The sequence below is a fragment of the Diaphorobacter sp. JS3050 genome, from assembly GCF_013154915.1.
GTDB classification, from domain to species: Bacteria; Pseudomonadota; Gammaproteobacteria; order Burkholderiales; family Burkholderiaceae_C; genus Diaphorobacter; species Diaphorobacter nitroreducens.
The window spans coordinates 3,570,001-3,626,152 of the sequence record NZ_CP053553.1 but is presented as its reverse complement, the minus strand read 5'-3'; the positions used below and the strand labels follow the sequence as shown (position 1 = coordinate 3,626,152).

The following is a 56,152-nucleotide window of genomic DNA, read 5'->3' as shown; positions in this document are numbered from 1 at the left end:
ACTTGAAGGTTAGCCCGTCCATTTGTGTGCCCGCTGAGGCCATCAGATTCGCTACGTTGATGGTCTTGCCGTCGGATAGCCGAATGATTTGCCCTGGAACCTCGCCAGTGGGAGTGGGTCCCCCCGTAAACCGCACCTCGTAGTCCGATGCGGCGAACTCGGAAGTGCCCAAAGGCGTTTGAAAATCGATGAATCCTTGTGCCGTTCCGCTGGTATAGCCCGGCGCCTTATCGGGTTCGGAGAACAGTGGCTTGCCGGCCTGTCCGTCCAGTGTCAGGCCCATGCCCTGTTGGTAGTTCATCGTCCGGCCGATGGCCAGCGCCATGCGCCCCAGCAGGTTGCGGCCCTCGGCCAGGTCCTGGTTGGCAAAACGCAGCAGGCCGGCCACTTCGCCGCCGCCCAGCATGCCCTCGTTCAACTCCACGGGCGCGCCGCCCGCGGGCTTGAAGAACAGCTGCGTGAGCTGGCTGCCCGGGAATTGCTGCGATTCGGCGATGAGTACCTCGCTGGCCTTGTCGCCCAGCACCAGCGCCTGGCTGCCGCCGATGAACACGCCCACCGTGCCGTCGTCGGCCGGGATCTGCGTGGTCTGGATGAACTGGTTGAGTTCCCGGATTAGCTGGTCGCGCTTGTCCAGCAGGTCGTTGGGAGTCTGGCCGTTGCCCTTCACGCGAGCGATCTGCTCGTTCACGTCCGCGATGCTCTTGGCCAGCGAGTTGATGCGCGTGGCGTCGTTCTGCAGCTGCTCGTTGACCGAGTATGCGATCTCGTGCAGCTGCTCCGCGCTGCTGCGCATGCGCGCGGCCATCTCGTCCATGCGGGTGAGCGTGACGGTGCGTGCCGTGATGTCGGTGGGCGACGCCACCACATCGGCCAGAGAGTTCAGCATGTCGGTGATGGCGGCGCCCAGGCCGCTGGTGCCCCCCTGGAACACGTCCTGCAACTGGCCGAGGCGCTCGGCGCGCACGGTGTCGCCCGCCTGCACCGCCTGTGCGGCCGCGGCCTGGCGCGTGAGCAGCTCGCTGTGGTTGCGCAGGATGGTGGCCACCTGCACGCCGTTGCCGATGTAGCCTGAGCCGGTGAACTGGCCCTGCACGGTCTCCATCGCCACGTTCTGGCGCGAATATCCGGCCGTGCTGACGTTGGCGATGTTGTGCCCGGTGGTCTGCAAGGCGACCTGGTTGGCGAGGAGGGCGCGGGCGCCGACGTTCAGAAGACTCATGGTTCAGTGCGTTGGTTCTTATGGGTTCAGGCCTGCGTGCCGGATGCCTGGGCCAGCACGGGCGCGCTGGGGGTGCGCGCCACGCCCAGCGTGCTCTGGATGGCGCGGCTGAGCTTGGCGGCGTATTGCGGATCGGTGGCGTAGCCGGCCTTCTGCAGCTCCGTGGCGTAGGCGACGGCGGAATGGGTCTTCTCGCGCGCCTTCTCGTAGCGCGGGTTGTCGTTGATCAGGCGTGCGTAGTCGCGGAACGACTCCTCGAACGAGTCGTAGGCGCGGAACTTGGCGACCACCTTGCGCGGCGCGCCGTTGATGTATTCGGTGGTGGTCACCTCGGCCACCTTGCCGGTCCAGCCCTTGCCGGCCTTGATACCGAACAGGTTGAAGGAGTTGCTGCCGTCCTTGTGGCGGATCTCGCCCTTGCCCCAGCCCGTCTCATGCCCGGCCTGGCCCAGCATGAAGCTGGCGGGGATGCCGCTGCTGCGTGCCACGCGCTCGGCCGCGGCGCGGTGGTGCTGCACGAAGTCCTCACGGCCCTTGGGCGACGCGGCACGCGGATTGTCGGCAGGCGCGGCCTTGCGCAGCGATACATCCATGCTCAGCGTGGAGCCCGGCACCAGCGTGGTCTGACCGTCGCCGCCCAGCTGGCGCGACAGCTGGCGCTGAATGGCCTCGGCCAGCCCGCCGGGCTGGCCCGCCATCTGCACCGACAGCTGCTGGTCCATCATGTCGCTGGCCAGGTTGCCCTCGGCGCCCTCCAGCAGGCCGGACTTCATCGTGGCCTCGCGCATGCTCTTGATGAGCTCGCGCATGAACAGGGATTCGAGCTGTTTGGCCGCCTCCAGCGTGGCGTCCTGGGTGGCCTGGGCGTCGCCCTGGCTGGCTTGCGCCTTGAGGCTGTTGAGTGCGCGGCCGTCCACGGCCAGCGCCTGGCGTGCGGACGTTGCGCCTGCATTGGGGAGCGAAAGGCTCATGTCCACCTCCCGCCGCGCCGCACGCGGCATGGGCCTTGAATGGAAGCGGCGCCGCCGCGGGGAAGGGTACGCAGGAGCGGCATCAGATCACCTCCAGCTCGGCGTTGAGAGCGCCTGCGGCCTTGATGGCCTGCAGGATGGCCAGCAGGTCCTGCGGTGTGGCGCCCAGGGTGTTGAGCGCGCGCACCACGTCGGCCAGCTGCGGCGAGGCGGGCACCTGCATCACCTTGCCGCCGTCCTGCTGGATGGCGATGTCGCTCTTTTGCGCCACCACGGTCACGCCGCGCGACAGCGGGCTGGGCTGGCTGATGACCGGGGTGGTGCTGATGGTGATGGACAGGTTGCCGTGCGCGATGGCGCAGGGGCCCAGCGTCACCGCCTGGTTGAGCACGATGGAGCCGGTGCGCGCATTGATGACCACCTTGGCCGCGGGCGTGGAGTCGGGCAGTTGCAGCTCCTCCAGCTCGGCGATGAAATTCACCCGCGCGCCGGGGTCCTGCGGCGCGCGCACCTGCACGGTGCGCCCGTCCAGCGCCACGGCGGTGTCCGGGCCCGAGCGTGCGTTGATGGCCAGCGCCACCTTGCGCGCGGCCTGGAAGTCCGAGGCATTCAGGCCCAGGGTGATGGTGTCGCTGTCGTGCAGCGGCGTGGGCACGGCGCGCTCGACCTGGGCGCCATCGGGGATGCGTCCGGCGCTCAGGTGGTTGATCTGCACCTTGCTGCCGCCGGCCGATGCGCCCGCCCCGCCCACCACCACGTTGCCCTGCGCCAGGGCGTAGATCTCGCCGTCCGCGCCGCGCAGCGGCGTGGCGATCAGCGTGCCGCCCTTGAGCGACTTGGCGTTGCCGATGGAGGACACCGCCACGTCGATCATCTGCCCCGGCTGGGCGAAAGCGGGCAACTGCGCCGTGATCACCACCGTGGCCACGTTCTTGAGCTGCGGCGCCGTGGTGCCCGGCGGCAGGCTGATGCCCGCCTGCTGCAGGTAGTTGGACATGGCCTGCGCGGTGAACGGCATCTGCGTGGACTGGTCGCCCGTGCCGTCCAGACCCACCACCAGGCCGTAGCCGGACAGCTGGTTGCTGCGCACGCCCTGCACGGCCGCGATTTCCTTCAGGCGCACGGCCTGCGCGGGCGCGGCCAGGCCCAGGGCGGTGGCCAGGGCCACCAGGCAATGGACGATGCGGGAGTAGGGCAAGGCTTTCATGCCCCCGATTGTGGGCAGCCGGGCCTTTGGGCAATGCGCGGAAAAGCGGGGGCTTTTGGGGCGTTTATCGGCGCTGGGGCGGCGGGTGTGGCGTGGCTTGCCGGTGGCGCAGCGCTGATAGCAAAATTGGCCTCCAGCGCTTTACCATCAAGCGCTAGTAGCTATAAAAGTAATAGTTTACTTGCGCGTGCGCGCGGCCCTGGCGGGCGCTGCGGCATGGCGGATGCAGTAGTAGTAGCCGTTGGGCACGCTGGCCAGGTGGTTGGGCCGCGCGCGGCCCGCGCCGTCGTGCGCAAGCGCCGTGTCGTACAGGCCCGCCTGCACGTGGTACACGCCGGCCGGCTGCAGGGCCACGCCGCCGCCGTAGAAGCCCGCGGCCTCGGCGGTTTCCAGTTCTGCCGCCGTGGGCAGGGCGGCGTTCTGCGACTGGCAGTAGCGCAAGGCCGCGTCGCGCGACACCAGCCGGTCGGCATGGCCCGGCGCGGCCGTGAGCCACTGCGCGCTGCCCAGCGGGTTCTGGTGGGCCGTGAAGCGCGTGCCCTGGAAGTAGTCGAACAGGTCGCGCGCCAGCGCCTCGGCCAATAGCGGCGCGGGCGCCGTGGCGGTGAAGCTCTGCGACGCACCGCTGCGCAGCTTGACCAGCGTGGCCGTGGCCTGCACCAGCGCGCCGTCCAGCCGCGTGTAGGTGATGTAGGCGGCCAGCGTGATGCGGCCCACGCGGCTGGGAAGGTCGTCCCGTGCGGAGGGGCGCTGCAGCTGCTCGGGGGTGATGTCGGCGAAGTCGAAGCGCAGTTTGGGGTTGCGCGTGTTGATGCGCCGCGCCTGCCGGTCCAGCTCGGCGATCAGCTGTACGTTGAGGCTGCGCCCCAGCTCGGCCAGGGCCGCGCGCTCGTGGTGGGCCTGCAGGCCGTCCACCGCTTGCAGCGCGGCGGCCACCTTGGCGGGGTCGGCCTTGTCGGCATGCAGGTCGGCAATGATCTGGCGGTCCTGGCCGTAGTCCCCCAGGTCGGAGGCGCGGATCACCGGGATGTTGGGCCACACGGTGAAGGGCTGGTCCACCGGGTCGCGGAAGTCCTGCGCGCCTGCCGGAGCGCAGGCCAGTGCCGCCACCAGCGCGGCCGCGCGCAGGGCACCTGCCCACAAGCGTTGCAGCGTCATTTAGAACGGGCTGATGGTGTTGAACGCGCGCGCCAGCCAGCCCATGGCCTGGGCCTCGGCCTGCTCGCCCAGGCCGCGCGAGATCACGCGCACATTGGCCACGTAGCGCGAGTCGATCACGCTGCCCGGATGGCCCGGCTGGCCGCGGCGCAGGTGGCGGGGATCGACGATGCCCGAGAAGCGCAGCACATCCACGCTGCGGTTCACGCCCACCTGCTTCTCGCCGGTGATGACCAGGTGGCCGTTGGGCAGCACTTCGGTGACGAGGGTGGTGATGTTGCTCTTGAACTCGTTCTTGCTGGCGGTGTTGCCGCTGCCGTTGAAGGTGTTCTCGTAGCCCGCGCCCAGGCCCGATCGCGCGGCCAGCTTGCCCACTGTGGAGGGGGCCAGCAGCGGCAGCGCCGTGATGCTGCCCTTGGTGTCGCCGTTGCGGTTGACGTTGGACTTGGTGTCCTGCTTGGCGTCGATGCTCTCCAGGATCTCGATGGTGACCATGTCGCCCACCAGGCGCGCGCGTTGATCCTCGAAAGCAGGCCGGTAGCTGGCGGCATGGAACAGGCTTCCCGAGGCCGGGCCGGCGGGGCGCGGCAGGGCGGCGATGGGTGGCGGCGTGGTGGGCAGCACGTCCACCGGCGGAGGCGGGTTGATGCTGGCGCAGCCGGCGGCCAGCGCGGCAGCGGTGGCCGCTGCCAGAAGGCGCAGAAGGGAGGTGGTCATGGCAGGGTTCCTTGTCATGCGGCTCACAGCTGCGACAGCTTGGCCAGCATCTGGTCGGACGTCTGGATAGCCTTGGAATTCATCTCGTAGGCGCGCTGGGTCTGGATCATGGTGACCAGTTCCTCCACCACGTTGACGTTGGAGTTCTCCAGGAAGCCCTGCTTGATGATGCCCAGGCCGTTGGTGCCCGGCTCGGCCTGCTGCGGCGCGCCGGAGGCGGCGGACTCGCGGTACAGGTTCTGGCCCACAGGCTCCAGGCCTGCGGAGTTGATGAAGCTGGACATGCCCAGCTGGCCGATCTGCTGGGGGTTGGGGTTGCCCGCCACGGTCACGCTTACCATGCCGCGCTCGCTGATGCTGATGCTCTTGGCGTCCGCCGGCACGGTGATGCCGGGCGCCACGGGCAGACCGCTGGAGGTGACCACGCGGCCCTGCGAGTCGAGCTTGAACGCGCCGTCGCGCGTGTAGCCGGTGGTGCCGTCGGGCAGCTGGACCTCGAAGAAGCCGTTGCCGTCGATGGCCACGTCCAGGCTGTTGCCCGACTGCTGCAGGCTGCCCTGCGTGAAGTTGCGGCTGGTGGCGACCACGTTCACGCCCAGGCCCAGGTGCAGGCCCGTGGGCAGCTGGTTTTCCTCGGTGGTCTGGCTGCCGACCTGGCGCAGGTTTTGGTAGATCAGGTCCTCGAACACCGCGTTGTTGCGCTTGAAGCCTGTGGTGGACACGTTGGCGAGGTTGTGCGAGATCACGTCCAGCTGGGTCTGCTGGGCGGTCATGCCGGTCTTGGCGATCCACAGCGAATTCATCATGGCGGTAGTCCTTCAGGGTTAGCCGTTGAGGCTCAGCAGCTGGCCTGCGCTCTTGTCGTCGCTCTCGGCGGTCTGCAGCAGGCGCATTTGTTGTTCGAACTGGCGGGCGGCGGCGATCATGCCGACCATGCATTCCACCGGGTTCACGTTGGATCCCTCCAGCACGCCCGAGCGCAGGCGCGCGTTGGGGTCGGCGGGCAGCGGGTCGCCGCCGGCCGTGCGGAACAGCCCGTCGTCGCCGCGCTTGAGCGGGTTGTCCGCCGCGGGCGTGGCCAGTTTCAGGCGGGCCACGGGCTGGGGTACTTCGCCCGCCAGGCGGGCGGTGATGGTGCCGTCGGCGCCCAGCGTCACTTCGGCATTAGGGGGCACGTCGATGGGTGCGCCGCCGTCCGAGAGCACGGCCATGCCGGTGCTGGTGACCAGCTGTCCGGCGGCAGTGACCTGAAAGGACCCGGCGCGCGTGTAGGTTTCCACGCCGTCCAGCCCCTGCACGGCGAACCAGGCATTGCCCACGGCCATGGCGTCCAGCGGACGGCCCGTGGTCTGCGCGGGGCCGGGTGTGTCCACATGGCCCGAGGTGGCCTCCAGCGCGAACACGCGCGTCGTGGAGCCGCCGCCTTGCAGCGGCACCGAGCGGAAGTTGGACATCTCGGCGCGAAAGCCGGTGGTGGAGGCGTTGGCCAGGTTGTTGGCCAGCACCGCCTGCCGGTGCGCGGCGGCATTCGCGCCGGTCATGGAGGTGTAGATGATGCGGTCCATGGCGTGGCCTCGGCGTCAGTGGGTTATCAGCGCAGGTTGACGAGGGTGGACATCACCTGGTCCTGCGTCTTGATGGTCTGGGCGTTGGCCTGGTAGGCGCGCTGGGCGGTCATCATGTTGACCAGCTCGGCCGTCAGGTCCACGTTGGAGTCTTCCAGGGCGCCGGCGCGCAGCGCGCCAAGATTGCCGCTGCCGGGTTTGTCAGGCACAGCGGGGCCGGATTCAATGGTAGCGACCCAGTTGTTGTTGCCGATCGGTGTGAGGCCCTGGGTGTTACGGAAGCTCGCCAGCGCGATTTGTGCCTGTGCACGCGTCACTCCATTGGAGTAGCTGGACATGATCGTCCCATCGGCGCCGATGTTTATGCCCGTGAGCTGACCATCTGCATAACCGTCCTGCGTCAGGTCGGATACCGAGAACTTGGTGCCGAACTGGGTGACTTTGCTGAGATCGAGGCTGACCTGAAATGAGGTGGGCGGATTGTTGGGGTTGGCCTTGCTTGGATCCACTGTCAGCGCCAATTTGAAATCAGCTGGTTCCGCGGTCGGTGTGCCTAAGGTTTCCTGCTTGATTGTCCAGTCAATGGTTTTGGGCGGTGTGGATAAGTCGGTGACTGCCTCCCACTCCCAGGTTACGGGAGTTTTCGCAAAGGTGCCATCTGCCTTACGTGTGATTTTGGTTCCTGTGGTGGTGTAGTTGTTGGCGGCGGTGGGGGTGGCGCCGGGTTCAGGCTGAGTCAGGCCAATAATGGCGCCGTTACCGTCCATCTCCAATTTACCCACGAACCTTCCGATCACCGGCGGGTTGGCCTTTGGATCATTGAGCGTGTCGTAGATATCCCAGGAATTGGAGCCGTTTTTCTCGAAGTACATGTTCAAGGGCGTGGGAATGCCCTGGCTGTCGTACACATTAATGGAGGTGCCATAGGTCGAGCGCGGCGTGATCGGGTCAGCGGCCGCATCCTTGGCTTGGGCGCTTAGATTCAGCTGTACCTTGACCTCGGTGGTCTGTTTGGCCGGTACCCCCTGCGAGGTGGGAAAGGTCAGGGGTTGCAGCCTGCCATTCACATAGCCCATGACCTTCTCGCCGCTATTGGTGACCAGGTTGCCCTCGTTGTCCAACTTGAAGTTGCCGGCGCGCGTGTAGGCTGGCGTTTCGTCGGCCGTCTGCAACATGAAGAAGCCATTGCCGTTGATGGCAACATCCATGCTGTTGCCCGTGACGGTGATGTTGCCCTGCGTGAACTGCTGGGCCACGGCACCCACCTGCACGCCAATGCCGGCATTGATGCCACCGGAGGTGCCGATGGCCGCTGCGACCATTTCGGCAAACTCGGTGCGCGAGGCTTTGAAGCCGACCGTGCCCGAGTTGGCAATGTTGTGGCCGATGACGTCGAGGTTCTTGGCCGAGGCGTTCAGCCCCGAGAGGCCTTGCTGGAAACCCATGGTTTTCTCTCCTGATGGTTCGTTCAGATCACGCCGCGCACGTTGGCGTAGTTGACGGTGCTGCCGTTGCTCAAGGTCAGTGTCAGCGCTCCGGACTGGGAGCCCGTGGCGACGACCTGCATCTGGGTCAGCGGTGTGGTCGTGACGGCGCTGCCGTCGGCCGTGGTGGCCGTCACGCGGAATTGCAGGTCGCTCTTGTTGCCGCTGTACTTTCCGGAATCCCAGTCGAAGCTGTGGCGGCCGCCCTCCTGGGCGCCCATGTCGATGGTGTCCACCACCACGCCGCCTGGCGTGACGATCTCCACCTTCACTCCGGTGGCTGCGCCTGCCAGGTCGAAGATGCCCTTGCCCGCGTTGTCGGTAAAGGCCATGCTGTTGCCTGCCGAGAGCACCGAGCGCCCGATCAGCGACGTGCCCTGGATCTGCTGCATGGTGCTGAATTGCTCGGCCATGGTCTGCATGGTCAGGTTCAGCGTCTGCAGGCCCGTTACCGTGTTGATCTGCGCCATCTGCGTGGTCATCTGCGCGTTGTCCAGGGGGTTCATCGGGTCCTGGTTGTTCAACTGCGCGACCAGCAGCTTGAGGAAGCGGTCTTGCATGGCCGCGGGGTCGTTGGTCGCGTTGGCCGAAGCGCCGGTGTTGGTCGTGGCGGTGGTGCCGATGGGGTTGAGGATCATGGCGTGCTTTCGGAGGGCGGTTTACTGGCCCATCTGCAGGGTCTTGAGCAGCAGCGTCTTGGCCGTGTTCATGACCTCCACGTTGTTCTGGTACGAGCGCGAGGCCGAGATCATGTTGACCATCTCCTCCACGGCGTTCACGTTGGAGTGGGTCACGTAGCCCTCGGCGTCGGCCATGGGGTTGGCCGGGTCGTGCACGCGGCGGCCGGGCTGGTCGCTCTCCTGGATGGACGACACGCGCACGCCCGCGGCGCTCTCGGGCCCCATGGGCGCGGTCTGGAAGACCACCTGGCGCGCCTTGTACGCCTGGCCGTCGGGGCCGGCCACGGCGTCCACGTTGGCCAGGTTGCTGGCCACGACGTTCAGCCGCTGCGACTGTGCGCTGATGGCGCTGCCCGAGACGTTGAAGATGGAGAACATGGACATGGCGGGTGGTGCTCTCTTTCGGGGTTACTGGCCCTGGATGGCGCTGAGCATGGTCTTGGACTGGCCATTGATGAAGCGCAGCGTGGCCTCGTAGCGCACGGCGTTGTCCACGAACGCGGCGCGCTCGCGGTCCATGTCCACGGTGTTGTTGTCCAGGCTCGGCTGGGTCTGCAGGGCATAGCCCAGCGTGCTGTCCGAGCTGCCACTGGCGGCTGCCGGCAGCGGGATGTGGCGCGGGTCGCTCACGCTCTGGCTGCGCAGGGGGCTGGGGGCCTGGGCTTCGTTCACGGCACGCATGGCATCGGCAAACTTGAAGTCGCGCGCCACGTAGCCGGGCGTGTCCGCGTTGGCGATGTTGCTCGCGATGGCACGCTGGCGCTCCGAGCGCAGCAGCAAGGCGCTTCCGTGAAAGTCCAGGCGGTTGGTCATCTTGTCGAGCATGTGGGCCTCGGCGTGTAAAAAAAGGGGTTCGGCCGCCATGGCCCAGGGGGCTTGTGGCGTGCGTCGATTATGGAAATCGCCCCGTTTTTCTAAAGCGCGAAGAGCGCTGGGATTGGCCCGTTGTTCCGCGCTTGGCGCATGCGGTGGCCGGCCTACAGTGGCAGGTGTGAAAAGGCGTCCGGGGCCCGTTGTGCCGGACCGCCGCCAGACCCGTTGGAGTCCCGTCATGCCGCTTCCTATCCTGCGCTCATCCCGCCTTGCCTGCCTTCGCTTCCTGATGGGCGGCGCGCTGGCGCTGGGCTCTGCCCTGGCGCTGACCGCCCATGCCCAGCAGGGAGGCGATCAGACCGCCGAGCTGGGCTCGATCACCCAGCACTGGCTGGACGATGCGCTGGCCCAGGCGCAGGCCGGGGGGCTGCCGCTGCGCATGGAAGTCAGTGTGGGCACGCTGGATTCGCGCCTGCGCCTGGCGCCCTGCGCGCGCGTGGAACCCTATCTGCCCGCTGGTGCCCGCCTGTGGGGGCGCACCCGCCTGGGCCTGCGCTGCGTGGACGGCCCCACCCGCTGGAACGTGTTCCTGCCCATCACGGTCAAGGCTTTCGGCCCCGCTTGGGTGCTGGCCGGCAATGTGGGCACCGGCGCAGTGCTGAGCGAGCAAGATGCCATCGAGGCCGAGGTGGACTGGGCCGCAGAACCCGCGGCCATCGTGGCCAATCCCAAGGACTGGGTGGGGCAGACCGCCACCCGTCCGCTGTCCGCCGGCCAGGCGCTGCGCCAGAACATGGTGCGCGCCCCCGACCTGTTCAAGGCCGGCTCTGCGGTGCGCGTGGTGGTGCAGGGGCCGGGTTATGCGGTCACCTCCTCGGGCCAGGCCATGAGCGCGGGCGCTCAAGGACAGAATGTGCGCGTTCGCATGGCCAATGGGCGCATCATTGGGGGTACTGTGCTTGAGGATGGGACAATAGAAGCCACTTTGTGAGCCGCGAGGCACCACAAAGCGCTAAAGTCTGCTCCCTGCCGGCCGAAAACATGGCTACTGGCCCCACATCTCACAGGGGTGGTGGAGAGTGCGATGAAGATTGGACACAACCCGGATACTGCGACTGCGCTGTCAAAGGCCGCTGCCAACAAGCAGCAGGCCAAGGCCGCCGCACCTGCGCCGGCCGCTGAAGAAGCGGCCCAGGGCGCGACGCGCGCCGCCGCAGGCGTGCCCGTCACGCTGTCGGCTGCCGCCCGCGGGGTGGACGCCACCAAGTCCACGGCCGACTTCGACACTGCCAAGGTCAAGGCGATCAAGGCCGCCATCGAAAAAGGCACCTTCCGCGTGGACGCCGAAGCCGTGGCCGACAAGCTGCTGGCCAACGCCTACGAAACCCTGTCCCACTCGCGGGGCTGACCCGCCCTCCTGGGCCGGCTGGCCCGCCGGGGTGACAGGCTCTAGACTTGCACCCCATGTCACTCGACGACACCCTCACCTTCATCGAAGCGCAGCTGCAGGACATGCAGGCTGCGCTTCTTGCTTCCAACCCCCAGACTTTTGAAGACACGGCGGTGCAGCTGCGCGGCGCTGCCATGGCGCTGGCCCAGGCCCTGGCGCCTGTGGCGGGCGCGCTGGAGCCCGCCGCCACGCAAAGGGTGCAGGCCATCGGCCGGCAATTGGCGCTGGTGCGCGACCAACTGGCGCGGGTGATGGCGCTGACCGAGCGACAGGCGGCGTCGCTGCTGCCGCCCGTGGAGGGAGTGACTTACGGGCCCTCGTCCGGCGCCGCGGGGGCGCGGATTTACCGGGCACCGGGGTGACTTTTAGCCCGAATTGCTGGCTGGGACTTATGGGGTAAGCGCTGGCAGCTATCTTTTTTGACGGGTTCTTGGGGTTTGATGCTGTTGACCGGGACCCGCCCCGGCGGGCGCATATCCCGGCCAGCGCCATGAAAAGCCGCAGCACAAGCTCAAAAAAAATAGCTGCCCGCGCTTGTCCAGCAAGCGCAAAACAGCTATTTCATCCAAAGAATCAGTGCCCCCGCATCTTCGTCCGCAACCGCGCAATCGCCTGGCTGTGCAGCTGGCACACGCGCGATTCGGTCACGCCCAGGACGGCGGCGATTTCCTTCAGGTTCATGTCGTGCTCGTAGTACATGCCCATGATGTACTGCTCGCGCTCGGGCAGGGCCTTGATGGCCTCGACCAGCGAGGCGCGCAGGCGCTGGTCGCGCAGCACGGCCATGGGATCGGCGCCCTCGTCGGCCACGTGGCGGTCCAGGAAGCCCTCGTCCTCGTCATCGTGGTGAAAGTCTTCCAGGTACACCAGCTGCGTGCCGCGCACCTTGCTCAGCAGGGCTTGGTAGTCCTCCAGGCTCATGCCCAGTTCGGCGGCGATCTCGGACTCGATCGGGCTGCGGCCCAGGCGCTGCTCCACGCGGTGCAGGGCATGCTCGATGTCCTTCTGGCTCTTGCGCGAGCTGCGGCTCATCCAGTCGCCCTCGCGCAGCTCGTCGAGCATGGCGCCGCGGATGCGCTGGCTGGCAAAGGTCTCGAACTGCACGCCCTGCGCGACTTCGTAGCGCGAGAGCGCGTCGTTCAGACCGATCATGCCGACCTGGATCAGGTCGTCCAGCTCCACGTTGGGCGGGAGCTTGGCGATCATGTGGTGGGCGATGCGCCGCACCAGGGGCACGTGCTGGTGGAACAGCGCGTCCCGGTCGAGCTGGCCTTTCGCGGTGTACATCGGGTCAGTGGCTCCGGTCCAGGGGCGAGAGGGAGGCGCACAGGCTGTGCGGGGGCAGCAGGGGCATGGCAGCGTCAATGGTGCATGCGTTTTCCAGCAGTTGCAAGGCCAGCCGCTGGATGTCCTGCGCGCGCGCCGCGGCCACGGTGGTGGTGTGGACCTGCAGGCCCAGGTGGGTGCGCGCGCTGCGCTGCAGCGTGTCCAGCGCCTCGGCGGTCTGGCGGTGCTGCACAGGCTCCTGCGGCGCGAGGATGGACGCCACCGTGCAGCGCACGCCGGCGTGCAGCGCCATGTGCTTGAGCTGGCGGTAGCTGCGCACCATGCCTTGCGCGCCGGGGCCGGTCATGATCAGCGGTACGCTGGCGCTGCCGCGCAGCAGCGGCGCCAGTTGCTCGGGCGGAGCATGCAGCACCACCAGCGCGTAGGCGCGAAACAAGGGCTGCAGGCGCTGCAGCACGGTGGCGCCATGGTGTTCGGACTGCTGCGCCAGGCGGGCCAGCCCGCGGGCCGCGGGCACCACGGCCAGCGACGCGCCGGTGGCGGAGGCCAGCGTCTGCGCGCCGTTCCAGGGAGCCGGGTGCAGCAACTGGTCCAGGCCGGGCATGTGCGGGCTCTCCAGCGCCGTGCCGTCCAGCACCACGACGGGGTAGCCCAGGCGCTGCAGGCTGGAGCACAGCTGCCACAGCATCTCCAGCCACGGGCCGCTGCCCGGCTGGCTCAGCACGGCCAGCAGGCGCAGGTCCTGCTGCGGCGTGTAGCTGTGCAGCCCGGCGGCCTGGTGCAAAGCGGTATCAAGCAACATCGGCCATCCCCCGCTCATCGGCCGTTTCCGTGGCGTGCGAGAAGAAGAAGTTCAACTCGGCGGCCTTGGGGTCGAAGGCCGACTTCACGCTCGTGCGCATGGAGGCGCTCACGAGCTTGCGGGCGTCGGCCGCCTCCCAGTCCTCGGGCACGCGCTGTCCGTTGGTCACGCCGCGCAGCACCATCTGGTGGCGGATCAGCGCATCGATGGCGGGGCCGAGCTTCACGGCCTCGTCCACCTTGGACAGAATGGCCTGCTGCGAGCCGGTGGTCTTGAAGCCGGTGAGCACATCGTCCAGCGTGTCCCCATGGCTGCTGGCGTTGAGCACCAGCAGGCGCTTGACGCCGGGCAGATCCAGCACGTCCAGCAGGTCGCGCTTGCGCGGGTCGCGGGGGGCCACGCCGGTGGTGTCGATGAGCACCATCTTCTTGGACGACAGCAAGCCCAGCAGGTCCTGCAGCGCCGCGCGGTCGTGCGCCAGGTGTGCCACCACGCCCAGCATGCGGCCGTAAGAACGTAACTGCTCGTGCGCGCCCACGCGGTAGGTGTCCAGCGTGATCAGGCCCACGCTGGCGGGGCCGTGGATGCGCGCGCACAAGGCGGCCAGCTTGGCGGTGGTGGTGGTCTTGCCCACGCCGGTGGCGCCCACCATGGCGAAGATGCCGCCTTCCTCGTACAGCGGCAGCGTCTGCGCGTCGGTGCGCAGGTTGCGCTCCAGCACTTCCATGAGCCAGCGCACGGCGTCCTGGGCGCCCAGATGCTCGGGCAGGTGTTCCAGCACCGCGCGCGAGAGGGCGGGCGAATAGCCCGCACGGATGAGCTTGAGCATCAGTGTGGACTGGATCGGGTTCTGGCGGGCCTGGCCCAGCCAGGCCAGGGTGTTGAAACGGTCCTCGATCAGCTCCTTCATGGACTGCAGTTCCTTCATGAGGTTCTGCTGTCCCAGGCCGGCCGCCAGCGTGGGCGCGGCTGTGGCGGGCGCCTCGGCGCGGCGCGGCGTGAGCTGCTCTGCGCCCAGGGCGGCATGCATGGGGCGCAACGGGTTGTGGCGCGCCAGCGGGGCGTTCACGGGCTGTGGCGCAGACGGCTCCTGCAGGCGTTCGGCACGGCGCTCCGGGCGGGGTTCAAACCGGGGTTCGGGCAGGCCGCGCTCCAGTGCCGCACGCTCGCTCAGGGGCGCGGGGGCGCTCGTGCCGTGCAGGGCCTCGTGGCGGCGGCGCAGCATGCGCTCGCGCACATAGTCTTGGAACGACAACGTGCTCATCGCCAGCTGCTCGGTGTCGCGCGCCACGGCGCTGCGGGCAGCGGGTGCCGGCTGGCGCACGGGCTGCGGAGCAGCAGCGGGCTGCACCTGGGGCATGCGCACCGGGTTGCTAGCAGCTAGATCGTCGGCGCGCTCCTGCAGGCGGCTGGGCGCAGGCTCGGCGCCGCCGTGCAGGGACGACAGCGCGTCCTCGGCCGTGGCCACCACCTCGACGCCGCCCGCCGTGGGGCGGTTGGACAGGATCAGCGTGCCGTCACCGAAGGCCATGCGCGCCTTGGCCAGGGCCTCCCGTGCGGTGGGAGCGGTAAAGCGTTTGATGTTCATGCGGATGCACCTTTGAGGATCGGGCCGATGCGGATGGTGTGTGTCTCAGGAATCTCGCTGTGCGCGAGCACCTGCAGGCGGGGCGCCACGCGGCGCACCAGGCGGGCGATGGCGTTGCGGATCTGGTCGGGCACCAGCAGGCAGGCGGGCATGCCCAGCTCTTCTTGCTGCAGGGCCACCTCGGCGGCCTTGTGGGTGAGCAGGTCGGCCACGCCGGGGTCCAGCGCCGGGCCGCTGGCATTGCCCAGGGCCTGCATCAAAAGGCGCTCCAGCCCGGGCTCGATGGCGATCACGCTGAGTTCGCGCGTGGGGCCGTAGATCTGCTGCACGATGGCGGGGGACAGGGCGATGCGCACGCGGCGCGCCAGTTCCACGGGGTCTTGCGTGCTGCCGGCGTGTTCCGCCAGCGTCTCGATGATGGTGCGGATGTCGCGGATGTGCACGGACTCCTCCAGCAACAGCTGCAGCACTTTCTGGAATGTTGTGATGGACACCATCTTGGGCACGACTTCTTCGATGAGTTTGGGTGCCAGCCGGGTCACATGCTCCACGAGCTGCTGCGTCTCGGTGCGGCTCAGGAGCTTGGCGGCGTGCACTTGCATCAAGTGTGACAAATGGGTCGCCATCACGGTTTCCGAATCAACCACGGTAAAGCCCGCCATTTGTGCCGCTTCCTTCTGCGCGGCGTCGATCCAGTGCGCGGGCAGGCCGAAGGCGGGGTCGGTGGTGGGAGTGCCGATCAGCGGCGTGGAGATGCCGCCGGGGTTGATGGCCAGGTACATGCCGGGGAATGCCTCGCCTTCGCCCACCACCACACCGCGCAGCGTGATGCGGTAGGCGCTGGGCTTGAGCTCCAGGTTGTCGCGCACATGCACGGCAGGCGGCAAAAAGCCCACATCCTGGGCAAACTTGCGACGCACGCCCTTGATGCGCGTCAGCAGGTCGCCCTGGCGGTTCTTGTCCACCAGCGCAATCAGGCGGTAGCCCAGCTCCAGGCCCAGCAGATCAACGGGCTGAAGGTCGTCCCAGCTGGCTTCGCCGTCGCCGACGGGGGCGGGCGCCTCTTCGACGGGTGGGGGCGCCTTCTGGCGCTGCAGCAAAGTCCAGGCGCCCCAGCCAAACAGGCTGCCCATGCCCAGAAACACGACATGCGGCATGCCCGGAATCAACCCCAGCATGATCAGCACGCCACCCGTCACGCCCAGCACGCGCGGCGACATGAACAGCTGCTGCACGATCTGCTGGCCCATGTCGGTTTCTTTGCCCACGCGCGACACCACCATGGCCGATGCCACCGAGATCAGCAGGCCCGGAATCTGCGCCACCAGCGCATCGCCCACGGCCAGCAGGATGTAGCTGTTGGCCGACTCGCTGGCCGACAGGCCGTGCGACAGCATGCCGATGGCAAAGCCGCCCACGATGTTGATGATCAGAATCAAAATGCCGGCAATCGCATCGCCGCGCACAAACTTGCTGGCACCGTCCATGGCGCCGAAGAAGTTGGCCTCTTCCTGCACCTCGATGCGGCGGCGCTTGGCTTCTTTCTCGTCGATCAGGCCGGCGTTCAGGTCGGCGTCCACCGCCATCTGCTTGCCGGGCATGGCGTCCAGCGTGAAGCGGGCCGACACCTCGGCAATACGCTCGGCGCCCTTGGTCACCACCACAAAGTTGATCACCACCAAAATGGCAAACACGATCAGGCCCACGGCAAAGTTGCCGCCAATCAAAAAGTGGCCAAACGCCTCGATCACCGCGCCCGCGGCGCCCGGGCCGGTGTGGCCCTCCAGCAGCACCACGCGGGTGGAAGCCACGTTGAGCGACAGGCGCATCAGCGTGGTCAGCAGCAGCACCGACGGAAACGCCGCAAAGTCCAGCGGCCGCAGCATGTAGGCGGCCACCATCATCACCATCAGCGCCACGGCGATGTTGAGGGTGAAAAAGGTGTCCAGCATCCACGCTGGAATGGGCAGCACCATCAGCGCCAGGATGGCCACCACCAAAATCGGGGCCGACAGCCCCTGCAGGGCCATGCCGTTGGTGCCGGCCCACTGCCTCATGGATTGGATGGAGTTGGGCGTTGTCATGGTGTGGCTCCTGCCGTTGCGGCAAGCGGCTTGTGGTGCGGGTCAAGCTCGGGCGGCACGAAGGGGTCTGGCTGCGCGTCGGGCATGCGGCCTTCGCCGCGCATGGCGGCCTTCAGGCGATAAACATAGGCCAGCACCTGCGCCACCGCGTTGTAGAGCTGGGCGGGAATGGGCTGGTCCAGTTCGGCGTGGGCGTACAGCGCGCGCGCCAGCATGGGCGACTGCAGCACCGGCACCTTGTGCTGCTGGGCAACTTCTCTGATCTTGAAGGCCAGCAGATCCGTGCCCTTGGAGATCACCTGCGGCGCGCCCATGGAGGCCTCGTCATAGCGCAGGGCCACGGCATAGTGGGTGGGGTTCATCACCACAAAGTCGGCCTTGGGCACGGCAGAGATGCTGGCGCGGTCGGCAATCTCGCGCTGCTTTTGCCGAATCTTGCCCTTGACCTCCGGGCTGCCCTCAGACTCCTTGTGCTCCTGCTTGACTTCCTGGTGGCTCATCTTCATGCGCGACTTGAAGAAGAACGCCTGCAGCGGCACGTCCACCACCGCAAACACAAACACCACCAGCAGCTGCAGGCTGGCGCCCGCAACGATCCAGTCGCCCACATGGCGCAGCGACGCTGGCGAGGGCTGCAGCACCAGCAGGGCCATTTCTTCAATGCTGTTGCCCATGTAGTTCCAGGCCACGGCGGTGAGGATGGCGGTCAGCAAAATCATCTTGGCCACGTTGGCCAGCTGCTGTTTGGAAAACAGATTGGCAAAACCCGACAGCGGGTTGAGCCGGTTGAACTGCGGGCTGACGGGCTTGAAGCTGAAAATCCAGCCGCCCGCACCCACGGCGCTGGCCAGCGCTGCGCCGCCGGTCAGCAGCGCAAACGCCACGCTGGCCAGCAGGCCCACCCCCACCATGGACTGCATGCGCGCCAGCATCTGGCCGGGCGCCTGCACCGTGGCGGCATCAAACACCAGCTGCATGCGCATGGCGCGCTGCAGGTATTCGACGAACCAGGGCGCCAGCGCCAGCAGGGCCACTGCACCCATGCCCAAAATAGCCAGGTGCGACAAGTCCCGCGACCGGGCCGCCTGGCCGTCGGTGCGCGCCTTTTGGAGCTTGCGCTCGGTGGCGGGTAGGTTTTTGTCTTGGCTCGAATCCATGGTGGCATGACCTCAGGGCCACTCCATTGTCGGGAGCCGCGAGAAAAGCTAAAGCCCGAATAACGGGGCTGCGGGGGCGCTATTTGCCAAGGCCGTCGCCGTCGCGGCAACAGTTGTCTTGGCTGGTTTTGCTATTTAGTTTATAGCTGCAGGCGCTTATCTGGTAAGCGCTAGATGGCTAAAATACCAAAACCCCCACAATGCCGTGACGCCACCCAGGGCGCCCCACGGCATGCGGCCGTCAAAACCCCAGGCTGGCCAGCAGGTCGTCCACCTGCGACTGGTCGGTGACCACGTCGGGCGTGGACTCGGGGTTGACCACGGGGCCCTGCAGGCGTTCGCGCTGCGGCTCGGGCGTGGTGGGCGCCTGGGCGCCGGGCGGCGCGGTCTGTATCAGCAGCTGCACCAGTTGCTGCTCCAGCGTGCCCGCCAGGTTGACCACGCGGGCAATCACCTGGCCGGTAAGGTCGTGAAAGTCCTGCGCCATCATGATCTCGGTCAGGTGGCTGTCGGCCTCCTTGGTCACGCGATCCACGTCGGTCAGAAAGTTGTACACCTCGCCCTTGGCCACGGCTGCCACCGGGTCGGCCACCAGCGCGTTGACCACGCGCTTTGTCTCGGAGGCCATGTAGTCGTGCAGCGACTTGGCCTGCTCTACGCGGCCCAGCACTTTTTCGGCCGCCTCGCCCGTCAGCCGCGCGATGTAGGACAGGCGGCTTTGCGCGTCGGGCAGCTCGCCCATGCTGCCGCGCAGCTGCTCGGCATAGCCCAGCTCGTTGAGTGCGGTGTGCAACTGGCGCGTCAGCTGGCCGATTTTGTGGTGAATGTCGTCCGCCGTGCTGGCGGGCGTCGCTTGATCCGCTGCCTGCATGGTTACAACCCCAGCTTCTTGAGGATGAGCGTTACCTTTTCTTCCAGCGTGGCTTTGGTGAACGGCTTGACGATGTAGCCCGCAGCGCCACCCTGGGCCGCAGCCACGATGTCTTCTTTGCGGGCCTCGGCCGTCACCATCAGCACGGGCAGGTGCTTGAGCGTGTCGTCCTTTTTGATCTCGGTCAGCAACTGAAAGCCGTTCATGTTGGGCATGTTGATGTCGGTGACCACGAAGTCGAACTTGCCGTTGCGCAGCTTGTTCAGCGCCGCCACGCCGTCTTCGGCCTCGTCGGCATCAGCGAAACCGCTTTCCTTGAGCAGGTTGCGGACGATGCGCCGCATGGTGGAAAAGTCGTCAACGATCAGAAAGCGAAGGGCGGAGGACACAAAGGACCCTTTCGGTGAATATGGGGCTATTGTCGTAAGTCATCAGCAACGTGACAAGTTGTTACTGATTCGGCGATGAGGAAGCTGGATTGTCCTGCTTTTCTGCCACGGGCGACGGTAACGGAAATATCACGTTCTTTTTACCCATGAGCCGCTCTTCGGCTTCATGGGTGAGTACGGTGATGGTGATGCGCCGGTTCACGGCGGCGCGGGGGTTCTCGGGCTCCAGCAGATCGCTGGCAGCCATGCCCACCACGCGGCCCAGCTTGGCGTCGGGCATGCCCGCGGCCACCAGTTCGCGGCGCGAGGCATTGGCGCGGTCGGCAGACAGCTCCCAGTTGCTGTAGCCGCGCTCGCCGTTGCCGTAGGGCACGGCGTCGGTGTGGCCGGCCAGGCTGATGCGGTTTTCTACCCCGCCCAGCGCGGCGCCAATCTCGCGCAGGATGTCGCGCATGTACGGCTTGACCAGCGCGCTGCCGCTGTCAAACATGGGCCGGTTGAGCTCGTCCACGATCTGAATCTGCAGCCCGTCGGGCGTCAGGTCCAGGCGGATCTGCGAGCGGTATTCGTTCAGGCGCGGGTTGCCGGTGATCATCGAGTCGATCTTGGACTGCAGTGCCTTGATGCGCTCGGCGTCTATCCGCGCACGCTCAGACCGCGCCGACTCCAGCGTGCGCGTGGAGTTGGCCTTTTTTTCGGCATCCGCGCGGCGCACCTGGCCGTGCACCTTGGTCAAGTCATTGCCACCACCCGGAATGATGCTGGAGCTGTTGCCCGCGCCGTCGCCGCCCTGCATGGCCACCTTCAGCGGCGACTGAAAATACGCCGCAATGCCCTGCAACTCGCCCTGGGCCGTGGAACCCAGCAGCCACATCAGCAGGAAGAAGGCCATCATGGCCGTCATGAAGTCGGCGTAGGCGATCTTCCATGCGCCGCCGTGCGGCGCATGGGGGCGCTTCTTGGCGCGCTTGATGATGATGGGCTGGAGCTTTTTTTCTGCCATGACCGGCCCCGCCTACTTTTTGCCCTTGACGTGCGCTTCCAGCTCGACAAAGGTCGGCCGGTCGCCAGAAAACAACACCTTGCGCCCAAACTCAATCGCCGTGGCCGGGTTGTAGCCCTGCATGCTGGCCAGCAGCGTGGACTTGATGCACTCGTACTCTTTGGCGGCGTCGGCGGCCTTTTGCTCAATCAGGCCGGCCAGCGGCTCCACAAAGGCATAGCCCAGCAAAATGCCCAAAAATGTACCCACCAGCGCCGAGCCCACCATGCCGCCCAGCACCGACGGCGGCTGCCCCACCGAGCCCATGGTGTTCACCACCCCCAGCACGGCAGCCACAATGCCGAAGGCCGGCAAGCCACCGGCCATGCGGTTCAGCGCCGCCACCGGCGCGTGGGCTTCTTCGTGGTGGGTGTCGATCTCGTTGTCCATCAGGGCCTCGATCTCGTGCGAATTGAGGTTGCCCGACACCATCATGCGCAGATAGTCGGTGGTGAACTCAATGACATGATGGTCAGAGCCCACGGTAGGAAATTTTTTGAACAGCTCGGACTCGTGCGGCGCCTCCACGTCAGCCTCGATGGCCATCAGGCCCTCTTTGCGGGCCTTTTGCAAAATCTCGTAGAGCATGGCCATCAGCTCCATGTAGCGCGCCTTGGTGTACTTGGAGCCCTTCAGCGCCGCCGGTATGGCCTTGAGGGTGGCCTTGATTACCTTGGGCTGGTTGTTGACCACGAACGCCCCCAGCGCTGCGCCGCCAATGGTGGCCATTTCAAAGGGCAGCGCCTTGAGCACCACACCAATGGCACCGCCATGCAGGATGAACACGCCAAAGACGCAGACCAGGCTGACGATGTAACCAATGATGACGTTCATGCTGGGAAGTGCGGGTCGCGGATGGGCGCGGAAGGTGCCGCGCGTGGCCACAAGACTGATGGGATGTATCGGATTGTCGCGGACAAAAATGAAATTTGGGCCACATATCCTGTGAAAGCCCGGGATGACTGCGGGTGCGCCGGCTGCCCTCGTCCAGCGCCCCGGATGCTTCTCATGGTAGGCAGGTTGATTGCGAAAAGAGCTTGCAACGCTTGATGGGAAAGCGCTACAAGCTCTTTAAATCATAGCGGTCAATGGCCGGAGCCTTACCCCTGCAGCAGTGCCAGTACGCCCTGCGGGATTTGGTTGGCCTGGGCCACCATGGCGGTGCCGGCCTGTTGCAGGATCTGAGCGCGCGACAGGTTGGCTGTTTCCTGGGCGAAGTCCGCGTCCAGGATGCGGCTGCGCGAGGCGGACATGTTTTCCGACGATACATTCAGATTGGCGATGGCCGTCTCGAAGCGCGACTGCAGGGCGCCATAGTTGGCGCGTTGGCCGCTGATGGCCGAAATGGCCGCATCAACGATGGCTAGCGTGCGGTTGGCGCCGTCCACGGTGCTCACGTCCATGTTCTGTACGGTCTGCAACTGGCTGGCCGTGGCGGTGCTGTCAATCAGGAATCCGCCGGGCGAGGCGCCGCCGGCATCCACCGCGCTGAAGGATTTGGGCGAATCCAGCGCAATCTGCCCGGTGATAAAGGTGGCGTCGCCGTCGGCCCAGGGGGCGGCTGCAGCCTCGGCCAGCGTACCCGTGCCCGCGATCGCCGTGGCGGGGTTGGAATTGGGCTCATAGATGCCCAAGTCCGTGCCGACCTGGGAGTTGTTGATGATCTTGATGTCGTTGCCCGCCGCATTGGTGAGCACCACGCCCTGCCCGTCGTTGCCGACGCGGGCCACGATGCCGGTCTTGGCGGCGGCATCGTTGAACGCCTTGGCCGCTTCGCTCAGGCTATCGGCATTCAATGGCGAGCCTACCGTGAACGAGATGGTCACGGGTTGTGCGGAGCCGTTGTCGGAGGCCAGCTGGAGCGTGTAGGAGCTGCCGGGCTGGAAATCACCCAGGCCCACCTCGGTGCGCGCCGAGGCGCTCACGCCGGTTTTCTCAGTCTGGGCGTTGACCAGGGCGGCCACGTCCTTGGCCGTGGCGCCTGGGTCGTAGGAAAAAGTGGTACTGCCAAAGGCGCCGTTGATGGTCAGATCGTTGCCGGTGATGGCGGAGGCGCCCGACCCACCCTGCGCCAGCACGGCGCCGGGCACGCTGCCCAGCGTCAGGTCGCCCGCCGTGTCAGCGGCGGTGGCAGCCTTGGCGCCCACGCGGTAGTTGCCGTAGGCGTTGCTGCTGAAATTGGCCGAGGTGGCGGTGATGGTCTGGTTGGCATTGGCGCCCACCTGGAACTGGGCGCTGGTGAAAGAGCCGTCGAGCAGCTTGCGGCCGTTGAACTCGGTGGTCTTGGCGATGCGATCCAGCTCGGCGGTGAGCTGGTTCACTTCGGCGTTCAGGGCTTGGCGATCCGAGGCGCTGTTGGTGGCGTTGGCCGACTGCACGGCCAGCTCGCGCACGCGCTGCAGGATGTTGCCGGCGCCCGCCAGGGCGCCCTCGGCCACCTGCGCCAGCGAGATGCCGTCGTTGGCATTGCGCGCCGCTTGGTTCATGCCGCGAATTTGCGTGGTGAACCGCTCCGAGATGGCCAGACCGGCAGCGTCGTCCTTGGCGCTGTTGATGCGCAGGCCCGACGACAGACGGTTGATGGTGGTGTTGAGCGAGCCCTGACTGATGCCCAAGTTGCGCTGGGCGGTCAGCGAGGCGACGTTGGTATTGATGGTGGATGCCATGACGGAACTCCTGCGAGGCTGAAAACAATGATTTCTGCCGGCTCAAGCGCTACCCTTCCGGCGGACTCGTTGGGAACGATGGGGAGATTGTGGGTAGCCGAGGGCTGTTTCGTTGGCTGGATAAGTGGCAGGAAAACCGCCTAATCCGCGGGTTTTGACGGCCCCTCTGACCTGCATTCACGCCTGCCTTGCCTTGCCTTGATGCAGTGCTTGCGACTGCTTCTTGAAAAAATCTTCTCAAGTTATCTTTGGGCGCGTCGATACACAAAGCGATACACAAAAGCAGAAACGGGGCGTTGTTGGCCTGGGAGGTAGGGCTGCCCTAACTATTGACTAAAGGAAGCCACCATGTCAGTCATCAAAGGAATGTCGGCCACGCAAATCCAGGCGTTGACGACAAAGCAGATTGGCGATTTCACGGCAAATGACATCAAGGCCATGTCAACGGCGCAGATCAATGCGCTGACGTCCAGCCAGATCGCAGCCATTGAAACCCGCGACGTGGTGTATCTGAGCGCCGCTCAGATGAAAGCCTTCGACGCCAACGAGTTTGCAGGCGGAATGCTGACCTATGACACCAGCGTGCTGCAGGCCAATCAGCTCAAGGGATTGACGTCGGAGCAACTCTCCAAATTAGGGACGGATGCCGTCCAAACGCTGACCTCCGACCAAGTCAAACTGCTGGATGCCAAGCAACTGGTGGGGTTTGGCAGCAGCCAGATACAAGCACTGGGCGACGACATTGGCGTGTTGAGCGCAACCCAGATCAAGGGCCTGAGCACGGATCAGATCGTTGCCCTGACGACCGACCAGGCGGGCGCTTTGAGCGCGGCCCAGCTCAAGGGCATGAGTACGGCGCAGATTGCGGCGCTGGAAACGGCTGACCTGGCCAAGCTAGGCACCGCGCAGCTGTCGGCCCTGAGCGCGGCCCAGGTCAAGGCGTTGGGCACGGATCAGGTCAAGAGCCTGAGCACGGATCAGGTCAAGGGCCTGCAGGGCGCGCAGATTGCGGCGTTGAGCACGGATCAGGTCAAGGTGCTGGGTACGGCGCAGATTGCCAATCTGGAGACTTCGCAGGTCAAGTCGCTGACGGCAGCACAGCTGGGCGCCATGGGCACGGATCAGATTGCGGCGATTGAGACGGCGGATCTGGAGCAACTCACTGCCGCACAGCTCAAGAGTCTGGGCACGGATCAGATCGTTGCCCTGACGACCGACCAGGCGGGCGCTTTGAGTGCGGCGCAGCTCAAGGGCATGAGTACGGGTCAGATTGCGGCGCTGGAAACGGCTGACCTGGCCAAGCTGGGCACAGCGCAGCTGTCGGTTCTGAGTGCAGCCCAGGTCAAGGCGTTGGGCACGGATCAGGTCAAGAGCCTGAGCACGGACCAGGTCAAGGGCCTGCAGGGCGCGCAGATTGCGGCGTTGAGCACGGATCAGGTCAAGGTGCTGGGCACGGCGCAAATTGCCAACCTGGAGACTTCGCAGATCAAGTCGCTGACGGCAGCGCAACTGACCGCCATGGGCACGGATCAGATTGCGGCGATTGAGACGGCGGATCTGGAGCAACTCACTGCCGCACAGCTCAAGAGTCTGGGCACGGATCAGATCGTTGCCCTGACGACCGACCAGGCGGGCGCTTTGAGTGCGGCGCAGCTCAAGGGCATGAGTACGGGTCAGATTGCGGCGCTGGAAACGGCTGACCTGGCCAAGCTGGGCACAGCGCAGCTGTCGGTTCTGAGTGCAGCCCAGGTCAAGGCGTTGGGCACGGATCAGGTCAAGAGCCTGAGCACGGACCAGGTCAAGGGCCTGCAGGGCGCGCAGATTGCGGCGTTGAGCACGGATCAGGTCAAGGTGCTGGGCACGGCGCAAATTGCCAACCTGGAGACTTCGCAGATCAAGTCGCTGACGGCAGCGCAACTGACCGCCATGGGCACGGATCAGATTGCGGCGATTGAGACGGCGGATCTGGAGCAACTCAGCGCAGCGCAGATCAAGGGCTTGACCACGGAAGGCGTGAAGGCGCTGACGACCGGCCAGGTGGGGGCCATGAAGTACGCCCAGATCGCGGCCTTGAGCACGGATCAAGTCAAGCAGATCTCGACGGCGGGCATTGTGGCCCTGGGCACCAGCCAGGTGACGGCCCTGACGGCAGCGCAGTTGGGCGCCATGAGTACTGGCCAGATTGCAGCGATTGAGACGCAGGATTTGGTGCAACTCACTGCCGCACAGCTCAAGAGCCTGGGCACGGATCAGATCGTTGCTCTGACGACCGACCAGGCGGGCGCTTTGAGCGCGGCCCAGCTCAAGGGCATGAGTACGGCGCAGATTGCGGCGCTGGAAACGGCTGACCTGGCCAAGCTAGGCACCGCGCAGCTGTCGGCCCTGAGCGCGGCCCAGGTCAAGGCGTTGGGCACGGATCAGGTCAAGAGCCTGAGCACGGATCAGGTCAAGGGCCTGCAGGGCGCGCAGATTGCGGCGTTGAGCACGGATCAGGTCAAGGTGCTGGGTACGGCGCAAATTGCCAACCTGGAGACTTCGCAGATCAAGTCGCTGACGGCAGCGCAACTGACCGCCATGGGTACGGATCAGATTGCGGCGATTGAGACGGCGGATCTGGAGCAACTCAGCGCAGCGCAGATCAAGGGCTTGACCACGGAAGGCGTGAAGGCGCTGACGACCGGCCAGGTGGGGGCCATGAAGTACGCCCAGATCGCGGCCTTGAGCACGGATCAAGTCAAGCAGATCTCGACGGCGGGCATTGTGGCCCTGGGCACCAGCCAGGTGACGGCCCTGACGGCAGCGCAGTTGGGCGCCATGAGTACTGGCCAGATTGCAGCGATTGAGACGCAGGATTTGGTGCAACTCACTGCCGCACAGTTGAAGAATCTGGGATCGGATCAGATCGCAGCGCTGACGACGGACCAAGCCGCCGCGCTGACAACTGGACAGATGGCTGCGCTGTCTGCCACTCAGATCCAGGCGGTAGAGACCGCGGACTTGGTCAAGATCAGTACAGATGGCATCAAGGCACTGACGGCAACGCAGGTCAAGGCGTTGACGACAGACCAAGTCAAGAGCCTGACCACGGATCAGATCACCAGTTTGGGTACCGCTTCGATCAATAGTTTGACCACGGATCAGATTAAGAGTCTGACCACGGATCAGGTCAAGAGTCTGACCACGGATCAGACGAGCGCCTTGACGGCTGCCCAAGTGCAGGTCATGAGCACGGATCAAATCCAGCAATTGGCCATTCCCCAATAGTCTTTACAGGCTTTAACGCCTGCGAGGCTCGCATAAGCTCTGGCTCCATGGCACTTCGCTGCTGTGGAGGCCAGGGCTTTTTTGTTGTGGGGAGGAAGTATCTTGTCAGAGCGTCAACACATCGATTACGCAGCAGCTGTCAATCTGGTCTGGCATCGCCAGATGGAGTTTGGGCAGCTGTTGCACTACACCGATCAACTTGCAGCCAGCGGGTTGCGCGGGCTTGTCGCAGTGCTCTACCGAACCTGGCTGGAGCGCCACAACGACTCTCCGTGCAACCCCTTTGCCTGGTTCAACCTGGGAACGGTGTTGTTCAGCGATGGCGACGTGGAGGGCGCGGGCCAGGCTTATGAGCAAGCCTTGGCGCTGATGCCGGATTTCGTGCAGCCGCGATTCAACCTGGGATTGGTGCGTGAACGTCAGGGACAGATTGATGCCGCCATCGAGCAGTGGACGCTGGTGCAGGAGCATGCCGACCCGGAAAAGCCGGAACAACGCGCTGTCCTGATTTCAGCCCTTAACAACCAGGCGCGCGTGCAGGAGGGTCGCAAGCAGTTTGGTGATGCCATGGAATGCTTGAACCGCAGCTTGGCGCTGGAGCCGGCGCAGACCGACGTGCTGCACCATTGGATATTCATCCGGGCCAAGCAATGCCTATGGCCGGTGTACGAGCCGCCCGCCGGAGTGGATCCGGAACTGCTGCGCAATTCCACCTCTGCCCTTGCCTTGCTCAGCCTGTCGGATGACCCGCAAAAGCAACTGGCGACCGCCAAAGGTTATGCAGAGCGAAAACTGTCTGCGAACCTTCCCAGGTTGGCCCCGCAAGAGGGCTATCAGCACGAAAAAATTCGCATCGGGTATTGCTCTTCGGACTTTTGCCTGCACCCGGTTGCGATGCTCATCGTGGAACTGCTGGAACTGCATGACCGCTCAAAATTTGAGATCTATGGCTTTTGCTGGTCGCCCAACGACGGCTCGGCACTGCGCCAGCGTGTGGTGACTGCGGTTGACCATTACGTCGCGATCCACCATTTGGATGAGGAAGCCTCTGCCCGCCTGATACGGGAACATGAGATCGACATCCTCATTGATCTGCAAGGCCAAACATCCGGCGCGCGCATGCATATGCTGGCTTTGCGGCCCGCCCCTGTGCAGGTGACCTACCTGGGCTTGCCGGCCACCACGGGCATGTCGTGCATCGACCACGTGATAGCCGACCGGTTTCTGATTCCCGAGGAATATGCCAAGAACTACTCGGAAAAGCCCATCTACATGCCCGACGTGTACCAGGTGAGCGACCGCAAGCGCTTATGCGCGCCCGTTCCAACGCGCAAGTATTGCGGCCTGCCGGCAGAAGGCTTTGTGTTCTGCTCGTTCAACAACAACTACAAATACACGCCCGAGGTGTTTACCGCCTGGATGAATATCCTGCGGCGCGTGCCGGGCAGCGTGCTGTGGCTGCTGTCGGACAACCCCTGGGCGCAGGCCAACCTGCAGCGCGAAGCCGAGGCCCGGGGCATGGATCCGCAGCGCCTAATATTTGCCGAGCGCACACTGCCCGAGCAATACTTGGCCCGCTATGTCCTCCCCGATCTTTTCCTGGACACCTTCCCCTTCAACGCAGGAACCACCGCCAATGACGCCTTGTGGATGGGCTTGCCTGTTCTGACCTTGACGGGGCGCAGTTTTGCAGCACGCATGGCTGGCGCTTTGCTGACTGCCGCTGGATTGCCTGAGCTGATCACCTACGACCTGCAAACCTATGAGGACAAGGCGGTCGAACTGGCTACCACTCCAGGGGCCTGCTTGCGCCTGCGTGAACATATGGAGGCTGTTCGCGCAAGCGGCGTCTTGTTTGACACACCGCGCTTCGTGCGCAACCTGGAGCACAAGTTGACGAACATCCTGGTGCCTGCGCCGGAAGCGGTCATCAATTTGGACGCAGCCTGAACAGGTATTGAAAGGCTTGCGCATCGGCCAGTGCTTGTTGGCCGTCGGCCCCGCACGCCTCGGCAATGGCCCGGATGCCCTCCAACAAAGCCTGCGGTGGTTGCGTGGGAATCTGCCGGCTAAACCCATTTTCGATGCGCCATCCGGCCTGGGTGAACATATCGATCATGGTTGTGCGGGTAAACCATCGAATGTGGGTGCGGTCCAGTAATCCCGAATCTTCGTAGTGAAACTGCCCGGTGGCCAGGCGCATCAGAACGCTCCAGTGCTGGGCGTTTGGAATGCACACCAACATGCAACCGTTTGGGTCTATGGACTCCCTGACCATTCGCACGATGCGCCAAGGGTCGCGCAAATGCTCCAGGCAATCGCCGAAGATCCAGCAGTCGCTAGGGAACAAGCTTTTGAATTCATCGACGGACAAAGCCTCGATATCGACGCCCAAAGTCCGGTCGCAGAACTGTGCAGCCACGTGGGCATAGTCAGGGTCGATGTCGATGCCCACGTAGTGAATGCCTGGGTGGCTTTCTCGGTAAGCGCGCGCCATTGCTCCGTGCATGCAGCCGACCTCCACGATGCGGTTGGCGTTCTCTGGAATCAGACGCATCAGGTCTGTGTTGACGATGTTGTGGGCAGGGGTTTGATTCATACGAGATGCGCTTGTGTGATGCGACTCCAAGGTTCGGGTTATCTCTGCAAACTTCTGTTTTGTCTGCTCCAGAAAACGTAAAGACATCCCGTCGGAATCTTCGTTGCGATCGTACTCATCGAAATAACTATCGGGTCGTACAAATCCTGCGATCATGTCCGCTCCCCCCATGCTTTGCTTCTTGTCGAAATAAAACTGCTTACTCTGCACAACGTAGTGGTTGATGCGAAGTGTGTTGTATGTGGGGGCTAGGTCTCGCATCCAGCCATGTGTGATGGGGCGCATGTTTTCGTCAAATGTGCCGCGCTTGGTTTCAAAGAGATGCGATTTGTTGGGGTTGATATCCTCGCCGCCACGCACAATGGATTTGATATGGCGGTTGGGTAAAAAGTCATTCCTGCTGTGTTTGGGGTGGGTTTCCAGGATGAGTCCATCTGGATCGGTTAAATGACCGTTGCTGCCATAGCATTTCCAAAAAACGCCCAAGGCAGATAAATCGCAGTGTTCATAGGCGGCGAGAGCCTCCTGAATAGACTGCGCTTGTGTGGGAAAGAGAAACTCGTCGCCATCAATGAAGGCCATCCAGTCGACTTGAGCACCAAAATTTGTCCAGGCATGTTGATATGCCATGATTTGCGGTAAATCGTCCTGTTCCAGTGAAAAAACCTGGATCGGATATTTCTTGGAAAGCTCCAGCAAATTCTCCGTCATGCCATCGTCAGTTTTGTGGCAATAAATATAAAATTGGTTGAAGCCTACAGCCAGGTGAAATGCAAGCCACTCGACGATGTATTTATTGCGGTTGCGCTGGATGGAGGTGATGGCAAGCGTGCCGTTTTTTTTCATATTTTCTTACCACATTGTTTTGAAGGTGCCTTGCTGAATATTGCAGCCTATCGCTTCAGCGATTTCCAAGCCCTTTTGATAAGAAAATTCCTTGTCGGTGGTTGGTTGAAAGAATTCAATGAAATCGAGGCTTCGTTTGCCTAATACAAATCCACCGACTAGCGGATGGTTGATGGCATACATTTTGGGTAATAAGGCCATCATGGACGTGGCAGGGACGCCAATCAGGTGTTCCTCCAGATCTCCTGCCTGTACTGTGTCTTGTGGATAAAACCACAAAGGTGTACTGATAAAGAGCAAGGCGTCTTCGCGCATGCTTGTGAGCAAATCTTTTAAAAGTTGCTTGGCAGTGGCTGGGGTTAAGTGTTCTATGACGTCCAGTAGGCAGATTATTTTGTAGTTTTTAAGCTGTTGTGCTGGGATGTCTTGCGCCAGTCCGTGCCATATATTTCTGTAGATACACTTTTCAATCAATGCGGCGTTGTGGCAATTGGCGCGAAAGCCGTCGATGCCGTCCACGACCCAATGCGTGGTGACAGGATTTTCCTTGAGCAGCAAGCCTAAATTCCCTGCGCCAAACCCAATGTCAAGCACCTCTACATCGTTGAAGTTGTCTTGAAGGATATGAAAAATCAGTTCCTTGGGGGCAGCAGAGTCGCCCAGGGCAATCGCCTCGGACCTTACTAGAGGGACGATGGCGTTGTAGTCGCTTACCACTTGGGTGGGCGCCGAAAGACTGGATGTGGGAGCGGTGGGAAAAACGCGGTCGCGCAGATCTGCGTATGCGCTGATGAAATTGCTGTGTCTGGTTTCGTTGTACGCCAGTTTGAGTGCATCGCTGGCAACGGCCTCATTGTTGAACTGCGCGGTTGGTAGTGCCGACCAAGCACATTGGAAAGTGTTGTAGGGCGCGCATCTCCATTGACCGCACGCCAACAGCAGCGATGCAATGCGCTCAATGATGAACACCTTGCGCGGCACTTGCCCGGGGTAGGTTGTGGGAGCGTTGACTTTCGCTGCCAGCGGGGACTCGCTTGCTTCGGCCACTTGGAAAATCTTCTCGCACACGGACAGCCAGTGTTGCCAAAACGCAGGCCGGGCCACGATGAAGTTGCTGAAGACGATGTGCCGCGAATCCATCACCAGAGAGCGCAGGTCCACTGGCTGACCAATGTGTTCCAGCAGGTCCTGGCAGGTTGCGAAAAAGCCGGGGTCGAAAGTCTCACCTTGCTCAAAAACGTTGAGGAAGAAAGCCCCCATGTCGGCCTGCGGGCTGAAGGTGTACACATCAGCGCCGGGGCGTTCGTGCATGAACTGGATGACACTGGCCCCGGTCAGTCCCGTTTTGCTGGTGAATTTAGGTGACAGAAAACCGTAGTAGGTGTCTGCATCCAGCGCAGAGTGCATCAGGAAGTTGCGCATCGGCCAGTACTCGCGCCAATCGGGGCGCAAGTTGGCGCTGTTGTCAAGGATGGCGATGTCCGGGTCGGTCTGCTTGAGGGTGTCCGCTGACCAGGCAATGCTGAAAAGTTGGATCTTCTGCGCGTTGGAGGGTGCCTGCGTCGGTGTGACCATCGCGAGTGCAGTCTGTGCCTGGGCGAAGTCCGGATTCTGTGCCAGTGCCGCTCTGAACGCCTGCTGTGCACCGGCTAGATCGCCGTTGTCTTTCAGCAGCACCCCCAGGTTGAAATGCACGGCCCAGGCTTGCGGAGCAGGGCCACGGGACAGCCATTGTTGGTACACCCTGATAGCCCCCAGGTGATCGTCCTGTGTTTGCAGGGCTTGCGCTGTGTTGATGAGCTCAGCAACGCTGCTTGGTGCTTGCGGGAATTGTCGATGCTTGGCGGCAGTGATCATGGTGAGGCGGTGCTTGAGTCCTGGCGAGGGCAGTGGCTGCCGGGCGGATAGATATGGAACCTAACAAAAGCCCAGGAGACCTATCCGTGTATCAATGGGCAACTTACCTTGCAATTCACCATCACATTCTCAAGTCGTGGCCCTAAAGTTATCTGCCAGCGGTCCGAAAACCTACATAACGGGACGCATGAAGTAGTGAATCGCGCCCCGCCGTTCAACAAACAGCCTAGGTAGGCGTTGTGAACGCTGAGGCCAGACGGTTCTGGTTCCAGTTGGCGGCAACGCCATCGCTCAATCAGTTTTTTAGGAGAGTAATCATGGCAGCCACGATCAACACCAACGTCCCTTCGTTGACGGCACAGCGCAACCTGGGCATCAGCCAGAATGCGCTTAACACCACCATCAACCGTCTGTCCTCCGGCCTGCGTATCAACAGCGCCAAGGACGATGCTGCTGGCTTGGCTATTTCCGAGCGCTTCACCAGCCAGATCCGCGGCCTGAACCAGGCCGTGCGCAACTCCAACGACGGCATTTCGTTGGCGCAGACGGCTGAAGGCGCGCTCAAGAGCTCGGGCGACATCCTGCAGCGCGTGCGTGAGCTGGCCGTGCAGTCGGCCAACGCCACCAACAGCGCTTCGGATCGCCAGGCCCTGAATGCCGAAGTGAACCAGCTCACCTCGGAGTTGGACCGCATTGCCAAGACCACCGATTTCAACGGCCGCAAGCTGTTGGATGGTTCCTTCACCAGCGCAGCCTTCCAGGTGGGCGCCAATGCCAACCAGACCATCACGGCGACTTCGTCCAACTTCAGCACCAGCGCTTATGGCAACTACCGCATTGGTGGCACTTCTGCCACGACCACGGGCGGCGCAGGCGACCTGACGCTGGGCAGCACGGCCGACGCAGTTGTGGCGCAGGGCGCGGTGGGGGCATCGGCCATTACGGCTGGAGGCACCCTCACCATCAATGGCGCCTACGGCAGCGCTGATGTGGACTACGCTGCAGAAGCGTCCGCCAAGGACGTTGCGGCTGCGGTCAATGCACAGACCGAAAAGACCGGCGTGAGCGCCACTGCACGCACCGAAGTGGGCCTGTCCGGCCTGACCGCAGGCAACTCCTACACCCTCAAGGTGGCCTCCGACAATGACTCAGCCCAGGCCGTGACGATCTCGTTCACGATCGGCTCCAAGCTCAACGCCGATGGCCTGAGCGATGCCGCCAAGGCATTCAATGACGCTTCTGCCAAGACCGGCGTGACGGCCCGCGTGAATGACAAAGGTGATGGCCTGATCCTGACGAACGCATCGGGTAACGACATTCGCATGGTCAATGACTCTGTGGCCGCCAACACCATCAGCGTGACGGATGCCGCGGGCGGTGCGCTGATCGGCGGTGCGGGCGCCGGCATTGCGGGCGCGGAGGGCGCGGGCGCCTTTGGCACCGACGACCTGGTGATCACGGGCCAGCTGACGCTGGACTCGTCCAAGTCGTTCAGCGTTACAGACGACGCCGGTGCCGCGGCAGGCGGCGGCTTCCTGAAGGCCAACACTGCATCTGCCAGCCAACTGCAGACCGTGCAGAACATGGACGTGAGCACCGTGGACGGCGCCAACCGCACGCTGGCCATCGTGGACGCTGCGATCTCGGCCATCAGCGGCCAGCGCGCTGCCTACGGTGCCCTGCAGTCTCGCTTTGAGACCACGGTGAACAATCTGCAGACCAATGCAGAGAACATGTCCGCCTCGCGCAGCCGCATCCAGGACGCTGACTTCGCGGCTGAGACCGCCAACCTGTCGCGCGCCCAGATCCTGCAGCAGGCAGGCACAGCCATGGTGGCCCAGGCCAACCAGCTGCCCCAGGGCGTGCTGTCGCTGTTGCGTTAAGCGTGAGTCTGTTGGGAAAGGCCGCACCTACAAAAAAGCGGCCTTGATATGAGATGAGGCGGTGGCGATGAATAGTTGCCCCCGCCTTGTTGCTTTATGGCTGGAGCGATGGATTGGCGCCCGGGATTGGCGGCTTTCCGGGTGCTTATTGGCGCAATGCGCATGGCCTTGGGGGCAGATAATTCCATATATCTGTTACCCGTCCAGCACGCGCTTTTCAGGAGGTGATCATGGCCAGCTTTTCATCCATTGGCGTAGGCCTTGGCGGCAGTGTTGATGTCAATGGGCTTATCAAGGCGTCTGTGGACATCGCTCGCCTGCCCATCACACGGGCCAATGGTCTCCAGACCCAGGCACAGATGACCCAGGCCAAGATCTCCACTTTCGGGCAGATCAAGTCGCTGGTATCGGCACTGTCAGATGCCGCGGGCAAACTCACCAGCGTGACGGGCTGGAACGCGGTGGCAGCCACTTCATCCAAACCTGACGCTGTGACGGCATCGGCCGTGGGTGGCACTGTGGCCACCTCGTTCAACGTAGAGGTGCAAAGCCTGGCCAAGGCGCAAAACACTACGTCCGCCGCCATGCTGCCCGTAGGCGGGGCGGTGGGGCAGGGCACCTTGCGTTTGGAGACGGGCAAGTGGAGCGATGCGTCCACTTTTTCCGCAGGCGCTGGCCTCGCGCTGGAAATTGAAGTGGGTCCCAACGACACGCTGGCCGACATTGCCGGCAAGATCAACGGTGCCAAAGGTGGCGTAACTGCCACCATTCTCTCGGACGCATCGGGCGAGCGTCTGCTCCTTCGCGGCAAGAGCACGGGCGAGGAGGCGGGCTTCAGGGTTTCGGTTTCCGACAGCGACGGCGAAGATGCCGACTCACTTGGGTTGTCGCGTCTGGTCGCGGGCGCCACGACGAGCCTGGCCGCCAATGCCAAGGCAACTGTCAACGGAATTGGGGTGACTTCGGCCACCAACACGTTTGCCAACACCGTGGCTGGCGTGACGTTCAGCGCGTTGCAGGAAACGACGGCGCCGATCGAGATCACGGTGGCCAAGGATTCCACTGCAGCCAAGAAAACGATAGATGATTTCGTCAAGGCCTACAACGCCGTCAACAGGGCGCTCAACGACATCACCAGCTACGACAAAGACACCCAAACTGCGGGCCTGCTGCAGGGGGATTCCACTGCAGTTGCGCTGCAGAGCACGCTACGCAAGGCGCTGCAGTCGGTGGCTACCGGAACGGGGGCGGGCGCACTCAAAACGCTGTCGGACGTCGGCATCGTCTCTGCCAGCGGCTCAGACCCGTTGCGGCCCACAGGTGATCTGGCGGTGGATACCGCCAAGCTGGACAAGGCGCTTGCCGATCCCGATGCGGTCAAGGCGTTCTTTCGTGGTGCGGACGGCGGCAGCGTGAGTGATGGCGTGGCCGGCAAGATCAAAGCGGTGACCGACGGGTTACTGGGGGTCGATGGTTTTTTTGTCAGCAAGGACAAGCTGCTGAAGAACGCGCTTGATCGCAACGCGAAAGATGTGGAGCGCGTGGAGGATCGTGCAGCCAGTCTGGAGAAATCCCTCAGCGCCCGTTATACGGCGCTGGATGTGCGCATGAGCACGCTCAACGCCCTCAACGCCTACATCGCCCAGCAGGTGACCACCTGGAACAGCAGCTCTTCGAAGTGAACGGTTGCATGGAGAAATGCTTCAGTTTTGCGGCAGTCTGCCGATAAATTGAATAGCAGATTGTTCAAGGACCACCGCCATGTTTAGCGCTTTTAACTCCCGTGCCGCCTCCGCGTACCAGCGCATCAATGTCGAAACCAGCATGCACACCATTGACCAATACCAGTTGGTCAACTTGCTGCTGGACGGTGTTCTGAATGCCATTGCCACTGCCCGTGGTGCACTGGCGCGCGGTGATGTGCTGACTAAATGCAACAGCATCACCAAAGCCGTGCGTATTCTGGAGGAAGGCTTGATGACGGCGCTGGACCGCGAGGCCGGTGGCGAACTGGCCCAGAACCTGGGGGCCGTGTATGACTACAGCTTGCGCCGTCTGGTTCTGGCCAACGCACGCAACGACGATGCCATGATGCAAGAAGTGGTTCGCTTGATTGAGCCGATTGCGCAAGGCTGGAAAGACATGAAGAAAAACAACGAAGCGGCCAACGAAGCGGTGCAAACCGCGCTGGCGGAGGTCTGAAAAATGTCCAATATGCTGATTGATTACTACAAGGCCATCGAAGACAGCAGCGCCAAGATGCTGGAAGCCGCCCGCCAGAAAGACTGGGACGAGGTGGTGCGCTACGAAGGCGCCTGCGCCGTGCTGATCGAGCAACTGCGCTTTGAGGCCCGCCAGCAGGACCTGGCTCCCGAGCACCGCAAGGAAAAGGCCCGCATCATGCAGCGCATCTTGCGCAACGACGCACAAATCCGCTGCCTGGCCGAGCCCTGGCTGGTGCAGTTTGACCACCTGTTCGAGGGCCAGCCGCAGGTGATGCACTGATCGCCGTCATACCAAAAATGGCTCCAGCGCTTGTATGTCAAGCGCTGGTAGCTATCAATAACGAAGCGTGTGCCACGTCACCTGTCATTCCCGCGAAGGCGGGAATCCACAGTAGGGACGACTTGGCGACGGCGGGGGCATGGATCCCCGCCTGCGCGGGGATGACGAGTGTTGTTTTGGCCTTGCGCCTTTATTTGACAAGCGCTGACAGCTATCAATAACGCAGCAATCACCCGCCCGTCGTCAGCGTTCTCACACCTGCATGTTCATGATGTCGGTGTAAGCCTGCACCATGCGGTTGCGCACATGCAGCGTGGCCTGGAAGCCGATTTGCGCCTTTTGCATCGACACCATGGTCTCTTCGATGCTGACGTTGGGGTTTTCCAACTGCACTTCGCGCTGCAGGCTGCTGGATCGGTCCTGGGCGGCGCTGACCGATTGCAGGGCGCTTTTGAAGGCGGACGAGAAACCGGCTTCCTGCACGCTGTCCTGGGGCGCCGTGACGCGGCGCGCCACCTGCGTGCCGGTGACGGGAAGCTGGGGGCTGTTGATGCGCAGGTCCATGATGGTGCTCTGGGGGAAGGCTCGGGATGGGGCAATCGTAGGCGTTTGGCGGCCCGGCGGCGCTTGGAAATGATGGCCAAAGGCGCGGCTAATTCGGCCAATGGCGGTGGGGGGTGCTCTCATAATCGGGACACCGCCAGAGTCTTGCCTGGCGCCAGACCCCCTTGGAAACCACCATGTCTGCAGTTGCCGAAGTTCCCGTGACCCCGCCCGCCGCCGCCAGCACTGGCCCGCTGCAGCGGCTGGCGTCGCTTGACCGCACCGCGCGCCTGCGCCTGGGCGCCGCAGCGGTGCTGGTGCTGGCGGTGTTGGCGGCGGTTTTCTTCTACGGCCGCCAGCCCGATTACCGGGTGCTGTTCTCGGGCCTGAATGACAAGGACGGCGGCGCCATCGTGGCGCAGCTGGCCACCATGAACGTGCCCTACAAATACACCGAAGGCGGCGGCGCCATCATGGTGCCCAGCGACCGGGTGCACGATGTGCGCCTGCGCCTGGCCACGCAGGGCCTGCCCAAGGGCTCGGTGACCGGCTTCGAGCTGATGGAGGGCAATCGCTTTGGCGTAACCCAGTTCCAGGAGCGGCTGAACTTTCAGCGCGGCCTGGAGGGCGAGCTGACGCGCTCCATTCAGGCGCTGGCGTCGGTGCAAAGCGCGCGCGTGCACCTGGCGCTGCCGCAGCAGAACGGTTTCTTCCGCGAACAGCAAAAGCCCTCGGCCTCCGTGCTGCTCAGCCTGTACCCCGGGCGCTTCCTGGACCGCGCGCAGCTCGCAGGCATCGTGCACCTGGTGGCCTCCAGCGTGCCGGAACTCGCTCCCTCAGCCGTGAGCGTGCTGGACGATACGGGCAAGCTGCTGTCGCAGACGCCCGACATGGCCGGCGCCGGCGTGGATGCGCAGCAACTGGCCTATGTACAGCAGATCGAGCAGCAGTACGCGCGCCGCATCCTGGACCTGCTGGAGCCCGTCGTGGGCAAGAACAACGTGAAGGCCCAGGTGACCGCCGAAGTGGACTTCAACCAGACCGAGTCCACCGTCGAGCAGCACAAGCCCAACCTGGCGCCCGATGCCAGCGCCGTACGCAGCCAGCAGGTGGTGGAAAGCGGCGGCACGCCCGGCGCGCAGCCACCCACGGGCGTGCCTGGCGCGGTGACCAACCAGCCGCCGCAGGCCTCCGCAGCTCCCATCAACGGTGCCAACCCCGCGCCCACGGCGGCCGGGGGCGCTCCGGGCAGCGGCGCTGCGGGCCAGGGCAAGCGCGAGTCCATCACCAACTACGAGGTGGACAAGACCACCCAGGTGACGCGCGGCGGCGCCGGCGCCATCAAGCGCGTGAACGCGGCCGTGGTGGTGAACTACCAGCCCGTGAGCGAAGGGCCGGGCAAGCCCGCGGTGAACAAGGCGCTGACGCCTGAACAGCTGGAGCAGATGACGGCGCTGGTGCGCGAGACGATCGGCTTCAACAAGGAGCGCGGCGATTCCGTCAACCTCATGAATGCCCCCTTCCTGGTGGAGGAGGCCCCCGCGGGCGAACTGCCGCTGTGGAAGCAGCCCGAAACGATCGAGTTGGCCAAGACGCTGGGCTGGCCGCTGGGCATTTCGCTGGCCGCGGCCATCCTGCTGCTGGGGCTGCTGCGCCCGGCGCTCAAGGCTCGTGCCCGCGCCGTGCAGATGGCGGCGCAGCAGCCGGCGGGGGCGCAGCTGAGTGCCATCGCCTCCGAAGAATTGCAGCGCCCCGGCCTGCCGGCACCCGCGCAACCCGAAGAGCTGCAGCCCACGGCGGAGCAACTGCGCCTGGAAGAGGCGCGCCAACTGGCCCGCGACAACCCCGTCGCGGTGGCCAGCATCCTCAAAACCTGGGTCAATGGCGACTGACGCCGCCGGCCCGCACCGAATCACGAGACTGTCATGGACGAGCAAGGCCTGAACGACGCCGCCATCATGCTGATGTCCCTGGGCGAGGAAGAGGCCGCCGAGGTCTTCAAGCATCTGTCGCCCAAGGAAGTGCAGAAGCTGGGCGAGACCATCGCGCGCATGCGCACCGTCTCCCGCGAGAAGGTGGACGAGGTGCTCAACCGTTTCACCAGCGACGCGGCCGCGCAAAGCCTGCTGGTGTCCGACACCAGCAACTACGTGCGTGCCGTGCTCAAGCGCGCCCTGGGCGACGACAAGGCCGCGTTGCTGATCGACCGCATCCTGCAGGGCGGCGACGTGTCGGGCATCGAAAGCCTGAAGTGGATGGACCCGCTGTCGGTGGCCGAACTGCTGCGCAACGAGCATCCGCAGATCGTCGCGGCCATCCTGGTGCACCTGGACGCGGAGCAATCCTCGGCCATCCTGATGCACCTGACCGAGCGCCAGCGCAGCGAAGTGATGCTGCGCATCGCCACGCTGGAGGGCATACAGCCCACGGCCTTGAAGGACCTGAACGAGGTCCTGTTCAAGGTGCTGGCCGGCGGCGACAAGGTGCGCAAGAGCTCGCTGGGCGGCATCAAGGCGGCGGCCGAGATCATCAACCTGCTGGGCTCGGGCATGGATGCGGCGGTGCTGGAGTCCATTCGCGGCTATGACATGGACCTGGCCCAGAAGATCATGGACAAGATGTTCGTGTTCGACGACATCGTCAAGCTCGACAACCGCGCCATCCAGACCGTGCTGCGCGAAGTGGCTTCCGAGACACTGGTGGTTGCGCTCAAGGGGGCGCAGCCCGAGGTGCGCGACAAGATTCTGTCCAACATGTCCTCGCGCGCCGCAGAGGCGCTGCGCGAAGACCTGGAGTCGCGCGGCCCGATGCGCCTGTCCGAGGTGGAGGCGCAGCAAAAGGAAATCCTCAAGACGGTGCGGCGCCTGGCCGACGAGGGCCAGATCGCGCTGGCCAGCGGCGGCGACGACGCCTTTGTGTAGGACTGATCAATGACCCGGTCCCTGCGTTATTACACCCGCTTCATCCCGCGCGAAGAGGTGGGCGACGTCACCCGTTGGGAGTTCGGTGACGTGGAGTTTCCCCCGGGCAGCCAGCCGCTGGCGCCCGAGCCGCCGGTGCTGGAGCCCGATGCGGAGCCCGTTGCGCCCGGTATCGACGAGGCGCAGCACCAGGCCCTGGTGCAGCAGGCGCGCGAAGAGGGCTATGCCCAGGGCCTGGCCGAAGGCCAGGAGCAGACGCGGCTGCAGTGGCAGCAGCGCATGGACGACTACGTGGCCGGCCAGGGGCGCGAAGGCGCCGAGCGGCTGGCCCGGCTCGCCCAGGCGCTGGAAGAAAGCTTCACCGGCATGCAGCAGGGCATGGCGCAGGAGGTATTGCAACTGGCCTGCGACATCGCGCGCCAGGTGGTGCGCCAGGAGGTTGCGGGCAATTCCCAGGCGGTGCTGCCCGTGGTGCGCGAGGCGCTGGGCATGCTGGTCAGCGAGGCGCGGCCCGCCACCGTGCGCCTGAACCCGGGCGACTGGGCCGCGCTGGAGCAGCCGCTGCGGGAGGAGTTTCCCGCCGGCCGCATCCAGTGGCTGGCCGACACCGCCGTGGAGCCCGGCGACTGCCAGGTGGAGTCGGGCGGCATGGTGGTGGACGGGTCGCTGGACAAGCGCTGGCGCCGCGCCATTGCCGCGCTGGGTCTGACCGCGGCCTGGAAGGACGTAGACCATGGCGATTGAGCCGGCCCGCGCCTGGGATGATTTCATGGCACAGGCGCGCGCGCGCCTGGCACCGGAGCAGCCGCTGGAGACGCGCGGCACGCTCACCCGCCTGACCGGCCTGGTACTCGAAGCCACCGGCATCCGCGTGCCCGTGGGGTCGCAGTGCCAGGTGCAGATGAGCGGCCAGGAGCCAGTGCTGGCCGAGGTGGTGGGGTTCGCGGGCGACACGGCCTACCTGATGCCTGCAGGGGACATCCATGGCCTGTCCAGCGGCGCCAGCGTGATGCCGGCTCCCGCCTACGTGCCGGCGTTGCACCTGGGCGCGGCGCCGGGGGAGGAAGCCGGCGCGGGCGTGGGCGCACTGCTTCTTCCCATGGGTGACGGCCTGCTGGGCCGTGTGGTGGATTCGCAGGGCAACCCCCTGGACCATGCGGGACCGCTGGCGCAGGTGACGGCCCAGCCCATGGACCGCAGCCCCATCAATGCCATGGAGCGCGACCCGGTGCGCGAGCCGCTGGACACCGGCGTGCGCGCCATCAATGCCCTGCTCACCGTGGGCCGTGGCCAGCGGCTGGGCCTGTTCGCCGGCTCGGGCGTGGGCAAGAGCGTCCTGCTGGGCATGATGGCCCGCTACACCCAGGCCGACGTGATCGTGGTCGGCCTGATTGGCGAGCGCGGGCGCGAGGTCAAGGAATTCGTCGAAGACATCCTGGGCGTGCAGGACCGCGGCCGCGCCGTGGTGGTGGCCGCACCGGCCGATGCACCGCCGCTCCTGCGCATGCAGGGCGCGGCCTATGCCACGGCGATTGCCGAGCACTTCCGCGACAAGGGCCAGCATGTGCTGCTGCTCATGGACTCGCTCACGCGCTACGCCATGGCGCAGCGCGAGATCGCCCTGGCGATCGGTGAGCCCCCGGCCACCAAGGGCTACCCGCCCAGCTGCTTCGCCAAGCTGCCGGCGTTGGTGGAGCGCAGCGGCAACGGGTTGAACGGCGTGGGCTCCATTACCGCCTTCTACACCGTGCTGTCCGAGGGCGACGACCAGCAGGACCCGATCGCCGACGCGGCCCGCGCGATCCTGGACGGGCACATCGTGCTGTCGCGCGCGCTGGCCGAAAGCGGGCACTACCCGGCCATCGACATCGAGCAATCTGCCTCGCGCGTGATGCACAACGTCGTGCCGCGCGCGCACTTCGAGCTGGCGCGCGGCTTCCGCGCGGTGTACTCGCGCTATCAGAAGAGCCGCGATTTGATCCAGGTCGGCGCATACATGAGCGGATCCGACCCGCAGCTGGACGAGGCGATCCGCCTGCAGCCGGGCATGACAGCCTTTTTGCAGCAGAGCATGTTCGAGGCCGCTCCCATGGACGACAGCATCGCCGCCATGGGCCAGGCGCTGGAAGGCGCGTGAGGCTAGGGCAATGGGAGGGCACGCCGCATGTCGTCGCTGAAGGCCTTCGAGGTGGCGGTGGAGCTGGCCGAACGCCGGCGCGACGCCGCGCGCCAGGCGCTCAAGAACGTGCAGGACGCGCGCCACGCCGCACAGGCCCAGCTGGAGCAGCTCACGGGCTACGCCGCGGAAACGCAAGGCCGCTGGGGCATGAAGGCCGACAGCGCCATGCAACCCGAGGTGATGTACCACCACTACCAATTCATGGGCCGGCTGGACCATGCCATCGGCCTGCAGACGGGCGTGGTGAGCGGGCAGGACGTGCGTGTGGACAAGGCCCGGCAGACGCTGCTGGAGGCCGAACTGCGCCTGGCCAGCCTGCGCAAGGTGCTGGAGCGGCGGCGCGCCGAGGTGGCCTTACAGCAGCAGCGCCGTGAGCAGAAACAAACCGATGAGCGCGCCGCGTTGCGCGCCGGGCGGGGGGCACGCTCCCCGCAGGATCAGGAGTATTGACCATGGAACAGACCCGTATTTCCTCCTCGCCTTCCACGGCTGCGCACGAGGCGCGCGGCGCCAGGGGCGCCTCCGCCAAGGCTGGCAGCGCCGCTGAGGACAAGGCGGCAGCGCAGGGCGACGGCTTTGCCCTGTTGCTGGCCGCTCTGGGCGGCGAGGGCGCGGCCACGGTGCTGGACACGCTGTCGGTGGCTGGCGAGGCATTGCAGTCGCCCGAGGCGCTGCCGGACGCGGGCGCGCTGGCGGCCTGGGCGGCGGGTCTTCAGCCGGGAGCCGCGCTCGCGCAGCGGACGGGTGAGGCGCTCGCAGCCGAGGCGGATGCCCTGGCCGGCCGCCTGGGCCTGGGCCTGGTGCGCGCGGGGCAGGATACGCTGGTGGGGCAGACCGCCCTGCTGGACGGCGCGGCGGAGCGGGCGGCTCTGCAGGGCGGGGCCTCCATGGCGGGGCCCGGCGGCGCCGCGGGCCGCGGCACAGCCTGGCGCGCGCAAGGCATGGCACTGCAGGCTGCGGCACAGGACGCCACCGTCGCCGCGGGGGATGCCTTGCGCGCCGGTGCCCATGCGGCGGGCTCTGGCCTGCAGCAGGCAGCGGACACGGTGTCGCACCTTGCGGCGCAGGTGTCCCAGGCCGTGGATGCGACCGCGCAGCGGCGCGACGCCGTGCCCGTCGCTGGTGCGCCGTTGCAGGCCCAGCCCGGCGAATGGATGGCTGCGCAGGCAGCCCCCGCGGGCATCTCGGGCGCCGCTCCTGGCTCCGCAGCGGCGGGCGCGGGCGGGGCCGCCACCCCCGCGGGACTGCGGGGTGCGGACGCTGCCGCGGGCACTTCGGGCGCGGAGCCTTTCAGGTCACCTGCCGAGGGGGCCGGGCTGGAGCCGGCCGACGCCACGCTGGCGGGCATGGCCGGGGCAGAGGACGCCCTGGCGGATCAGTTGGCCGAGCAGGTGGCCTACTGGGTGCACCAGAAAACCCAGAATGCCGAACTGACGCTGGACCAGGATGGCCGGCCCGTGGAGGTGAGGGTGGCGCTCACGGGCGACGAGGCGCATGTGACCTTCCGCAGCGACCAAGCCGATGCGCGCCAGTGGCTGGACGGCAGCACGGCCCAGCTGCGCGAGATGCTGCAGCGCGAGGGGCTGCAGCTCGCCGGCGTGACGGTGGACACGGCGGGTGGCGGTGCCGCCGACCGGCAGGGCCGGCGGGACGAGGGCCGCCCGGGCGCGCGCCAGGCCGCCGTGCAGGCCGCCGCGCCTGCGGGGCAGGCAGGCGGCGGACGGGGCGTGGCCGAGCGCTCGGTGGATATCTTCGTCTGACGCATCCCCCGGGTGGCCCCTGTGCCGCACCGGCGGCACCGGCGGCAGCGGTGCGCATCGGGGCGCATGCGGCTGAAAACCCGGGTTTTGGGCGCTTATTCAGGCTTTCGCGGGGCGCCGGGGCGTTCAATAATCGGCCATCACTGCGGGGAAGGGCCTTTCGGCCCGCCGCCCGCGGCCCACTTCCCCTGCCCTTGTTGCGCAAGAAAGCCCCAACGTGTCCGACAACACTGCTGCCCCGGCCAAAAGCAAGAAACTGATCATCATCCTGGCCGTTCTCGCCCTGGTGCTGGTGGCGGGCGGCGCCGCAGCCTGGATGATGCTGTCCCAGCGCCACGCGGCCGAGGACGAGGAGGGCGGCGGCCGGGCAGTCGCCCAGGCGGGCACGCCCAAGACACCTCCCACCTTCCTGCCCATGGACAACATGGTGGTCAACCTGGCCGACCCCGGCGGCGACCGCTTTGCCCAGGTGGGCATCACGCTGGAGCTGGCCGACGGCAAGACGGCGGACCAGGTGAAGGCCTACATGCCCACCATCCGCAGCGGCGTATTGCTGCTGCTGTCGCAGCGAACGACCGACGAGTTGCTGACGCGCGAGGGCAAGGAGAAGCTGGCGGTGGACATCCGCCGCGAAGTGTCGCGCCCGCTGGGCTACAGCGTGCCCAAGCCGCGCAAGCGCTCGGCCAGCCGCGATCCCTTGGACGAGGATGTCGAAGAAGAAGAACCCCGTCCCCGCGCCGACACCAATCCGGTGCGGCAGGTGCTGTTCTCCAGCTTCATCATCCAGTGAGGAAAGGTTGCAGCCATGAGTGAGTCCTTTCTGTCCCAGGAAGAAGTTGATGCCCTGCTGGAGGGCGTGACGGGCGAAAGCCAGAAGACCGTCAAGGAGGAGATCGAGGCCGGCGCCGTCCGCAACTACGACATCTCCAGCCAGGAGCGCATCGTGCGCGGCCGCATGCCGACGATGGAAATCGTCAACGAGCGGTTTGCGCGCAACTTCCGCATCGGCCTGTTCAATTTCATCCGCCGCAGCCCTGAGATCTCCGTGGGCACCGTGTCGGTGCAGCGCTACAGCGCCTTCCTGCGCGAGCTGGTGGTGCCGACCAACTTCAACATCGTCGCCATTCGCCCGCTGCGCGGCAGCGGCCTGGTCGTGTGCGAACCGTCGCTCGTGTTCGGCATCATCGACACGCTGTACGGCGGCGTGGGCAAGTTCCAGACCCGCATCGAAGGGCGTGACTTCTCCGCCACCGAACAGCGCGTGATCAACCGCCTGGTGGACGTGATCTGCGCAGAGTACAAGAAGGCCTGGCAAGGCATCTACCCCCTGGAGCTGGCCTACCAGCGCTCGGAGATGCAGCCGCAGTTCGCCAACATCGCCACGCCCAGCGAGATCGTGGTGTCCACCGCCTTCCAACTGGAGATCGGCGACCTGGCCGGCGCGATCCACATCTGCATGCCGTATGCCACGCTGGAGCCTATCCGCGACGTGCTGTACTCGTCGGTGCAGGGTGACGCGATCGAGGTGGACCGGCGCTGGGTGCGCGTGCTCACGCGCGAGATCCAGGCCGCCGAGGTCACCCTGGTGGCCGAGTTGGCGCGCGCCGACGCCACGGTGGAGCAACTGCTGGCCATGAAGCCGGGCGACTTCATCGAACTGGAGCGCGAGCCGCGCATCCGCGCCTCCATCGAGGGGGTGCCCGTTTTCGAGTGCCAGTACGGCACGCACAACTCCAAGTACGCGATCCGCATCGAGGAATGCCTGCGCGGTGCCGAAGCGCACTGGATGGGAGAAAAGAATGTCAACTGAATCCGACCACAACGACAACTCTGGCGGGTCCGCTGCGGACGACCCGTTTGCCGGCTGGGCCGAGGCGCTGGAAGAACAAAAGCGCGTCGACGGGCAGACCATCGATGCCGAGCAGGGAGGCCCGTTGTCGGGCGAGCCCGCGCGCCCCTATGCCGCCGGCGGCGAGCCGCAGGTGCACGACATCAACATGGTCCTGGACATTCCGGTGCAGCTGTCGGTGGAACTGGGCCGCACCAAGGTGCCGATCAAATACATCCTGCAGCTGGCCCAGGGCTCGGTGGTGGAGCTGGACGCGCTGGCCGGCGAGCCCATGGACGTGCTGGTCAACGGCTACCTCATCGCCCAGGGTGAAGTGGTGGTGGTGAACGACAAGTTCGGTATCCGCCTGACCGACGTGGTCACGCCTTCGGAGCGGCTGCGCCGCGTCAGCCGTGGATAGCGTGGATATGACGCAGACGCTGCTGCTGGTGGTGCTGTTCGTCGGCGCGCTGGCGGCCCTGCCGTGGCTGATTCGCCGGCTGCAGCAGCGCCAGGCCGGCTTGCAGGCCCATGCGGGCGGTGCCTCGCGTGTGCTTTCGGCGGTGGCCGTGGGGCCGCAGCAGCGCGTGGTGACCGTGGAGGTCGGCCCGCCGCAGCAGCGCACGCTGCTGGTGCTGGGCGTGACCGCGCAGCAGATCAACTGCCTGCATGTACTGTCGGCGGCTGCAGCGCCGGGGTCGGCGCCAGCGCCTTCGTTCGCCACAGAGATGGCGGCCGCGCGCGCGCAGACCGTACAACCGGCGCATGCGGGCGGAGGCGGCCATGCATAAGGCCGTGCGCGGCATCGCGGCCGGTGCGGCTGGCCTGCTGCTGGCGGGCGCCGCCTGGGCGCAGCAGCAGCCCGCGGGTGCGCTGCCGCTGGTGATCGGCTCGGGGCCGGGCGGCACGAGCTACTCGGTGCCCATCCAGACGCTGCTGTTCTTCACGGCGCTGTCGTTCCTGCCGGCCGTGCTGCTCATGATGACGGGCTTCACGCGCATCGTGATCGTGCTGTCGCTGCTGCGCCAGGCCATCGGCACGCAGTCCGCGCCGCCCAACCAGGTCATCATCGGCCTGTCGCTGTTCCTCACGCTGTTCGTCATGGGGCCCACGCTGGACAAGGTGTACCAGGAGGCCTACGTGCCCTACACCACCAACGCCATCACCTTCGAGCAGGCCATCCAGAAGGCCGAGGCGCCCATGCGCGGCTTCATGCTCAAGCAGACGCGCCAGTCCGACTTCGCGCTGTTCGCACGCCTGGCCAAGCTGGACGAGGGCGTGACGGCCGAGACCGCGCCGCTGCGCGTGCTGGTGCCGGCCTTCGTGACCAGCGAGCTGAAGTCGGCCTTCCAGATCGGCTTCATGATCTTCATTCCGTTCCTGATCATCGACATGGTGGTCTCCAGCGTGCTCATGTCGCTGGGCATGATGATGCTGTCGCCGGTGCTGGTGGCGCTGCCGTTCAAGCTCATGCTGTTCGTGCTGGCCGATGGCTGGAACCTGCTCATCGGCTCGCTGGCCGCGAGCTTCGCGACGTGAAGGATTCCGCATGACCTCCCAGTTCGTGCTCACCATGGGCCGTGACGCCCTCACCCTGCTGCTGATGATCGCCATGCCGGTGCTGGGGGTGGTGATGGCCGTGGGCCTGCTGGTGAGCATCTTCCAGGCCGTGACGCAGATCCACGAGGCCACGCTGGCCTTCGTGCCCAAGCTGATCGCGGCCGTGGTGGTGTTCGCGATCGCCGGGCCGTGGATGCTGACCACGCTGGTGGACTTCCTGCGCCGCACGATCGAGGCCATTCCGTCCGTCGTCGGGTAGGCATCTTGATCACCTTCACCGAGGCGCAGATCATGGCCTGGCTGTCGCCGGTGCTGTGGCCGTTCCTGCGCGTGCTGGCGCTGTTCACGTCGGCGCCGGTGTTCTCGATGCGCGTGATCCCGGTGCGCACGCGCATCGGGCTGGCCTTTTTGGTGGCGGTGTGCGCGCAGGCAGTGCTGCCCGAGCAGCCGGTCATCAGCCTGAACAGCCGCGAGGCCGCGGGCGCGGTGGTGCAGCAGGTGGGGATTGGCCTGGCGATGGGCTTTGCGGTGCGTCTGGTGTTCGCGGCCGTGGAGCTGGCCGGCGAAATCATCGGCCTGCAGATGGGCCTGAACTTCGCTTCATTCTTCGACCCCGCGAGCAATGCGCAGGTGAGCGCGGTGGCGCGCTTCTTCGGCAACATCTCCATGCTGCTGTTCGTGGTGATCAACGGCCACCTGATGGTGTTGATGGCCGTGGTCAAGAGTTTCGACAGCTTCCCCGTGGGCGGCAACTTTCTGCAGGCCATCGGGCAGATGCGGCTGCACGAGCTGGGCGCGTCGCTGTTCTCCAGCGCTTTGTGGATCGCGCTGCCCATGATTGCGCTGCTGCTGTTTGTGAACCTGACCCTGGGCATCATCTCGCGCGTGGCGCCGCAGATGAACATCTATGCCGTGGGCTTCCCGGTCACGCTCACCGTGGGCATGCTGGGCATCACGGCCACGCTGCCGATGCTGGAGCAGCCCATGCTGGCGCTGCTGCAGCAGTCCATCGAGCTGTTCGCCGCGCCGCGTTAGCCAGTCAAAAAAGAGAGCTGCCAGCGCTTGCTGCAAGCCATTCTCAATATCAAAACATATTGAAATGCCTGTGCATCAAGCGGTGGCAGCTATTGTTTTCATACCAACCGATTGCGGATCGCGTACACCGTCAGCTCCGCGTTGTTGGCCAGCTTGAGCTTTTCCAGCACCCGCGCGCGGTACACGCTCACGGTCTTGGGGCTGAGCATCAGCTCCTCGGCGATGTCCGACAGGCGCTTGCCCGAGGCGATCTTCACCAGCGTCTGCAGTTCGCGCTCCGACAGCGATTCATGCGGCAGCTCGGGCGTGGGCTGCGCCAGGCTGTCGGCCAGCAACTGCGCCACCTCGGGCGTGAGGTACTTGCGCCCCTGCACGATGGTCTGCACCGCGGCGATGAGCTGCACCGGGTCGCCCGCCTTGTTGGCGTAGCCGTGCGCCCCGGCCTTCAGGCAGCGCAGCGCGTACTGGTCCTCGGGATACATCGAGACGATCAGCACCTTGATGTCCGGGTGCGTCTCTTTCAGGCTGGCCATCACCTCCAGGCCGCTGCGCCCGGGCAGGTTCAGGTCCAGCAGCAGCACGTCGCAGGCGGCCGTGCGCAGCACCTCGCGCAACTCGGGATAACTGCCGGCCTCGCCGGTCACGTGGATATCGGGCGACTCGGTCAGCGTGTCGCGTATGCCGCGCCGCAGCACGGCATGGTCATCGCATAGCACCACCTGGATCACTGCACATCTCCTGCTTTGCCTGCGGGCGATGTTAGCGGCACGGTCATGATCACCGACGTGCCATGGCCCGGCCGGCTGCTGATGTCCATCCAGCCGCCCGCGCGCCGCGCGCGCTCCTGCAGGCCCTGCAGGCCGAAGGAGCGGGGCTTCTTGCGCATCTCGGGCGCCATGCCGCGGCCGTCGTCGGTCACCTCCAGCGTCAGCACGTCCTCGTGGTCCGACAGGTCGATGCGCACCTGGCCGGCCTGCGCGTGCTTTTGCACGTTGGTCAGCGCCTCTTGCGCGGTGCGGTAGGCCACCAGTTGCAGCGCGGGCGGCACGTCCAGCGCCTCGCGGCTGGCGGTGACGCGCACGGGGATGCGCGTGCGGCGCTCGAAGGTCTCGGCCAGCCAGCGCACGGCGGCGACGAGGCCCTGGTCCAGCACGGGCGGGCGCAGGTTCATCATGAGGCGCTGTGCCGCGTCGATGGCGTGCTGCAGCATCTCGGTGGCGGTGCTGGCATGCTCGCGCAGGCCGTCCTCACCGGCGTGGCGGCCGATCCACGCCAGGTCGAATTTCACCGCGGCCAGAGCGCCGCCGATGTCGTCATGGATCTCGCGCGCGATGGCGGCGCGCTCCTCCTCGATGGAGGTCTGCAGGTGCTCGGCCAGGTCGGCCAGCTGCTGCCGGGACTCGGCCAACTCGGCCGCGGCCTCCTCGCGCGCGCGGCGGGCCTGCGCGACCTCCATCGCACGCGCCAGCACATGCGGCAGGCGTGCCATGTCGTCCTTGAGCAGGTAGTCGGCAAAGCCCAGCCGCATGGCGTCCACCGCGGCGGCCTCGCCGATCGCGCCGGACAGCAGCACGAAGGGCGGGTGCCCCGGGCATTGGTCCACGATGCGCCAGGCATCCAGCGCCGTGAAGCCGGGCAGGCGGTAGTCCGCCAGGATCACGTCGAACGATTCCCGCTCCAGCCACCCGGTGAAGGCCTCCAGGGAGTCCACCTGGTGGATCTCATGGGACAGCCCGGCGCGCCGCAGCGTCAGCCGCACCAGCGCGTGGTCGGCGGTTGAGTCCTCGAGATGCAGCACTCGCACGGGTCTTTTCGGGGCCTCAAGATCGGTGGGAGTGGGTATCATAGGATACATATTGGAACAAATTGGGGCCCGAAACGGTCATTCCAGCCTGTGGCGCGGTACAACGGATGCCGTAATGCTGCAGCACAGGCGACAGGATTGGGCCCCGGACGATGGTGCCGCCGGCTATGCGCCAGCAGCTATGGAGAAACGATGCAATCTTCCACATTAAATACGCCAGATGGGCCTGCCGCGCAGGTGCCCGTCATGGTGGCGGCCGAGTTGCAGGATTCCCTGCTGATGGCCATGCACGACCTGCACCGGCTGGAAGGGCTGCTCAACCACGCCACCGAGAATCTGCTCGCGCGTTTCGGCGAGGCCAACGCCTCGCTGACGGATGAGCTCATCGGCGCGTCGGCAGAGTTGGCCGATCTGCGCACCGCCTTGCGCAGTGCAGTGACGGAGTTGCAGTTTCACGACATGGCGACCCAGCTCATCATCCACACTACCAAGGTGTTGCAGGGATGCGCCTTTCGCCTGGCGGCCGAGACCATGGGACAAGAAGAGGGGGAGGACGCCGCGCCGCTGGAGGGCGTGGTGCCCGATCGGCCCAACCCTGTCACGCAAAGCGAGATGGAGGCCGGCTCGATCGAGCTGTTCTGATCCAGGCGCGGTTCCCGTATCTCCCAACCCATTAACCTTATTCAAATCAAAAGTCGTTGGAGCTTTACATGCAGTCCATTCTTGCGGTCGATGATTCTCCGTCCATGCGGAAAATGGTTTCCTTCACGCTCACCGGAGCGGGGTACCACGTGGTGGAAGCGGTGGATGGCCAGGACGCGCTGGAAAAGGCCGAGACCCACGACATCCATCTGGTGCTGGCCGACCAGAACATGCCGCGCCTGGACGGCATCGGCCTCACGCGCAAGCTGCGCGAGCATCCGCGCTTCAAGAGCATTCCCATCCTCATCCTCACGACGGAATCCAGCGACCAGATGAAGCAGGCCGGCCGCAGCGCGGGCGCCACCGGCTGGCTGGTCAAGCCGTTCGACCCCACGCGCCTCATCGAAGTGATCCAAAAGGTCATCCGCTGATCGCGCCGGCCACACCAACACCTACGACGTAGCACACAGGAACTCGGGACCATGGCGGATACCTACCAAGAGGGCGCAGGCGCGGACTTTGACCTCAGCCAGTTCTATCAGATCTTCTTCGAAGAGGCCGGCGAGAACCTGGACCAGATGGAGCAGATGCTGCTGGACCTGGACGTGGATGCCGCCAACGACGAAGAGCTGAACGGCATCTTCCGCTGCGCGCATTCCATCAAGGGCGGCTCGGCCACCTTCGGTTTTTCGGATGTGGCGGAACTCACGCACCAAATGGAATCGCTGCTGGACCGGCTGCGTCGCCACGAACTGCAGCTGATCCCGCAGATGGTGGACGTGCTGCTGGAGTCGGCGGACGCCTCGCGCAGCCTGCTGGCACGCCATCAGGCGGGCGGGCAGGGTGAGGCGGTTTCCACGCATGACCTCGTGCGCCGCATCAGCGAACTGGCAGCCGGCGCCGTGCCAGCGGCAGCGCCCGCCGCAGCGGTACCCGCTCCAGCGCCTGTGGTTGCTGCGGCACCTGCGCCCACGCCCGCGGTGGCGCCGGTGGTGCCCGCTGCGGCGGTCCCCGGCGGCGCTCGCTCGCTGGAGATCCACATCGGTCCATTGGCCCAGGTGACATTGGCCGATGCGATCAAGGACCTGTTCCGCGACATCCCGGGCTTGGGCAGCATCAACGATCTGCCGGAAGACCGCCCCGGCATGCGCCGGTTCGCAGTGCAGACCACGTCCACGGACGAGGATCTGCTGGACCTGTTCGCATTCCATGTGGCGAAGGAGCAGGTGGCCATCCACGACGCGGCGGCTTCCGCGGCGCCTGCCGCGCAAGAGGCCCATGAGCCGCTGGAGCCATCCGCTGCGGCCCTGGCCGAGCCGTACGGCTTCTTTGCCGGCGCGCCGGGCGTGCCTGTCGAGGCCGCTCCTGCCGCCGCACCGGCCAGTGCCGCTGAGCGGCCCGCCGCGCGTGCCGCCTCCGCCGAGGCCAAGGGCGGCGCGCAGGCCTCCATGGAATCGTCCACCATCCGCGTGGCGGTGAGCAAGGTGGATCAGCTCATCAACCTGGTGGGCGAACTGGTCATCACCCAGGCCATGCTGGCGCAGAACAGCCGTGGCCTGGATGCGGGCGTCTACCAGCAACTGCTGGCAGGCCTGGCCGACCTGGACCGCAACACGCGCGACCTGCAGGAATCCGTGATGTCGATCCGCATGATTCCCATGTCGATCGTGTTCAACCGCTTCCCGCGCATGCTGCGTGACTTGGCGGGCAAGCTGGGCAAGAAGGTGGATTTCGTCACCCACGGCGAGGCGACCGAACTGGACAAGAGCCTGGTCGAGAAGATCACCGACCCGCTGACCCACCTGGTGCGCAACAGCTGCGACCACGGCATCGAGATGCCCGCCGACCGCCTGGCTGCGGGCAAGCCAGAACACGGCACCATCACGCTGTCGGCATCGCACCAGGGGGGCTCCATCGTGATCGAGGTGCGCGACGACGGCAAGGGCATGTCGCGCGAGAAGATCCTCAAGAAGGCGCGCGAGCGTGGGCTGGATGTTTCCGACGCCATGCCCGACAGCGAGGTCTGGAACCTGATCTTCGCGCCCGGGTTCTCCACGGCGGATGTGGTGACCGATGTCTCGGGCCGCGGCGTGGGCATGGACGTGGTCAAGCGCAACATCACCGCGCTGGGTGGTTCGGTGGAGATTGATTCCGCTGAAGGCTACGGCATGCGTGTGTCCGTGCGCCTGCCGCTGACGCTGGCCATCATGGACGGCATGTCGGTAGGCGTGAGCGACGAGGTGTACATCCTGCCGCTGTCGTCAGTGGTGGAGTCGTTCCAGGTCAACGGTGGCGAAGTGAACACCGTGGCCCAGGGCTCCCAGCTGGTGAAGGTGCGCGACGAATACATGCCCGTGGTGGCGCTGGAGAAGATCTTCCAGGTGCCGCGCCCCGACGCGAATTCGACCAGCAGCATCATGGTGGTGGTGGAGGCCGATGGCAGCCGCGTGGCGGTGCTGGTCGACGAACTGCTGGGGCAGCACCAGGTGGTGGTGAAGAACCTGGAGACCAACTACCGCAAGGTGCCCAACGTGTCGGGCGCCACCATTCTGGGGGATGGCACCGTGGCCTTGATTCTGGACACGGCTGCCCTGGTGCGCCGTGCGCGCCACTGAATTGCGAAACGCTGAACGACGAGGAGTGAGGGCATGAGTCTGGTGGACAAGGGTGCAGAGACCACGGCTGCGGGCGCGAGGGAATACCTGACGTTCCGCCTGGGCCAGGAGGAATACGGCATCGACATCCTCAAGGTGCAGGAAATCCGCGGCTATGAAAACCCCACGCGCATCGCCCATGCGCCGGCTTTCATCAAAGGGGTGACCAACCTGCGAGGCACCATCGTGCCGATCGTGGACATGCGGCTGCGCTTCAACTGTGCGCAGGCCGAGTACAACAGCTTCACGGTCGTCATCATCCTGAACCTGCGCGAGCGGGTGGTGGGCATCGTGGTGGATTCCGTGAGCGACGTGATGGAGCTGACCCCCGAGCAGGTACGCACCGCCCCGGACATCGAGAGCTCCATCGACGCGCAGTGCATCCGCGGGCTTGGCTCGGTGGGCGACCGCATGCTCATCCTGCTGGACATCGAAAAACTCATGGCCGGCATGGACATGGGCCTTGCCATGGCAGGGGACTGATGCGGCGAGCCGCAGCCTTCCCGCTATACACACGTTGACGAGCGCGCCATGAGCCTGACCGCCAGCCCCACCGCCGCGCCGCGGCGTCCGGCCCGCCCGGCTGCGGGGGCTGCTGCTCCCGTGGCCGAGAGTGGCGAAGGGCGCGAGTTCGCCTGGACCCATCAGGACTTCGCGCGGGTGCAGTCCCTGATCTACCAGCGCGCCGGCATCAGCCTGCATGATGGCAAGCACGCCATGGTGTACAGCCGCCTGTCGCGCCGCCTGCGCGATACCGGGTACGACAGCTTTCACGAGTACCTGAGCTGGCTGGAAGGCCACGACGGGCCGGAGTGGCAGGAGTTCGTGAACGCCCTGACCACCAACCTCACGGCGTTCTTTCGCGAGCAACACCATTTCGAGATCCTGGCGTCGCTGCTGCGCATGCGCTCTGCCGGGCCATGGAACATCTGGTGCAATGCGGCATCGACCGGCGAAGAACCTTACTCGATCGCGATGACCGTCCTGGAAACCCTGGGCAACAACGCGTCTTTCAAGCTGACGGCCAGCGACATCGATTCGCGGGTGCTGGCCACGGCCGCTCGCGGGGTCTATCGCCTCGACGGTCTGAAGGGCTTGAGCCAAGAGCGTCTGCAGCGCTTCTTTCTGCGCGGCAAGGGCGGCAACGCCGGGCTGGCGCGTGTGCGCCCCGAGTTGCGCAAACCCATCGAGTTCCTGAGCGTGAACCTGATCCGCGACGACTGGCCGTTCCGCGAGCCCTTCGACGTGGTCTTTTGCCGCAACGTGATGATTTATTTTGACGGCCCCACCCAGCGGCGGGTGCTGGAGCGCATCCACCGTGTGCTCAAGCCCGGCGGCATGCTGTTCGTGGGACATGCCGAGAACTTCAGCGATTCGCGCGACCTTTTTGCCCTGCGAGGCAAGACGGTGTACGAACGCATCTGATACGGGCATTTTTGACCTACCGCGAGGCGCTGGCCATCCATGAGCACCCCACCCGGAGCTGATCCACGGCCCTCTGCCTTGCCGGGCGGGGGCCTGGAGCGCCGGCGCACGCCCCGCATCACGCCTCTGCCTGTGAATGCCTCCGCAGGCACCGCGCCTGCCATGACGCTCCAGGAGCTCAAGGCCTGTCCGCGCAGGCCGGGTGAGGCATCGTTCTTCTTTTTTGATCACCATTTCCAGCACAACGCGGTGAAGGTCTTGCCAGGCGAGTTTTTTGTCTCGCACGACAGCCTGGCCATCATGACGGTGCTGGGATCGTGCATTGCCGCCTGCCTGTGGGACAGCCGCATGCGCGTGGGAGGCATGAACCACTTCATGCTGCCCGAGGGGGACAGCGCCGATGCGTCGGGCCGGTATGGTTCCTACGCCATGGAACTGCTCATCAATGAGATGATGAAGCTGGGCGCTCGCCGCGAGACGCTGCAGGCCAAGATCTTCGGCGGTGCCCAGGTGATGCACAACTTCACCACGCTCAACGTGGGCGAGCGCAACACCCGCTTTGTGCAAGACTATCTGGCCACGGAGCGCATTCCGGTGGTGTCGGAGGACGTGCTCGACATCTATCCGCGCAAAGTGGTGTTCTTTCCGGTGACAGGCAAGGTAATGGTCAAGCGCCTGGCGCATGCCCATCCCGAAACGCTGGAGCAGGAAGTGGTGCGGGGCAACGCGGCTACCGTGGCGCGCGCCACCAGCGGAGGCTCCGTGGATCTGTTCTGATCGGCGGCACTAACAACACAGCAAGGATTTGAAAGGCATGAGCGGCAAGATCAGGGTGATCGTGGTGGACGATTCGGCATTGGTGCGCAGCCTGCTGTCGGAGATCATCAACCGCCAGAGCGACATGGAGTGCATCGGCACGGCCAACGACCCGCTGATCGCGCGCGAGATGATCCGTGAGAAAAATCCCGACGTGATCACGCTCGATGTGGAGATGCCGCGCATGGACGGCATCGACTTCCTCGGGCGCTTGATGCGCCTGCGGCCGATGCCCGTGGTGATGATCTCGACCCTGACCGAGCGCGGCGCCGAAGTGACCATGCGGGCGCTCGAACTGGGGGCCGTGGATTTCGTCGCCAAGCCACGCGTGGGGCTGTCCAGCGGACTGAACGAATTGGCGGCTCAGATCGTGGACAAGATCCGCGTTGCGGCCGTGGCCCATGTGCGGCGCGCCCCCGCGCGCAGCGCTGCCGCCATTGTCCACCCCGATGCAGGTGCCGCTCCCGCGGCGGCCCCCGCTCCCGCGGCGTCGGCGCTGCTGGGGCGCGTCTCTACCGAAAAGGTGATCTGCATTGGCGCGTCGACCGGCGGCACCGAGGCCATCCGCGAGGTCCTGATCCATATGCCGGCGGACTCTCCGGCCATCGTGATCACCCAGCACATGCCGCCAGGGTTCACCACCAGTTTTGCCGCGCGGCTCAACAGCCTGTGCCAGATCACGGTCAAAGAGGCGGTGAACGGCGAGCGGATTCTGCCCGGCCATGCCTATATTGCGCCGGGGGGGCGGCAGTTCTACCTGGCACGCAGCGGCGCCAACTATGTAGCGGTGGTGGATGACAGCCCGCCGGTCAACCGGCACAAGCCTTCGGTGGAGGTGCTGTTCAAGTCGGCTGCCGCCGTGGTGGGGCGCAATGCCT

The 56,152-nt window shown here is 65.2% G+C and carries 55 protein-coding genes (2 of these 55 running past the window's edge); 29 read left to right on the top strand and 26 right to left on the bottom strand.

All coding sequences use genetic code 11. The features are described 5' to 3' along the window. The 11 genes from flgK to flgB all read right to left on the bottom strand — a co-directional run. Positions 1–1,222, bottom strand: partial view of a flagellar hook-associated protein FlgK gene (gene flgK / locus HND92_RS17270; RefSeq protein WP_172208729.1) — the 5' portion only. Its footprint begins 854 nt before the window's first position; only the first 1,222 of its 2,076 coding nucleotides appear in the window; the start codon lies at positions 1,220–1,222; its stop codon lies off the left edge, out of view. A gap of 26 nt (positions 1,223–1,248) precedes the next feature. Next, positions 1,249–2,193 (bottom strand): flagellar assembly peptidoglycan hydrolase FlgJ, encoded by a 945-nt coding sequence (gene flgJ / locus HND92_RS17265; protein WP_172208727.1) that lies wholly within the window; start codon positions 2,191–2,193, stop codon positions 1,249–1,251. Positions 2,194–2,275: 82 nt separating this feature from the next. Next, positions 2,276–3,400, bottom strand: coding sequence for a flagellar basal body P-ring protein FlgI (locus HND92_RS17260; RefSeq protein ID WP_011806922.1), 1,125 nt, complete (start codon positions 3,398–3,400; stop codon positions 2,276–2,278). Positions 3,401–3,577: 177 nt separating this feature from the next. Beyond that, entirely contained in the window at positions 3,578–4,558 is a 981-nt protein-coding gene (locus HND92_RS17255; protein ID WP_088888266.1) for a hypothetical protein, read from the bottom strand. After that, positions 4,559–5,275: a flagellar basal body L-ring protein FlgH gene (locus tag HND92_RS17250; RefSeq protein ID WP_015914367.1), complete on the bottom strand. Its 717-nt coding sequence runs from the start codon at positions 5,273–5,275 to the stop codon at positions 4,559–4,561. Between the two features lie 23 nt (positions 5,276–5,298). Then, complete coding sequence (gene flgG, locus HND92_RS17245) at positions 5,299–6,081, bottom strand: flagellar basal-body rod protein FlgG (RefSeq protein WP_011806919.1); 783 nt, start codon at positions 6,079–6,081, stop codon at positions 5,299–5,301. Positions 6,082–6,099: 18 nt separating this feature from the next. Further along, on the bottom strand, positions 6,100–6,840 hold the full coding sequence (locus HND92_RS17240; RefSeq protein ID WP_011806918.1) for a flagellar basal body rod protein FlgF: 741 nt from the start codon (positions 6,838–6,840) through the stop codon (positions 6,100–6,102). Between the two features lie 26 nt (positions 6,841–6,866). Next, complete coding sequence (flgE, locus tag HND92_RS17235) at positions 6,867–8,285, bottom strand: flagellar hook protein FlgE (protein ID WP_172208725.1); 1,419 nt, start codon at positions 8,283–8,285, stop codon at positions 6,867–6,869. Positions 8,286–8,308: 23 nt separating this feature from the next. Then, positions 8,309–8,962, bottom strand: a complete 654-nt coding sequence (locus tag HND92_RS17230) for a flagellar hook assembly protein FlgD (protein ID WP_172208723.1) — start codon at positions 8,960–8,962, stop codon at positions 8,309–8,311. A 21-nt stretch (positions 8,963–8,983) separates the two neighbouring features. Then, a complete protein-coding gene (gene flgC, locus HND92_RS17225; RefSeq protein ID WP_011806915.1) occupies positions 8,984–9,388 on the bottom strand; it encodes a flagellar basal body rod protein FlgC in 405 nt (134 codons plus the stop codon). Positions 9,389–9,412: 24 nt separating this feature from the next. Then, positions 9,413–9,829: a flagellar basal body rod protein FlgB gene (gene flgB / locus HND92_RS17220; RefSeq protein ID WP_041836110.1), complete on the bottom strand. Its 417-nt coding sequence runs from the start codon at positions 9,827–9,829 to the stop codon at positions 9,413–9,415. Between the two features lie 226 nt (positions 9,830–10,055). On the opposite strand from flgB, the gene flgA reads away from it, so the two are divergent. From flgA to HND92_RS17205, 3 genes are all read left to right on the top strand, one after another. After that, the gene (gene flgA, locus HND92_RS17215; protein ID WP_172208721.1) at positions 10,056–10,808 is read left to right on the top strand and encodes a flagellar basal body P-ring formation chaperone FlgA; all 753 of its coding nucleotides are present in this window, start codon (positions 10,056–10,058) and stop codon (positions 10,806–10,808) included. Positions 10,809–10,901: 93 nt separating this feature from the next. Further along, on the top strand, positions 10,902–11,225 hold the full coding sequence (gene flgM, locus HND92_RS17210; RefSeq protein WP_011806912.1) for a flagellar biosynthesis anti-sigma factor FlgM: 324 nt from the start codon (positions 10,902–10,904) through the stop codon (positions 11,223–11,225). A 56-nt stretch (positions 11,226–11,281) separates the two neighbouring features. Then, on the top strand, positions 11,282–11,629 hold the full coding sequence (locus HND92_RS17205; RefSeq protein WP_172208719.1) for a hypothetical protein: 348 nt from the start codon (positions 11,282–11,284) through the stop codon (positions 11,627–11,629). Positions 11,630–11,840: 211 nt separating this feature from the next. Here the strand turns inward: HND92_RS17205 and HND92_RS17200 are convergent, their stop codons facing one another. The 10 genes from HND92_RS17200 to HND92_RS17155 all read right to left on the bottom strand — a co-directional run bounded on the left by HND92_RS17200 (position 11,841) and on the right by HND92_RS17155 (position 23,153). Then, the gene (locus tag HND92_RS17200) at positions 11,841–12,554 is read right to left on the bottom strand and encodes an RNA polymerase sigma factor FliA (protein ID WP_011806910.1); all 714 of its coding nucleotides are present in this window, start codon (positions 12,552–12,554) and stop codon (positions 11,841–11,843) included. Positions 12,555–12,558: 4 nt separating this feature from the next. Next, a complete protein-coding gene (locus HND92_RS17195) occupies positions 12,559–13,356 on the bottom strand; it encodes a hypothetical protein (RefSeq protein WP_015914362.1) in 798 nt (265 codons plus the stop codon). Then, entirely contained in the window at positions 13,346–14,944 is a 1,599-nt protein-coding gene (gene flhF / locus HND92_RS17190) for a flagellar biosynthesis protein FlhF (protein WP_172208717.1), read from the bottom strand. The genes HND92_RS17195 and flhF overlap by 11 nt, the downstream gene beginning before the upstream one ends. Further along, positions 14,941–17,028 carry a flagellar biosynthesis protein FlhA gene (flhA, locus tag HND92_RS17185; RefSeq protein WP_172208715.1) on the bottom strand — a complete coding sequence of 696 codons (2,088 nt, stop codon included), beginning with the start codon at positions 17,026–17,028 and terminating at the stop codon, positions 14,941–14,943. Before flhA ends, flhF begins: the two co-directional genes overlap by 4 nt. Further along, positions 17,025–18,185 (bottom strand): flagellar biosynthesis protein FlhB, encoded by a 1,161-nt coding sequence (locus HND92_RS17180; protein WP_172208713.1) that lies wholly within the window; start codon positions 18,183–18,185, stop codon positions 17,025–17,027. Before HND92_RS17180 ends, flhA begins: the two co-directional genes overlap by 4 nt. Before the next feature lie 241 nt (positions 18,186–18,426). Next, on the bottom strand, positions 18,427–19,056 hold the full coding sequence (locus tag HND92_RS17175) for a protein phosphatase CheZ (protein WP_172208711.1): 630 nt from the start codon (positions 19,054–19,056) through the stop codon (positions 18,427–18,429). 2 nt (positions 19,057–19,058) lie between these two features. Next, the gene (cheY, locus tag HND92_RS17170) at positions 19,059–19,445 is read right to left on the bottom strand and encodes a chemotaxis response regulator CheY (RefSeq protein WP_172208709.1); all 387 of its coding nucleotides are present in this window, start codon (positions 19,443–19,445) and stop codon (positions 19,059–19,061) included. A gap of 61 nt (positions 19,446–19,506) precedes the next feature. Then, positions 19,507–20,448, bottom strand: coding sequence for a flagellar motor protein MotB (motB, locus tag HND92_RS17165; RefSeq protein WP_172208707.1), 942 nt, complete (start codon positions 20,446–20,448; stop codon positions 19,507–19,509). Between the two features lie 12 nt (positions 20,449–20,460). After that, on the bottom strand, positions 20,461–21,321 hold the full coding sequence (gene motA, locus HND92_RS17160; RefSeq protein WP_172208705.1) for a flagellar motor stator protein MotA: 861 nt from the start codon (positions 21,319–21,321) through the stop codon (positions 20,461–20,463). A gap of 266 nt (positions 21,322–21,587) precedes the next feature. Beyond that, positions 21,588–23,153, bottom strand: a complete 1,566-nt coding sequence (locus HND92_RS17155) for a flagellin (protein ID WP_172208703.1) — start codon at positions 23,151–23,153, stop codon at positions 21,588–21,590. A 348-nt stretch (positions 23,154–23,501) separates the two neighbouring features. Between HND92_RS17155 and HND92_RS17150 the strand changes: the two genes are divergently transcribed. Next, the gene (locus HND92_RS17150; protein ID WP_172208701.1) at positions 23,502–26,417 is read left to right on the top strand and encodes a heme utilization protein; all 2,916 of its coding nucleotides are present in this window, start codon (positions 23,502–23,504) and stop codon (positions 26,415–26,417) included. Positions 26,418–26,519: 102 nt separating this feature from the next. Next, positions 26,520–28,367 (top strand): tetratricopeptide repeat protein, encoded by a 1,848-nt coding sequence (locus HND92_RS17145; protein WP_253940064.1) that lies wholly within the window; start codon positions 26,520–26,522, stop codon positions 28,365–28,367. On the opposite strand, the gene HND92_RS17140 is transcribed toward HND92_RS17145, so the two are convergent. Continuing rightward, positions 28,348–29,862: a methyltransferase domain-containing protein gene (locus HND92_RS17140; protein ID WP_172208699.1), complete on the bottom strand. Its 1,515-nt coding sequence runs from the start codon at positions 29,860–29,862 to the stop codon at positions 28,348–28,350. The two genes, HND92_RS17145 and HND92_RS17140, sit on opposite strands and share 20 nt — an antisense overlap. A 6-nt stretch (positions 29,863–29,868) precedes the next feature. Then, complete coding sequence (locus tag HND92_RS19440; RefSeq protein WP_253940063.1) at positions 29,869–31,719, bottom strand: methyltransferase domain-containing protein; 1,851 nt, start codon at positions 31,717–31,719, stop codon at positions 29,869–29,871. 317 nt (positions 31,720–32,036) lie between these two features. Between HND92_RS19440 and HND92_RS17125 the strand changes: the two genes are divergently transcribed. The 4 genes from HND92_RS17125 to HND92_RS17110 all read left to right on the top strand — a co-directional run bounded on the left by HND92_RS17125 (position 32,037) and on the right by HND92_RS17110 (position 36,107). Continuing rightward, positions 32,037–33,602, top strand: a complete 1,566-nt coding sequence (locus HND92_RS17125) for a flagellin (protein WP_172208697.1) — start codon at positions 32,037–32,039, stop codon at positions 33,600–33,602. Between the two features lie 230 nt (positions 33,603–33,832). Beyond that, positions 33,833–35,284 (top strand): flagellar filament capping protein FliD, encoded by a 1,452-nt coding sequence (gene fliD, locus HND92_RS17120; protein ID WP_172208695.1) that lies wholly within the window; start codon positions 33,833–33,835, stop codon positions 35,282–35,284. A gap of 79 nt (positions 35,285–35,363) precedes the next feature. Continuing rightward, complete coding sequence (fliS, locus tag HND92_RS17115) at positions 35,364–35,804, top strand: flagellar export chaperone FliS (protein WP_172208693.1); 441 nt, start codon at positions 35,364–35,366, stop codon at positions 35,802–35,804. A gap of 3 nt (positions 35,805–35,807) precedes the next feature. After that, entirely contained in the window at positions 35,808–36,107 is a 300-nt protein-coding gene (locus tag HND92_RS17110; protein WP_172208691.1) for a flagellar protein FliT, read from the top strand. 252 nt (positions 36,108–36,359) lie between these two features. Here HND92_RS17110 and fliE read toward each other — a convergent pair whose 3' ends face one another. Then, positions 36,360–36,671: a flagellar hook-basal body complex protein FliE gene (fliE, locus tag HND92_RS17105; protein ID WP_172208689.1), complete on the bottom strand. Its 312-nt coding sequence runs from the start codon at positions 36,669–36,671 to the stop codon at positions 36,360–36,362. Positions 36,672–36,847: 176 nt separating this feature from the next. Here fliE and fliF point away from each other — a divergent pair, with 176 nt between their 5' ends. From fliF to fliR, 13 genes are all read left to right on the top strand, one after another. Then, a complete protein-coding gene (fliF, locus tag HND92_RS17100) occupies positions 36,848–38,542 on the top strand; it encodes a flagellar basal-body MS-ring/collar protein FliF (protein ID WP_172208687.1) in 1,695 nt (564 codons plus the stop codon). 33 nt (positions 38,543–38,575) lie between these two features. Next, positions 38,576–39,571, top strand: coding sequence for a flagellar motor switch protein FliG (fliG, locus tag HND92_RS17095; protein ID WP_011806893.1), 996 nt, complete (start codon positions 38,576–38,578; stop codon positions 39,569–39,571). 9 nt (positions 39,572–39,580) lie between these two features. After that, positions 39,581–40,315, top strand: a complete 735-nt coding sequence (locus tag HND92_RS17090) for a FliH/SctL family protein (RefSeq protein WP_172208685.1) — start codon at positions 39,581–39,583, stop codon at positions 40,313–40,315. Further along, positions 40,305–41,708 carry a flagellar protein export ATPase FliI gene (fliI, locus tag HND92_RS17085; RefSeq protein WP_172208683.1) on the top strand — a complete coding sequence of 468 codons (1,404 nt, stop codon included), beginning with the start codon at positions 40,305–40,307 and terminating at the stop codon, positions 41,706–41,708. Before HND92_RS17090 ends, fliI begins: the two co-directional genes overlap by 11 nt. Before the next feature lie 27 nt (positions 41,709–41,735). Continuing rightward, the gene (fliJ, locus tag HND92_RS17080) at positions 41,736–42,200 is read left to right on the top strand and encodes a flagellar export protein FliJ (RefSeq protein ID WP_172208681.1); all 465 of its coding nucleotides are present in this window, start codon (positions 41,736–41,738) and stop codon (positions 42,198–42,200) included. Positions 42,201–42,202: 2 nt separating this feature from the next. Next, the gene (locus tag HND92_RS17075; RefSeq protein ID WP_172208679.1) at positions 42,203–43,510 is read left to right on the top strand and encodes a flagellar hook-length control protein FliK; all 1,308 of its coding nucleotides are present in this window, start codon (positions 42,203–42,205) and stop codon (positions 43,508–43,510) included. A 217-nt stretch (positions 43,511–43,727) separates the two neighbouring features. After that, entirely contained in the window at positions 43,728–44,300 is a 573-nt protein-coding gene (fliL, locus tag HND92_RS17070; RefSeq protein WP_088888282.1) for a flagellar basal body-associated protein FliL, read from the top strand. 15 nt (positions 44,301–44,315) lie between these two features. Beyond that, on the top strand, positions 44,316–45,320 hold the full coding sequence (gene fliM / locus HND92_RS17065) for a flagellar motor switch protein FliM (protein ID WP_011806887.1): 1,005 nt from the start codon (positions 44,316–44,318) through the stop codon (positions 45,318–45,320). After that, positions 45,310–45,759, top strand: a complete 450-nt coding sequence (fliN, locus tag HND92_RS17060) for a flagellar motor switch protein FliN (RefSeq protein WP_011806886.1) — start codon at positions 45,310–45,312, stop codon at positions 45,757–45,759. The genes fliM and fliN overlap by 11 nt, the downstream gene beginning before the upstream one ends. A 7-nt stretch (positions 45,760–45,766) precedes the next feature. Then, positions 45,767–46,129 (top strand): flagellar biosynthetic protein FliO, encoded by a 363-nt coding sequence (locus HND92_RS17055; RefSeq protein WP_172208677.1) that lies wholly within the window; start codon positions 45,767–45,769, stop codon positions 46,127–46,129. Beyond that, entirely contained in the window at positions 46,122–46,877 is a 756-nt protein-coding gene (gene fliP, locus HND92_RS17050; protein WP_011806884.1) for a flagellar type III secretion system pore protein FliP, read from the top strand. Before HND92_RS17055 ends, fliP begins: the two co-directional genes overlap by 8 nt. A gap of 10 nt (positions 46,878–46,887) precedes the next feature. Next, a complete protein-coding gene (fliQ, locus tag HND92_RS17045; protein ID WP_011806883.1) occupies positions 46,888–47,157 on the top strand; it encodes a flagellar biosynthesis protein FliQ in 270 nt (89 codons plus the stop codon). 5 nt (positions 47,158–47,162) lie between these two features. After that, the gene (fliR, locus tag HND92_RS17040) at positions 47,163–47,933 is read left to right on the top strand and encodes a flagellar biosynthetic protein FliR (protein ID WP_172208675.1); all 771 of its coding nucleotides are present in this window, start codon (positions 47,163–47,165) and stop codon (positions 47,931–47,933) included. A 98-nt stretch (positions 47,934–48,031) separates the two neighbouring features. Here fliR and HND92_RS17035 read toward each other — a convergent pair whose 3' ends face one another. Together HND92_RS17035 and HND92_RS17030 are read right to left on the bottom strand one after the other, a co-directional pair. Next, the gene (locus HND92_RS17035) at positions 48,032–48,661 is read right to left on the bottom strand and encodes a response regulator transcription factor (protein WP_103738840.1); all 630 of its coding nucleotides are present in this window, start codon (positions 48,659–48,661) and stop codon (positions 48,032–48,034) included. Continuing rightward, positions 48,658–49,779 carry an ATP-binding protein gene (locus HND92_RS17030; protein WP_172208673.1) on the bottom strand — a complete coding sequence of 374 codons (1,122 nt, stop codon included), beginning with the start codon at positions 49,777–49,779 and terminating at the stop codon, positions 48,658–48,660. Before HND92_RS17030 ends, HND92_RS17035 begins: the two co-directional genes overlap by 4 nt. 150 nt (positions 49,780–49,929) lie before the next feature. Here HND92_RS17030 and HND92_RS17025 point away from each other — a divergent pair, with 150 nt between their 5' ends. The 7 genes from HND92_RS17025 to HND92_RS16995 all read left to right on the top strand — a co-directional run. Then, entirely contained in the window at positions 49,930–50,379 is a 450-nt protein-coding gene (locus HND92_RS17025) for a hypothetical protein (protein ID WP_172208671.1), read from the top strand. 68 nt (positions 50,380–50,447) lie between these two features. Then, positions 50,448–50,810, top strand: coding sequence for a response regulator (locus tag HND92_RS17020; RefSeq protein WP_011806878.1), 363 nt, complete (start codon positions 50,448–50,450; stop codon positions 50,808–50,810). Positions 50,811–50,861: 51 nt separating this feature from the next. Next, complete coding sequence (locus HND92_RS17015) at positions 50,862–52,994, top strand: chemotaxis protein CheA (RefSeq protein ID WP_172208669.1); 2,133 nt, start codon at positions 50,862–50,864, stop codon at positions 52,992–52,994. Positions 52,995–53,027: 33 nt separating this feature from the next. Further along, positions 53,028–53,516 (top strand): chemotaxis protein CheW, encoded by a 489-nt coding sequence (locus tag HND92_RS17010; RefSeq protein ID WP_011806876.1) that lies wholly within the window; start codon positions 53,028–53,030, stop codon positions 53,514–53,516. Between the two features lie 48 nt (positions 53,517–53,564). Beyond that, positions 53,565–54,458 (top strand): CheR family methyltransferase, encoded by an 894-nt coding sequence (locus HND92_RS17005; RefSeq protein WP_172208667.1) that lies wholly within the window; start codon positions 53,565–53,567, stop codon positions 54,456–54,458. Between the two features lie 162 nt (positions 54,459–54,620). After that, the gene (cheD, locus tag HND92_RS17000; protein WP_371814900.1) at positions 54,621–55,235 is read left to right on the top strand and encodes a chemoreceptor glutamine deamidase CheD; all 615 of its coding nucleotides are present in this window, start codon (positions 54,621–54,623) and stop codon (positions 55,233–55,235) included. Positions 55,236–55,272: 37 nt separating this feature from the next. Then, a protein-coding gene (locus HND92_RS16995) for a chemotaxis response regulator protein-glutamate methylesterase (RefSeq protein WP_103738837.1) crosses the window boundary here: on the top strand, positions 55,273–56,152 show its 5' portion. It continues 233 nt past the right edge of the window; the window shows 880 of its 1,113 coding nt (coding positions 1–880); the start codon lies at positions 55,273–55,275; the stop codon falls past the right edge of the window.

Excerpts from the sequence above, each read along its gene's own strand:
- flgJ (WP_172208727.1), bottom strand. The coding sequence starts at position 2,193 with ATGAGCCTTTCGCTCCCCAATGCAGGCGCAACGTCCGCACGCCAGGCG.
- HND92_RS17260 (WP_011806922.1), bottom strand. The coding sequence starts at position 3,400 with ATGAAAGCCTTGCCCTACTCCCGCATCGTCCATTGCCTGGTGGCCCTG.
- HND92_RS17255 (WP_088888266.1), bottom strand. The coding sequence starts at position 4,558 with ATGACGCTGCAACGCTTGTGGGCAGGTGCCCTGCGCGCGGCCGCGCTG.
- HND92_RS17250 (WP_015914367.1), bottom strand. The coding sequence starts at position 5,275 with ATGACCACCTCCCTTCTGCGCCTTCTGGCAGCGGCCACCGCTGCCGCG.
- flgG (WP_011806919.1), bottom strand. The coding sequence starts at position 6,081 with ATGATGAATTCGCTGTGGATCGCCAAGACCGGCATGACCGCCCAGCAG.
- HND92_RS17240 (WP_011806918.1), bottom strand. The coding sequence starts at position 6,840 with ATGGACCGCATCATCTACACCTCCATGACCGGCGCGAATGCCGCCGCG.
- flgE (WP_172208725.1), bottom strand. The coding sequence starts at position 8,285 with ATGGGTTTCCAGCAAGGCCTCTCGGGGCTGAACGCCTCGGCCAAGAAC.
- HND92_RS17230 (WP_172208723.1), bottom strand. The coding sequence starts at position 8,962 with ATGATCCTCAACCCCATCGGCACCACCGCCACGACCAACACCGGCGCT.
- flgC (WP_011806915.1), bottom strand. The coding sequence starts at position 9,388 with ATGTCCATGTTCTCCATCTTCAACGTCTCGGGCAGCGCCATCAGCGCA.
- flgB (WP_041836110.1), bottom strand. The coding sequence starts at position 9,829 with ATGCTCGACAAGATGACCAACCGCCTGGACTTTCACGGAAGCGCCTTG.
- flgA (WP_172208721.1), top strand. The coding sequence starts at position 10,056 with ATGCCGCTTCCTATCCTGCGCTCATCCCGCCTTGCCTGCCTTCGCTTC.
- flgM (WP_011806912.1), top strand. The coding sequence starts at position 10,902 with ATGAAGATTGGACACAACCCGGATACTGCGACTGCGCTGTCAAAGGCC.
- HND92_RS17205 (WP_172208719.1), top strand. The coding sequence starts at position 11,282 with ATGTCACTCGACGACACCCTCACCTTCATCGAAGCGCAGCTGCAGGAC.
- HND92_RS17200 (WP_011806910.1), bottom strand. The coding sequence starts at position 12,554 with ATGTACACCGCGAAAGGCCAGCTCGACCGGGACGCGCTGTTCCACCAG.
- HND92_RS17195 (WP_015914362.1), bottom strand. The coding sequence starts at position 13,356 with ATGTTGCTTGATACCGCTTTGCACCAGGCCGCCGGGCTGCACAGCTAC.
- flhF (WP_172208717.1), bottom strand. The coding sequence starts at position 14,944 with ATGAACATCAAACGCTTTACCGCTCCCACCGCACGGGAGGCCCTGGCC.
- flhA (WP_172208715.1), bottom strand. The coding sequence starts at position 17,028 with ATGACAACGCCCAACTCCATCCAATCCATGAGGCAGTGGGCCGGCACC.
- HND92_RS17180 (WP_172208713.1), bottom strand. The coding sequence starts at position 18,185 with ATGGATTCGAGCCAAGACAAAAACCTACCCGCCACCGAGCGCAAGCTC.
- HND92_RS17175 (WP_172208711.1), bottom strand. The coding sequence starts at position 19,056 with ATGCAGGCAGCGGATCAAGCGACGCCCGCCAGCACGGCGGACGACATT.
- motB (WP_172208707.1), bottom strand. The coding sequence starts at position 20,448 with ATGGCAGAAAAAAAGCTCCAGCCCATCATCATCAAGCGCGCCAAGAAG.
- motA (WP_172208705.1), bottom strand. The coding sequence starts at position 21,321 with ATGAACGTCATCATTGGTTACATCGTCAGCCTGGTCTGCGTCTTTGGC.
- HND92_RS17155 (WP_172208703.1), bottom strand. The coding sequence starts at position 23,153 with ATGGCATCCACCATCAATACCAACGTCGCCTCGCTGACCGCCCAGCGC.
- HND92_RS17150 (WP_172208701.1), top strand. The coding sequence starts at position 23,502 with ATGTCAGTCATCAAAGGAATGTCGGCCACGCAAATCCAGGCGTTGACG.
- HND92_RS17140 (WP_172208699.1), bottom strand. The coding sequence starts at position 29,862 with ATGAAAAAAAACGGCACGCTTGCCATCACCTCCATCCAGCGCAACCGC.
- HND92_RS19440 (WP_253940063.1), bottom strand. The coding sequence starts at position 31,719 with ATGATCACTGCCGCCAAGCATCGACAATTCCCGCAAGCACCAAGCAGC.
- HND92_RS17125 (WP_172208697.1), top strand. The coding sequence starts at position 32,037 with ATGGCAGCCACGATCAACACCAACGTCCCTTCGTTGACGGCACAGCGC.
- fliD (WP_172208695.1), top strand. The coding sequence starts at position 33,833 with ATGGCCAGCTTTTCATCCATTGGCGTAGGCCTTGGCGGCAGTGTTGAT.
- fliS (WP_172208693.1), top strand. The coding sequence starts at position 35,364 with ATGTTTAGCGCTTTTAACTCCCGTGCCGCCTCCGCGTACCAGCGCATC.
- HND92_RS17110 (WP_172208691.1), top strand. The coding sequence starts at position 35,808 with ATGTCCAATATGCTGATTGATTACTACAAGGCCATCGAAGACAGCAGC.
- fliE (WP_172208689.1), bottom strand. The coding sequence starts at position 36,671 with ATGGACCTGCGCATCAACAGCCCCCAGCTTCCCGTCACCGGCACGCAG.
- fliF (WP_172208687.1), top strand. The coding sequence starts at position 36,848 with ATGTCTGCAGTTGCCGAAGTTCCCGTGACCCCGCCCGCCGCCGCCAGC.
- fliG (WP_011806893.1), top strand. The coding sequence starts at position 38,576 with ATGGACGAGCAAGGCCTGAACGACGCCGCCATCATGCTGATGTCCCTG.
- HND92_RS17090 (WP_172208685.1), top strand. The coding sequence starts at position 39,581 with ATGACCCGGTCCCTGCGTTATTACACCCGCTTCATCCCGCGCGAAGAG.
- fliI (WP_172208683.1), top strand. The coding sequence starts at position 40,305 with ATGGCGATTGAGCCGGCCCGCGCCTGGGATGATTTCATGGCACAGGCG.
- fliJ (WP_172208681.1), top strand. The coding sequence starts at position 41,736 with ATGTCGTCGCTGAAGGCCTTCGAGGTGGCGGTGGAGCTGGCCGAACGC.
- HND92_RS17075 (WP_172208679.1), top strand. The coding sequence starts at position 42,203 with ATGGAACAGACCCGTATTTCCTCCTCGCCTTCCACGGCTGCGCACGAG.
- fliM (WP_011806887.1), top strand. The coding sequence starts at position 44,316 with ATGAGTGAGTCCTTTCTGTCCCAGGAAGAAGTTGATGCCCTGCTGGAG.
- fliN (WP_011806886.1), top strand. The coding sequence starts at position 45,310 with ATGTCAACTGAATCCGACCACAACGACAACTCTGGCGGGTCCGCTGCG.
- HND92_RS17055 (WP_172208677.1), top strand. The coding sequence starts at position 45,767 with ATGACGCAGACGCTGCTGCTGGTGGTGCTGTTCGTCGGCGCGCTGGCG.
- fliP (WP_011806884.1), top strand. The coding sequence starts at position 46,122 with ATGCATAAGGCCGTGCGCGGCATCGCGGCCGGTGCGGCTGGCCTGCTG.
- fliQ (WP_011806883.1), top strand. The coding sequence starts at position 46,888 with ATGACCTCCCAGTTCGTGCTCACCATGGGCCGTGACGCCCTCACCCTG.
- HND92_RS17030 (WP_172208673.1), bottom strand. The coding sequence starts at position 49,779 with ATGATACCCACTCCCACCGATCTTGAGGCCCCGAAAAGACCCGTGCGA.
- HND92_RS17025 (WP_172208671.1), top strand. The coding sequence starts at position 49,930 with ATGCAATCTTCCACATTAAATACGCCAGATGGGCCTGCCGCGCAGGTG.
- HND92_RS17020 (WP_011806878.1), top strand. The coding sequence starts at position 50,448 with ATGCAGTCCATTCTTGCGGTCGATGATTCTCCGTCCATGCGGAAAATG.
- HND92_RS17015 (WP_172208669.1), top strand. The coding sequence starts at position 50,862 with ATGGCGGATACCTACCAAGAGGGCGCAGGCGCGGACTTTGACCTCAGC.
- HND92_RS17010 (WP_011806876.1), top strand. The coding sequence starts at position 53,028 with ATGAGTCTGGTGGACAAGGGTGCAGAGACCACGGCTGCGGGCGCGAGG.
- HND92_RS17005 (WP_172208667.1), top strand. The coding sequence starts at position 53,565 with ATGAGCCTGACCGCCAGCCCCACCGCCGCGCCGCGGCGTCCGGCCCGC.
- cheD (WP_371814900.1), top strand. The coding sequence starts at position 54,621 with ATGACGCTCCAGGAGCTCAAGGCCTGTCCGCGCAGGCCGGGTGAGGCA.